Below are 52102 nucleotides of genomic sequence, written 5' to 3'. Positions count from 1 at the left end.
CTGCTGCCGCCCCCGCTGCGCGACCGCTTCGGCTTCACCGCACACATGGAGTTCTACGAGCCCGGAGAGCCGCCCAGCACCTCCGCGAGGCCGCCCGCGGCCATCGAGCAGGCCGAGCCGACCTCGCCCTGGCAGCCGACCTCGGCGCCGGAGATGGAGGCGTTCTCCTTGAAGAGCATGCCGATCGCGCCCGCGGCGAGGAGGAAGCGGACGATGCCGTCCTCGTCGGCGCCCGGCACGAAGTTGAGGTAGTAGTGCAGGACCGCCGGGATGATGCCGGCCGCGCCGTTGGTGGGGGCGGTGACCACCCGGCCGCCGGCCGCGTTCTCCTCGTTCACGGCCATCGCGTAGAGCGTGACCCACTCCATCGCACGGGCCAACGGGTCGCCCTCGCTGCGCAGTTGACGGGCCGCGGCCGCGGCCCGGCGCCGTACCTTCAGGCCGCCCGGGAGGATGCCCTCCAGGGCCAGGCCGCGCGACACACAGCCCTCCATGACCCGCCAGATCTCCAGCAGACCCGCCCGGATCTCCTCCTCCGTCCGCCAGGCCTTCTCGTTCTCCAGCATCAGCGCGGAGATCGACAGGCCGGTCTCCCGGGCCAGCCGCAGCAGCTCGTCGCCGGTGCTGAAGGGGTGGGCGAGGACCGTGTCGTCCAGCTTGATCCGGTCCGCCCCGACGGCGTCCTCGTCGACGACGAAGCCGCCGCCCACCGAGTAGTACGTCTTCTCCAGCAGCGGCACACCGTCGGCGTCGTACGCGAAGAGGATCATGCCGTTCGCGTGGTACGGCAGCGAGCGCCGGCGGTGCAGGACCAGCTGGGTCGAGACGTCGAAGCCGATCTCGTGGACCGGGCCGATCTGGGTGCCGAGGAGGCGGATGCGGCCGGTGGCGCGGATGCGCTCGACGTCCAGGTCGGCCTGGGCGACGTCGACCGTGTGCGGCTCGTTGCCCTCCAAGCCGAGCAGCACCGCCTTGGGGGTGCCGTGGCCGTGGCCGGTCGCGCCGAGGGAGCCGAAGAGCTCCGCCCGTACCGCGGCGGTCTGGGCGAGCAGGCCGTCCTGCTTCAGCCGGGCGGCGAACATCGCGGCGGCGCGCATCGGGCCGACGGTGTGCGAACTGGACGGTCCGACGCCGATGGAGAACAGGTCGAAGACGCTGATTGCCACGCCATACTCCGGGGGTTTGCGGGGCGTGCCGAGGGAGGTCACGGACACGCCCCTGCGGGCGGGATGTCGGTTACAGACCTGCGTAGAGGGGGTGCTTGTCGGCGAGCGCCTTGACCCGGGCCTCGAGCGCCTCGACGCGGCCACGACCACATTCGTGGTCCCAGGTGCAGCGCAGGTGCCGCGGGATGCTCGTGGCGGTCATCCGCACTTCCCGCAGGGGCAGTTGAGGAATGGCGCTCATGACACGGCGGCCGGGACAGCGGGGGCGAGGGTGCGGCGGAGCCGGTTGAACAGCTTCGGCTGGTTCAGGGAGAGCACGGCGACCGGGGTGCCCTCGCGCAGGTAGACCGAGACGAAGGAGCGGCTGTCGAGGCCGCCCTCGATGAGTTCGGGGCGGTCGCCGGGGGCGACGTGTCCGGCGAGCTGGATGCGCACCTGGTACTGGTCGGACCAGAAGTACGGCGCGGTGACCCGGGTGGGCGCGGCCGACTCGCCGGTGAGCAGCGTGCGGGCGGCGGTCTTCGCCTGCTCGGTGGCGTTGGTCCAGTGCTCGATGCGGGCGTGCCGTCCGGTGAACGGGTGGGGCCAGCGGGCGACGTCCCCGACGGCGACCACGCCCGGGACGCTGCTCGCGCCGCCTGCGTCGCACACCACGCCGTCGTCCACCTGCACACCGGACCCGGCGAGCCAGCCGGTGGCGGGCCGTACGCCCACCCCGACCACGACGATGTCGGCGGGCAGCAGGCGCCCGTCCGCCAGCCGTACGCCGGTGACCCGGTCCTCGCCGGTGAGTCCCGCCACGCCGGTCCCGCACAGCAACCGCACCCCGTGGTCGGTGTGCAGCGAGGAGACGACCAGGCCCATCTCGCGGCCCAGTTGGCGTTCCAGCGGGACGTCGACGGCCTCCACGACGGTGACGTGGAGGCCGAGTCGGTGGGCGGTGGAGGCCACCTCGGCCCCGATGAAGCCGGCGCCGATGACGACGACCCGGGGCAGTCCGTCGAGCAGTTCGGCGCGCAGGGCCTCGGCGTCGTCGAGGGTGCGCAGAGTGTGGACGCCGGCCAGTCCGTGCATGCCGGGCAGCAGGCGGGGACTGGCGCCGGTCGCCACCACGACCCCGTCGCTGCGCAGCCGCCGTCCTCCGGCGAGGGTGACGGACCGGTCCGCGGGGTCGAGCCGTACGGCGCGCTCGCCGAGCAGCCAGGTGACCTGGAGGGCCTCGTACTCGTCGGCGTCGCCGAGGGCGAGCGCCTCGGCGTCGATGTCCCCCTTGAGGAAGTCCTTGGACAGCGGCGGGCGGTCGTAGGGGGTGTGGCGCTCCTCCCCCACGACGACGACCTCGCCGTCGTACCCCTCTGCGCGCAGCGCGCGGACCGTGCTCAGGCCTGCCAGCGACGCGCCGACGACGGTGATGCTCATGGGGAACCTCCGGGTTGCGGGTGCCCGACCTGGCGTCTCGAATTACACAACATAGCTCGCTATACGCAACATGCTTGAGGCGAGGCAGGGGGCTTGTCAAGAGATGGGCGACATCAGTGCGCAATAGCGCAGAAGGTTGCGCGATGTGCAACCTTCACCCCGCGCACTACGTCACCTCCGACCTCGACGACGGCCCGACGCGAATGCGTATAGTTGCGTCATGAGCAACTACACGGCAGACGGCGAAACCGCGGCTCCCGCGGTGAGCGGGGTGCAGTCCGTCGACCGTGCCGTCAGCGTCCTGGAGATCCTCGCCCAGCGCGGCGAGGCGGGCGTCAGCGAGGTGGCCGGCGAGATCGACGTCCACAAGTCGACCGCGTTCCGCCTGCTCGGCGCGCTGGAGGCACGCGGTCTGGTGGAGCAGACGGCCGAGCGGGGCAAGTACCGGCTCGGTTTCGGGATCGTGCGGCTGGCCGGCGCGGTCACCGGCCGGCTCGACATCACCCAGCAGGGCCGGCCGGTGTGCGAGCGGCTCGCCGAGGAGATCGGCGAGACGGTCAACATCGCGGTGCTGCAGGAGCACTACGCCGTCAACCTCTACCAGGTACGCGGTCCGGGTGCCGTCGGCACGCACAACTGGGTCGGTCAGCTCACCCCGGTGCACGCCACGTCCAGCGGCAAGATCCTGCTGGCCCATCTGTCTCCTCAGGAGCGCGACGACGTCCTCGGGGCGTCCGGGCTGCGGAAACTCACCCCCCACACGCTGACGGTCAGGGCGAAACTGGAGAAGGACCTCACCGCGGCCCGGGAGCGCGGATACGCGGTGACGCGGGAGGAACTCGAGATCGGGCTGCACGCCATGGCGGCGCCGATCCGTTCCCGTGACGGCGAGGTCATCGCGGCGCTGAGTGCGTCCGGGCCCGCGTACCGGTTCACCGAGGAGCGGATGGACGAGGTGGCGCCGGTGCTGCTCAAGGGGGCCGAGGAGATCAGCCATCGGATGGGGTATCTGGGCTAGGCGCTGCGCTGCCTCCCGCGGGGGGGCCGTCTTCTGTCAGGCAGGCGTCTCGGCGCCCCAGCGGGCCGTCACCCGTACCGCGTCCAGTGTCGACGTCACGTCGTGTACCCGTAGACACCAGGCGCCCTGCGCGGCGGCGAGCACGGAGACGGCGGTGGTCGCGGCGTCGCGCTGCTGCGCCGGGCGGGACTGCCCGGTCGCCGGGTCGGCCAGCAGGCGGCCCAGGAAGGACTTGCGTGACGCACCCACCAGGACGGGGTGGCCGAGCGCCCGGATCTCCCCGAGGCGGCCCAGCAACTGCCAGTTGTGCTCCGCCTCCTTGGCGAAGCCCAGGCCGGGGTCGACGATCAGGCAGCCGGGGCGGATGCCCGCCTGCAGTGCGGCCTCGACCCGCAGGCGCAGTTCGCCGACCACGTCGGTGACGACGTCGCCGTAGACCGCGTTCGCCTGCATGGCGGTGGCGTGGCCGCGCCAGTGCATCAGCACGTACGGCGCGTCGGCGCGGGCCATGGTCGGCAGCATCGCGGGGTCGGCCAGGCCGCCCGAGACGTCGTTGATCAGGTGTGCGCCCGCGTCGAGCGCACGGGCGGCGACCTCGGCCCGCATGGTGTCGACGCTGACGACGGCTCCCGCCGCGGCGAGTTCCGCGACGACGGGCAGGACGCGCCGCAGCTCCTCCTCGCAGGTCGGCCGCTCCGCGCCGGGGCGGGTCGACTCCCCACCCACGTCGACGATGTCCGCCCCGTCCTCGAGCAGCGCGAGCCCGTGCGCGACGGCCGCCTCCGGGGCGAACGAGAGCCCGCCGTCGGAGAAGGAGTCCGGGGTGACGTTCACGACGCCCATGACCAGTGTCCGGCCGGGCCGCGGCAGTCCGTGCGGATGCAGTTCCGGCGCCCCCGGGCGCGGCGGGGCGCTCACCTGGACCATGGTGGTCACGAGGAGCCGCCCTTCCGCACCGGGTGAACACCAGCCGCGTCGAACTGGCCGCGCACGCGGTACCGGTCGGACCAGAGGTACGCCCCCGCCGCGGCCCGCGGGGCGGCGAAGACGGTCGAGGCGGCCCCGACGACCGGCCGCCCGTCGCCGGGCGGACACGGCTCGACGGCGGCCCCCACACTCCTCACGCGCCCCCTCCCGCGGGCGCGGCTCCCCGAAGGCGGGCGGCGACGCACGTCGGCGGAAGGTTCGGCGGGGCTTCGGACAGCTCGACGTAGATCGTGCCGTCCTCGACGAGGACCTGGTGGGTGCGGACGGGCAGCCGGGCCGGCGGGGCGTCGACGGCGCCGGTGCGCAGGTCGAACTTGGAAGCGTGCAGCGGGCATTCCACCTCGCAGCCCTCCAGCCAGCCGTCGGCGAGCGAGGCGTCCTGGTGGGTGCAGGTGTCGTCGATCGCGTAGAGCTCGCCGTCCTCGGTGTGGAACACGGCGACCGCCGGGTCGGATTCGAGCCGGAACGCCTCGCCTCGTGGCAGATCGGCGAGACGGCACGCGGGAATCTTCATGACCACCTCGCTGCGTATTACGAAACTGAATGCGCGACGCGCAACGTCAGTTTCGGGCTGCCCCCCACCCTTGTCAAGAAGCAGCCACGCGGCGGTTGTCAAGGAGTCGCCCGCGGCAGCGGTCAAGAAGTCGCCCAGCCGCGGCCACCACGGAGTCACCCGTACCGGCGGGCCCCGCCGCACCGGTCAGGGAATCTCCTGCTCCGCCCAGATGATCTTTCCGTCGGGCGTGTACCGGGCGCCCCATCGATCGGTCAGCTGGGCCACCAGGAAGAGGCCACGGCCGCCCTCGTCCGTGCTGCGGGCGTGCCGCAGCCGGGGGGCCGTGCTGCTGGCGTCGGCGACCTCACAGGTCAGGGTGGAGTCGCGGATGAGGCGCAGCCGGATGGGGGGTTCGGCGTAGCGGATCGCGTTGGTGACCAGTTCGCTCACCACGAGTTCCGTCGTCATGGCCAGTTCCTCCAGCCCCCAGGCTGCCACCTGGCGGGTGGCGCGGGCGCGGACGTCGGCGACGGCGGCCGGGTCCACCGGTACCTCCCACGAGACGACGTGGTCGGAGCCGAGCGCGTGGGTGCGCGCCAGGAGGAGGGCGATGTCGTCCGGCTGCGGCACGGGCACGAGTTGCCGTACCGCCGAGGTGCACAGGACGTCGAGGTCGGTGTCGGAGCGGGCCAGCAGCTCGCCGAGCCGGGACATGCCGAACTCCATGTCGCCGTCGGCGCCCTCGATGAGGCCGTCGGTGTAGAGGCCGATCAGGCTGTTCTCGGCGAGTTCGATCTCGGTGGCCTCGAAGGCCATCCCACCGAGCCCGAGCGGCGGCCCGGGCGGCGGTTCCGGGAAGGACACCTGTCCGTCGGGCGCCACGACGACCGGCGGCGGGTGCCCGGCCCGGGCCATCGTGCACCGCCGGGTGACCGGGTCGTAGACGGCGTACAGGCAGGTGGCGCCGAGGAAGGCGGTGGTGCTGCGGTGGGCCGCCTCGTCGTCGGTCCGCTCGGCGCTCAGCCGCAGCACGAGGTCGTCGAGGTGAGCGAGCAGTTCGTCGGGGGGCAGCTCCATGTCGGCCAGGGTCTGCACCGCCGTGCGCAGCCGGCCCATGGTCGCCGCGGCGGTGATGCCGTGCCCCACCACGTCGCCGACGACGAGCCCGACCCGCCCCCCGGACAGCTGGATGACGTCGAACCAGTCGCCGCCCACGCCGTCCGTGGGATCCGCCGGCAGATAGGCCGAGGCCACCTCCAGCGCGGTTCCGCCGGTCAGGGCCTGCGGCAGCAGACTGCGCTGCAGGGTGACCGCCGCGGTGTGCTCCCGGGTGTAGCGGCGGGCGTTGTCGACGCACAGCGCCGCCCGCGCCACCAGCTCCCGGGCCAGCAGCACGTCGTCGGGCTGGAACTGGACGGGATTGAGCGACCGCATGAACGTGGTCAGGCCCAGGATGGTGTTCCGTGCCCGCATCGGCACAGCGATGAAGGAGTGCAGCCCGAACTCCTTTATCTTTGCCGCTCGTTCGGGCTGTTCGGTGATCCATCGCTCGTCCGTCGGATCGAGGACGGGCAGCAGGATCGGCTCGCCGTCGACGAGCAGGTTCATGTCGTGCGCGGGAGGCAGGAAACCCGCCCGGTCCCCCACCCGCACCACGGCCTCCGGGCAGCCCTCACGCACCGAGCTCATTCCGGCCCGGCGCATCACCGGTCCGACGGAGGCCGGCCCGGCGTCCGTCAGCCACGCACCGTGCCCCTCCGTGCTGAGCACGGGCTCCAGCAGGTCCACGACGACGAAGTCGGCGAAGCGGGGTACGGCGAAGTCGGCGAGTTCCTGGGCCGTCCGCATCACGTCCAGGGTGGTGCCGACGCACGTTCCGGCCTCGTTGACCAGGGTCAGGAGCCGGCGGGCGGTCCAGCGCTCGGTGACGTCCTGGACCATGTAGCAGACTCCGGTGACGGAGTCGTCGGCGTCCACCAGCGGGAAGAAGGATGTCGAGTAGGCGTGCTGGCGGTGCGGGTCGGCCCAGCTCCAGCCCAGGTACTCGTAGTCGGTGACCGGGTCCCCGGTGTCCAGGACCTTGCGCATCAGTCCCTCGATGGCGGCCGCCTGCAGCCCGGGCAGCAGTTCGCCCAGCCGGCGTCCCAGCCGCTGCTCGCGGGGCACTCCGCCGAAGCGTTCCAGGGTGTCGTTGAGCCAGATGTAGCGCAGTTCCCGGTCCATCACGGCCATGCCGATCGGGGAACGGGTCAGGAACCCGTCGAGGACGGACTCGCCGACGGACCACTGCTGGCGCAGCTCCCGGGCCGACATCAGGAAGCACTCGTCCTCGCCGATGCGGAAGGACGCGGAGACCCGCAGGTCGACGTCGAGGCTCCGGCCGTCGCGGTGCCGCACGGAGATGAGACCGCTCCAGCCCATTCCGGCGCGGCACCGCTGCGCCACGGCGGCCACCCGGGCCGGGTCGGCGGGCATCGCCACCAGGCGCGCGGCGGAGCCGCCGACCACCTCGGACGCGGGGCGGCCGAGCAGCGCCTCGGCGCCCCGGGTCCAGCCGAGCACGACGCCCGCCGCGGACACGACCGCCGCCGCGTCGGTGGACGCGTCGAGGAGTTCACGCGGCCCTGAGGGCGTCGGCCCGTCGGATGTTTCTCGCGCAGGTTCCATGGGTGCCATCCGGGTGCCGTCCTCTACACGACCATGTTCCTGCTTGTCCGCCCGATCTGCACGGCCCTGGCGGACTCCCCCGCCCCGCCCGTAGCGCTTCCGCCCTTCCCGGTCCGGGGGGAGCATGGAAGTGCCGCTGGTCGGAACCCGGGTGGCGGATCCCGCCTACGGTGGAGGTGGTTGCGGGATGACAGCCGAATCCTTCCAGTCCGACAGGGACACGGACGACTTCGAGCCGCCCCCGCCGACCGGGCTGCTGGACGTCCTGAGCGTGGCCGCGATGGTCGTGGACGTCGACGGACGCGTCGTGTTCTGGACCCCGCAGGCCGAGGAGCTGTTCGGATACAGCGCGCAGGAGGCGCTCGGCAAGTACGCGGCCCGGCTGTTCATCCACCCCGAGCATCTGAAGTCGGTGGTCAAGCTGTTCACGGAGGTGCTGGAGACCGGCCGGAGCTGGGCGGGTGCCTTCCCCATCCGGCACAAGGACGGCAGCACCCGCGTGATGGAGTTCCGCAACATGCGGCTCCAGGACGATCTCGGGGACATGTACGCCCTCGGCATCGCCGCCGACCACAGTCTGCTGCAGCGCGTGGAGACCGACCTCGCCCTGTGCGAACGGCTGATCAACCAGTCCCCGATCGGCCTCGCCCTCCTCGACCCCGATCTGCGGTACCTCCTGGTCAACCCGGCGCTGGAGCGCATCGACGGCATCCCCGCCGAGGACCATGTGGGCCGGCGGCTGAGGGAGACGCTGCCGCTGCCTGACGTCGGCACCATCGAGAGTGCGCTGCTCCAGGTGCTCACCACTGGGACCCCGCTGCTCGACCAGTACCACGTGGGCCGCCCGCCGACCGACCCCGACCACGAACACGCCTGGTCGCTGTCCTTCTACCGCCTGGAGGACCCGGGCGGGCGGGTGCTGGGGGCGGCCGCCTCGGTCGTCGACGTCACCGAACGGCACCGGGCGGCCGCCGAGGCCGACCGCGCCCGGCGCCGCCTCGCCCTCATCGCGGATGCCTCGGTGCGGGTGGGCACCACGCTGGAGGTGGAGGAGACCGCCCGTGAGCTGGCCGAGATCGCCGTGCCGCAGCTGGCCGACGTGGTCGCCGTGGACGTCCTCGACTCCGCGCTGGCCTGCCGCCGCTCACGCAGACCGGACGACGGCCCGGAGCTCTTCCGCGCTCTCGCGCTCAAGGCGGCCCAGCCGACGGTGGCGCTGCGCGCGGCCGACCCGCCCGGCGGCCTCGCGGCCTACGAGGGGGACCGCCTGGTCACCCTGTGCGTGCACACCGGCCGGCCGGTCCTGGTACGGCACGTCAGCGACCACGATCTGCCGCGCATCGCCCGGGACGCCGAGGCCGGCTCGCTGCTGGCGCGCGCGGGCGTCCACTCCTACCTGGCCGTACCGCTGATCGCCCACGGCGAGATACTCGGCGCGCTGGACCTCAAGCGCACCACCAACCCGCTCCCCTTCGACGAGGACGACGTCGTCCTCGCGAGCGAGCTGGCCGGGCGCGCGGCCGTGGCCATCGACAACGCCCGCTGGTTCCAGAGCGTGCGCAACACCGCCCTCACCCTTCAGCGCAGCCTGCTGCCCGACCATCCGCCGCAGCACGCGGGGCTCGAACTCGCCTCCCGCTACCAGCCCGCCCAGGCCACCAGCGAGGTCGGCGGCGACTGGTACGACGTCATCCCCCTCAACGACGACCGGACCGCCCTGGTCGTCGGCGACGTCATGGGCAACGGCATCGACGCCGCCGCCACCATGGGCCGGCTGCGCACCGCCACCTGCGCCTACGCGGACCTCGACCTCGCCCCCGACGACGTGCTCCAGCACCTCGACAAGATCACCTGCGATCTGGAGCACTACATCGTCACCTGCCTCTACGCGGTGTACGACCCGCGCACACGGCTGTGCCAGTTCGCCAACGCGGGCCACATGCCGCCCGCCCTGGCCGGACCCGACCGCGCCCCCGAGCTGCTCGACCTGCCCTCCGGCGCCCCGCTCGGTGTCGGCGGCATCGCCTTCGAGACCACCACGGCCCGCCTCGACCCCGGCGACCTGCTGGTCCTCTACACCGACGGCCTCGTCGAGACCCGCCACCACCCCATCGACGACCGCCTCGGCGTGCTGCTCGGCTTCCTCGACGAACCCCACCGGCCCCTGGAGGAAACCTGCGACCTCCTGCTCTACGGCCTGCGCCACCCCGACGACCACGACGACGTCGCCCTGCTCGTCGCCCGGGCCCTCTAGCCGGGGCGCGGCGGGGAACGCGAGTGGCGGGAGAGGCGTCCTCCTTCATGAAAGGAAACGGGGGCGACAAGATGAGTGACAAGGCACGGAAGCTGTTCGAGGCGCTCGACCTCGACCACAGCGGAACACTGACCCGCGAAGAGGTAATCATCGCCCTGCGGACCAAGGGCCCGACCCTGGCCGCGTCGGGAGATCTGCCGTTCTGGGCCCTGGGGGACGCCGATGCCTCCTCCGCCCTCTTCGACGCCGCCGACCAGAACGGCGACGCCATGCTGACCCTGGAGGAGTTCGCGGCCCTGGTGGACCGCCGCTTCGGCTGGCACTGACTCGGGCCGGCGCAGCTTCGGCGGACGATCGGCCGAGGTCAGCTGCGCTGCCGTCGGGCCTGCTTCACCTCGCGGTCGACGGCCCAGGCGTCGCCGACCGGGCCGAGGTGAGCGAGCTTGTCGGGGTTGAGCACCGCCCGGACGGTCTGGATCCGGCCGTCGAGGACATCGAGGGCCATGGTCTGCAGGATCCTGCCGTCCCGGTCGCGGAAGATCGCGCCGGGCTGGCCGTTGACCTCGTGCAGCTCGAACGTCACGTCGATCCGGATCAGCCAGGGGAACACGGTGCCCAGCAGCCGGGCCACGTTCTCCGCGCCCGCGACCGCCCTGGCCAGCTGCGGAGCCTTGCCTCCGCCGTCCCCGACCAGCTGGACGTCGGCAGCCAGCAGGTTCTGCAGCCCGCCCACATCGCCGTTCTTCAGCGCGTCGAAGAACCGCGTCGCCAGCTCCTCGCGGTCCTCACGGTCCGCCGCGAACCGGGGCCGGCCGTCCTGCATGTGCCGCCGGGCCCGTACCAGCAGCTGCCGGCATGCCGCCTCCGAACGCCCCACCGCCGCCGCGATGTCGTCGAAACCGAAGGCGAACACCTCGCGCAGCACGAACACCGCCCGCTCCAGCGGGCTGAGCCGCTCCAGCAGCACCAGCGCCGCCATCGACACCGAGTCGGCCAGCTCCACCGACCGCTCCGGATCCTGGTACGGGTCGCTGAGCAGCGGCTCGGGAAACCACGGCCCGACATACTCCTCCCGCCGCACCCGCGCGGAACGCAGCACATCGATCGAGATCCGGGTCACCACGGCCGACAGATACGCCTTGGTCGACGTGGGCCGGGTCGCCGAGCCGTCGAAGCGCAACCACGCCTCCTGCACCGCGTCCTCGGCCTCACTCACGCTGCCCAGAATCCGGTAGGCGATCGAGAACAGCAGCGGCCGCAGCTCCTCGAACTCCTCGACCTTGCTCACACCGGTCCCCTTCCCCCGTGAGCTGCTCCCCCGTCGCGCGTCCATGGTGTGCTCCTCTGCCGTCGTCACTGACCACACCCTCTGAGACGGGGCGGCCCGACACCCTGTGACATGGCCGAATGTGACCTGCGTCTCCCAACCGCCAAAGCGCCTTCGGAGCGCCGATTCACACCCTGTCGGGGGTGGGCCGCACGTTGCTGCGCGTACTCGGCCGCCGGGCCGCCACCCACCCGAACACCACCACCGAGCACACCGCCGCGAACGCGCACCAGGTCGAGACGAACTCCAGCCGCCACAGCGCCCAGCACACCACCGCGCCCACCCCGGCGAGCACACCGAACGCCACCAGCCGGCGGTCACCGGACAGCAGCAGGGCGCCCACCGTGGCCAGCAGATACCCCGCGATCAGAACGCCCGCATGCGGCAGCCCGATGACATAGCCGACGGTGTGCCCACGGATCTCGGCCCGCACGGGACGGGTGGCGACGGCGTACGCCAGCACTCCCGCGGTCGCGACACCGGACGCCACGGGAATCGACAGCCGGGCCGCGGCATCCCGCGGGACGGCGCTCAGCACGGCCAGCGGCACCCACACCGCCAGCAGGGGAAGGGCGATCACGGCCCAGACGACGGTGGCCCATCCGGTGCCGCCCCCGACCTGCCACACCCGCGCCTCGACCAGCTGATGGACACCGAGCAGCACCGGCAGCGCGGCAAGGGGGAGATCGCCGATCCGGTGCACGCGCGCCACGCAGGCCACCCCCACGCAGGTGATCCCGGCGCCCGCCGCGAGATCGGCTGTCGCACTCCAGCACATGGCACCACCTTGGCGGCGACGGCTCGTCAATTCCAGCGGTGCCCCCGGCGACGCAGGAGTCTCAGCCACGTTTGCGGAGGTACGCGTCCAGCTCGGCGGCACCGGTCAGCATCGCCCGCCCGCGGGCGGACAGCCGGCTGCGCCAGTCCCGCGGTGCGGTCTCCAGGGGCTCCAGTCCTCCGGCCGCCCGCACCTTGCTCGACCAGCGGGGCGATCTGCTCCAGGAAATAGCCGCCCGGTCTGAACTGGTGGGCCAGCCGTGCGTCCCGCACATCGAACCCGTCGTAGACGCGGTACCCGGTCAGCGGGTCGCGGCGCGGGCGCGCCAGCCCGGCGTGCTCCCAGTTGCGCAGCCTCGCGGACCGGATCCCGAGCCTGCCCGCCAGCGGACCGATGAACGTGCCGCCGGGCCCGGCGCCGGCGTCCCGCGCGGAAGCCGTGGCGGGATCCAGGTCGCGCAGGGCGCTCTCCACAGCCTGGAAGGTACGGCGCTCCTGGAGGAGCCGGGCGCCCGTAGGGCTGCCGCGCGAAGGCCTGGTCGACGTCTCCGACTTCCTGCGGCTGGGCCCGCTGCTCGCCCTGGAGCGCCGCCCCACCGAGCCGCGTGGCCGCACGGTGTTCCTCCAGGTCCGCGCCATCGCCCGGCAGAGGACGGCCGATGTGGTCAGGCAACTGTTCCCGGACCTGGGGTATGCCCTCGCCGGCGCCGACGGCCCGTTCGTGCACCGCGAGATCAACGGTGCTGCCGTCGACCTGGTCGCGATGTTCGAGCTGCACGCGCGGCTGCTCTACGACGCCGCGACCCGCATGCGCGGCCGTGGAACGGCCGCCTGCCGCATTCGCTTCTATCGTGGGAGCACACTGACGGTTGGCGCCAAGGCAGGCAGCACATGAGGAAACCGCAACCGATCGACTACGCGGCGGTCTTCCAGGCCCTGCCCGGCATGGTGGCGCTGCTGACGCCCGAGCTGGTCTACGTCGACGTCAACGACGACTTCGCGCAGCTGGCGGGGCGCTCTCGTGAGCAGCTCCTCGGCCGCTACATCTTCGACGTCTTTCCGGAGAACCCGAACGATCCGGCCGCCGCCGGCATGCGGGAGACCCGGGAGTCGATGCTGCGCGTGGTGGCCACCGGCGAGCGGGACACCATGGCGGTGCTCCGCTACGACATCGAGGACGCCCAGCGGCCCGGCCACTGGCAGGAGCACTTCTGGAGCCCCGTCAACGCGCCCGTCCTCGGCCCGGACGGGAAGGTGGTGCTGGTCGTGCACCGGGTGGAGGAGGTCACCGAGCTCCTGCGCGCCCGCGGCAGCCTGACCGGCAGCGACCGGGCAAGCGTGCTGGAGGCCGAGCTCTACACCCGGGCCCGGGAACTGCAGGAGGTCAACGAGCGGCTGCGCCGGGCCCACGCCCACGAGCGTGAGGTCGCCCTGGCCCTGCAGACGGCGATGATGCCCACCCCGAGGCATCTCGGTCCTCATCAGGCGGCCGTGCGCTACCGGCCGGCCATCGGTGACCTGAACGTGTGCGGCGACTGGTACGACCTGGTGGACCTGCCGGGCAACCGGATGGCGGTCGCGGTCGGCGATGTCGTGGGCCACGGACTGGCGGCCGCCTGCGCGATGGGGCAGCTGCACAGCGCGCTGAGTGCGGCCACCCGGGTCGCCGACGGACCGGCGCAGGCCCTGGAGGCCCTCGACATGTACGCCTGCTCGGTCGACGGGGCCGAGTCCGCCACGGTGGCGACGACCATCATCGACTGGGGCGGGCACGGCATCACCTACAGCTGTGCCGGCCATCCGCCGCCCGCCGTGCTGCACCCCGACGGCACCGTGTCCTTCCTGGACCAGGCCACCGACCCGCCGATCGACGCGCGCCCCCGTCACGTCGCCCGCCCGCAGGCCCGTGTGTCCTTTGCCGAGGGCGACACCCTGGTGCTGTACACCGACGGGCTGATCGAGCGCCGCGGCGAGGACATCGACACCGGCCTGGGCCGCCTCGCCGACTGCCTGGCCCGCCACCGCCGGACCGCTCCCGAGGCGCTGGCCGACGCCCTGCTGGCCGACCTCCTCCCCGCCACGGGCAACACCGACGACACCGCGCTGGTCGTCGTCAGCCTGTAGCCGACGAGCCCGATTCCGACGCGTTCCTGCCGAGACGGCCGCTCACGCCGGCCGGCGCTCACCCATGCCCGTCGTACTGCACATGGCACCCCAGGCGTCCCCCAAAGCGCGAAAGACCTTCCCCTTTGACATCGTTCCGGGTCTTTGCGGCAAGGCCGCCTACGGATTCGCCTCAGTCTCCCCCGTACTCAGCAGGAGGTACACCGCATGGTCGGCAGACATGCAGCGCGCAGGCGCCGCGCCGCCCTGGCCACACTCGGCACCCTCGTCCTCACCGGGATCCCCGCGGCCGCGGCGGCCGCCCCGCCGCCCGCACCCGGGCCCCTGCCCGCCGGGGCCCGGTCGCTCGGCGCCGACAAGCCATCCGCTCAGATCCTCAGCGCGATGCAGCGCGACCTGCGTCTGACGCGGGCGCAGGCGGCCACCCGGCTGGTCAACGAGGAGGAGGCGGGCACCCGCGCGGGCCGGCTGCACAACGCCCTGGGCGGGCACTTCGCCGGAGCCTGGGTGAGCGGGAAGACCTCCGCCGATCTCACCGTCGCGACCACCCATGCGGAGGACGTGCCCGCCATCAAGGCGCAGGGCGCCAAGGCCGTGGTCGTCAAGGCGCCGCTCAGCGCCCTCGATGCCGTCAAGGCGAAGCTGGACGCGGCCGCCGTCCGCGTGAAGACGCACGACACCCCGGTCTGGTACGTGGACGTGCCGGCGAACCGGGTCGTCGTCGAGGCGACGAGGCAGTCGGCGGCCGCCGCCTTCCTCAAGGCCGCCGGGGTGGAGGACCGCGGTGTGGCGGTCCGGCTGACGACGGACCGGCCGCGGCTGATGGCCGACCTCGTCGGCGGTGAGGCCTACTACATCAACAACGCCGCCCGCTGCTCCATCGGCTTCTCCATCACCAAGAGCCAGCAGCAGGGCTTCGTCAGCGCGGGGCACTGCGGCAAGGCCGGCGACAAGACCACCGGCTACAACAAGGCCGACCAGGGCACCTTCCAGGCGTCCACGTTCCCCGGCAAGGACATGTCCTGGGTGGCCGTCAACAGCGACTGGACCGCCACGGCCGACGTCAAGGGGTCGGGCGGCAGGAACACGCAGGTCGCCGGCTCGGTGCAGGGGCTCGTCGGGGCGTCGGTCTGCCGCTCGGGCTCCACCAGCGGATGGCACTGCGGCACGATCCAGCAGCACGACGCGTCGGTCGACTACGCCCAGGGCACCGTCGACGGCCTGACCCGGACCTCGGTGTGCAGCGAACCCGGTGACTCCGGCGGCCCGTTCCTGTCCGGCGCCCAGGCGCAGGGCGTCACCTCCGGCGGCTCGGGCGACTGCACGGCCGGAGGGACCACCTTCTACCAGCCGGTCAACCCGATCCTCAGCACCTTCGGCCTCACCCTGAAGACCGCGTCCGTGCAGACCGGCCCGCCCGCGCCGCAGGGCGCCGGCACGGCGAACGCCTGGGCCGCCGGCCGGGTCTACGAGGTCGGCGCCACGGTGACCCTCGCGGGCGTGCGCTACCAGTGCCTGCAGACCCACCAGGCGCAGGGTGCCTGGTCGCCGGAGGGCACGCCGGCCCTGTGGCAGCGGATGTAGCGGCCGCGGAGGCTTGCGGTGCGGGGGCCCGGCCCCCGCACCGTCCGCTCTCACCGGACGAGTTCCGCGACCCTGGTCGCCCTGCCCAGCAGCCATTCCAGCGGCCCGCGCCGGAAGTACCGGGCCCACAGCGTCGCGAACACGGTCACGGCGGCGATGAAGCCGAGCAGTACGTGCAGCGGAGAGCCGGGCAGTTCCTCGATGCCGAGGAAGTGGATGCCGACGATGTGGAACACATAGGCCGTCAGGGACATCGATCCGACGGCGATGACCGGGCGGGCCAGCCGGTGGAAGCGCGGGAAGGCGTCGACCACGGCGAGGCAGACGGCCAGGACGGCGATGGCCACTCCGGTGTTGGCCACGATCGACAGGGTCGTCTCACTGTGCGGTGAGGCCACCAGCAGGCCGGCCGGGGTCTCCCCGCTCGGGTAACCCCAGGTGTCGGACCACCAGGCCGACCCGGCCGAGCCGCCCTCACCCCAGCCCTCGGAGCTCAGCTTCGACAGCGCGCCGGGGACCAGGTGCAGGGCCAGCCAGGAGCCGCCGTAGCCGAGGACGGCGAGGCCGAGGCCGGTCAGCGCCAGGCGTGTGCGTACGGCGGTGGCGGCGAGGTCGAGGCGGGCCACGGCCATGCCGGCGATGACGAACGGGACCCAGGTCAGGGCCGGGTAGCTGCCGGTGAACAGCAGCGAGACGATGCCGTCGCCGCCCTCGGGCCAGGCCCAGATGCCGCCCGGGCCGCCGTCGGCGGTGCTCAGGGCGCCCTGCACGACGTACAGGATCTGGGGCAGGACCAGGGCGCTCGCCGCCGCGATGACCGCGAGGGGTCCGGCGCCGAGGCGGTACAGCGGGAGCACGAGCAGGAAGTACAGGCCGTAGAAGGCGAGGATCACCTCGACCGGTGTGCCGCTCAAAGTGAGTGCGGTGCCCAGGGCCAGCAGGATCAGCGCCCGGATGACGACCTTGGCGACCGCCTGGCGGCCCGCCCGGCCGGTCCTGGGGGTGCGCCAGCCGGTCATCAGCATGATCGAGAAGCCGGCCAGGAAGGCGAACAGGGCGGAGGCCCGGCCGTGCGCCAGCTCCATGAGGTGACCGGTGATGCCGCCTTCGGAGGTCGGGGCCGACATGGGCGGCGTACATGCCGTAGACCGCGAGGCCGCGGGCCAGGTCCACGCCGATCAGGCGGCCGACCTGGGCGCGTTGAGCCGCCGAAGCTCCGGCCGGTTCGTTCGCCGGGCCCCCGGGCCGGGCGGAGTGGGGCGCGAGGAACACCGTGTCATCTGCGTTCTGGGTCATGTCTCCAGGCTGGAGAACCGTCCGGGCAGGGAGTATCCGGCGGGTGTCCGGTCCTCCCCCGCCACCTGGCGGGGGCGCCCCCCGGACGGCGGGACAGGGCCCCCCGAGTGGCGGGAGTGCGTAGCCGTGCAGACTCATGAGGAGTTTGGCGCCCTACGGTCGGGACTACGGTCGGAGCGACAGCGCCGATCAGCAGCAACCGAACGTGCGGCCGGGGACGTACGCACAACGACGACGAGGCGGACCGCACGTGATCCGGGTAGTGGTGGTGGACGACGAGGCCCTGGTGCGGTCCGGGTTCCGGCTCATCCTGAACGCGGCCGACGACATCGAGGTCGTCGCCACCGCGCAGGGCGCCGACGCGGTCGAGACGATCCAGCGGGAGCGCCCGGACGTCGTCCTGCTCGACATCCGGATGCCCGACGTCGACGGACTGACCGTACTGCGGCAGCTGCGGGCACTGCCCGACGCTCCCGTGGTCGCGATGCTGACCACGTTCGACGCCGACGAGTACATCGTCACCGCGCTGCGGACCGGCGCGGCCGGCTTCCTGCTCAAGGACACCGAACCCGATCAACTGGCCCAGCTGGTACGGACATTGGCCGCCGGCGGGGTGGTCATGTCGCCGAAGGCCTCCCGTGCCGTCTGGCAGAACCACCCCGGCACGACCGCGCTGGACGACGCCGAGGCCGACCGGGTGGGACGGCTGACCGAACGGGAGCGCGGGGTGCTCGTACTGATCGCGGAGGGGCTGTCCAACACCGATATCGGCGCCCGTATCCACCTCAGCGCGGGCACCGTGAAGGACCACGTCAGCGCGATCCTCACCAAGCTGCGGGTCGGCAGCCGGGTGCAGGCCGCGCTGCTCGCACAGCGGGCCGGACTGCTGGACGGGGCGACGGGCTCGGAGTCGGGTCGATGAGCGCGCTCCGGCCGTGGTGGGCGCGCATCCCCGATCCGGTCGTCGACCTCGCGGTGCCGGCCGTCGCGGCCGCCGACGTGTGGTTCAGCCTGGGGGACGAAGGTCCCCTCGCGCGGGCGATGGCCGCACTCGCCTGCGCCGTGCTCCTGGTCCGTCGGCGGTTTCCGCTCCCGGTGTTCCTGCTCACGCTCCCGGCCAGTCTGATGCTGGACATCGTGTTCGCCCCGTTCGCGGCGCTGTTCACACTCGCCGAGCGGTCCCGCAACCGGCGCCTCCTCGTTCTGTGCGCGGTGCTGTTCGGTCTCGCCTCCGCCGCCCCCTGGCCACTCGACGACGTCTCGGCGCACGACCGCACCGGGACGCTGATCTACTCCTTCTACACGCTGGCCACGGCCGCGGCCCCCGTGCTGCTGGGCCAGCTCCTGCAGGCGCGGCGGGATCTGGCGCAGCGGCTCGTCGAGATCGAGGAGGCCAGGGAGCACGAGCGGCTGCTGCACTCCCAGGCGGTGCTGGCCCGCGAACGTGCCCAGCTCGCCCGGGAGATGCACGACGTCGTCTCCCACCAGGTCAGTCTGATCGCCGTACAGGCGGGTGCGCTCCAGGTCGCCGTGCGGGACCCGGATGTAGCGGAGGGCGTGCGCACCATCCGCACACTCAGCGTCGACACGCTCGACGAGCTGCGGCACATGGTCACGCTGCTGCGTGCCTCCGGCGGCCGCGCCACCGAACTGACCCCGCAGCCCACGCTCGCCGACCTGCAGAAGCTGGTCGCGACCAGCGGCATCGACACGGAACTGACCGGCGGGCTCCCGCCGGACATCGGCACTCCCGCGCAGCGTGCGCTCTACCGCACCGTGCAGGAGGCTCTCACCAACGTGCGCAAACACGCGCCGGGCGCCACCGCCGTCGTGCACCTGTGGCACGAGTCCGGCGATTACGGCGTGACGGTCACGAACTCGCCGTCCACCCGCCCCTCGCTGCCCCTGCCCGGCTCGCAACAGGGTCTCATCGGCCTCAAGGAGCGGGTCGAACTCCTCGACGGCACCTTCGAGTCCGGCCCCACGGAGGAGGGCGGCTACCGGGTGTGGCTACGGCTGCCGGTCCACGGGGACTGAGGCGGCGGGTGCGGGCACTCGGACGTGGTCTCCGCCCCGGAGGGCGAAGACCACGTCGGTCCGGTATCCGCTCAGATGTACTCGGTCGCCGCGTCCAACAGCCAGTCCGTCAGGTAGCCGGCGAAGGACGAGCGGACCAGGACCCAGAAGCCGGCCCCGGGTTCGTCCCGGGCGACCAGGACGACCTGGGTGCGGCCCAGCGTCGTCTGGGCGCAGCGGCCCGCGCCGAAGGCGCGCGGGTGCAGGTCCAGTGCGCAGCCGTGGGCCAGCAGGTCGCGGGCCCTGGAGCCGGAGACGAGGAGGGTGGTGCGCTGGGCGGAGACGTCGGTGACGGAGACGGGCTCCTCTCCGACGGCCTCCCGGATCCGGGTCTCCAGATCCCGCTCGCTGCCCGGCGGGCGCACCACCAGCCATTCGTCCGGGCCGAGCCACAGCGCGGTCGACTCCCCCGCGCGAATGGCCGTGTCGGGTTCGAGCGGCAGCTGCAGGCCCAGCGCGAGCCCGACCGCGTCGGCCGCTCCCCCCTTGGCGTCCAGGCGGACGTTCACCTGGGCCAGGAAGGGGAGTTCGGCCAGCCGGACGGCACCCTGGGAGGTGCGGGTCGCGGCGGCCAGGCGGTCGGCGTAGGGCGACAGGGGGCTGCGGGGCGGGGCGGTGAGTGCGGTGTCAGCCATCGCGGCGGGCTCCCTCGGGGTCGTAGAGGACGGGGCCGGCGACGGTCACCGGCACCAGACGGTCGCGCGCGACGGCGTACAGCCGCTCACCGATCCGTTCCCGGCCGCCCTTGATCAGGGCCAGCGCGAAGGTCCGGCCGAGGGCGGCGCTGCGGTAGCTGGAGGTGACGTGGCCGAGCATCGGGACGGGCGGCGCGGGCAGTTCGCTGTCGGCGACCACCTGGGTGCCCTCGGGGAGGAAGGTGCCGGGGTCCTCCGGGAGCAGGCCTACCAGGTGCTTGCGGTCCGGGCGGACGGCGTCGGCGCGGGCGAAGGAACGCTTGCCGATGAAGTCCCGCTTCTTCTTCGACACCGCCCAGCCCATGCCGAGGTCGTGCGGGGTGATCGTGCCGTCGGTGTCCTGCCCGATGATCGGGTAGCCCTTCTCGGCGCGCAGCACGTGCATGGTCTCGGTGCCGTACGGAGTGATGTCGTACGGGGCACCGGCCTCGTCCAGCGCCTCCCACAGGGCGAGGGCCTGCCACGGCGACACGTTGATCTCGTAGGCGAGTTCACCGGAGAAGCTGATCCGGCACACGCGCGCCTCGATGCCCGCGACGGTCGTCTCCCGCCAGGCCATGAACGGGAAGTCGTCGTTGGAGACGGCCAGTTGGGGAGCGAGGGAGCCGAGAACCTCGCGGGACTTCGGGCCGACCAGGGCGACCGTGGCCCACTGCTCGGTGACCGAGGTGCAGTGCACCTTCAGCTCGGGCCACTCGGTCTGCAGCCACTCCTCCATCCAGTCCAGTACGGTCGCCGCGTTGCCGGTGGTCGTGGTGACCAGGAAGCGGTCGGGGGCGAGGCGGATGACCGTGCCGTCGTCGAAGACCATGCCGTCCGGCTTGCACATCACGCCGTAGCGGATCATGCCGACCTTCAGGGTGCTCATCATGTTGGTGTAGAGCAGGTCGAGGAAGACGCCGGCGTCCGGGCCCTGTACGTCGATCTTGCCGAGGGTGGAGGCGTCCATGAACCCCACGCTGTCGCGGGCGGCGGCGCACTCGCGCAGCACGGCCGCTTCCATGTCCTCGCCGTCCTGGGGGTAGTACCAGGGGCGCTTCCACTGGCCGACGTTCTCGAACAGGGCGCCGTGTTCGACGTGCCACCCGTGCAGGGCGGTGGTGCGGACCGGGTCGCTCAGCACACCCCGGTCCCGGCCGGCCAGGGCCGCGAAGGAGACGGGCGTGTAGGGCGGCCGGAAGGTGGTCGTGCCGAGCGCGGAGATGTCCACGCCGAGCAGGTCGGCGACCACGCCGCTCGCCAGGACGCCGGAGGTCTTGCCCTGGTCGTTGGCGGTGCCTGCCGTGGTGTAGCGCTTGGTGTGCTCCACCGAGCGCATGCCGGCGCCGGTCGAGCGGGCCAGGTCGTCGACGGTGACGTCGCGCTGGAGGTCGACGAAGCGGGGGGCGCCCTCGCGGCCGGGGACGGTGAAGACCTGCATGGGCGGCGTGGCCTGCGGCTGGACGGGCACGGCCGGGAGCGCCGGGGCGTCCGGGGTGTAGCCCTCGGCCTCGATCGCGCGGGCACCGGCGGCGGCTCCCTGGGCGAGCACGGCGGCCAGGCCGAAGGTGCCGTTCGCGCTGCCCGCGACCTCGACGGCCTGCCGGACGACGTCGGGCACGAAGGTGCCGAGCGTCTCGTCGTGGCGGAGCTTGCCGCCCGCCTGGCTGAACAGGTGCGCCACCGGGTTCCAGCCGCCGGAGACCAGCAGCAGGTCCGCGGCGAACTCCCGCTGCGCGACGGTCTGTCCGAACGGCGCCACGCTCACGGCGGTCAGCCGCGCCTCGCCCTCCGTGCCGGTCACCGCGTATCCGGCGAGCACCTCGATGCCCGCGGCGCGGGCGCGGTCCGCCCACTCGCCGGGTGCGGGGCGGGTGTCGACGATCGCCGCGATCCCGACGCCCGCCGCGGCGAGGTCCAGTGCGGCGGCGTAGGCGCTGTCGTTGGTGGTGAACACGACCGCGTGACGGCCGGGCAGGACGCCGTGCCGGTGCAGGTGGGTGCGGGCCGAGGCGGCCAGCATGATGCCGGGGCGGTCGTTGTCCGCGAAGGCCAGCGAGCGCTCGTGGGCGCCGGTGGCGAGGACGACGCGGCGGGCGCGGATGCGGTGGACGCGCTCGCGGGACACGTTCTCCGGGGCCGCGGCGCCGAGGTGGTTGGTGCGGCGCTCCACGGCGAGGAGGTGGTTGTCGTCGTAGTACCCGAAGACGGTGGTACGGCGCAGCACGCGCACCTCGGGGGCGGCCTCCAGCCGGGCGCCCAACTCTTCCGCCCAGTCGAGGAGTTCGCCGGTGCCGAGGAGGCTGCCGCCGAGTTCGGGGCGGTCGTCGGCGAGGATGACGCGGGCGCCGCTGCTCGCCGCGGCCGCTGCCGCCGCGAGACCGGCCGGGCCGGCGCCGACGATCAGCAGGTCGCAGTGGGCGTGTACGGCGTCGTAGCGGGCGGGGTCCGGTCGGGTGGCCAGACGGCCCTGGCCCGGGAGGCTGGTGGCGACCAGGCCGTCGTAGAGCTCGACGGTGGTGGCCGGGAGCATGGGCTCGGGGAAGGGTTCCTCGATCTGGATGACGGCGTTGGGTTCTTCCACGCCGGCGGAGAAGATGCCCCGGGGGCGGCCGAGTCTGATGCTGGTCGCTGCGGTGATCACTCCGTTGGCCAGGAGGGCCGAGGCCAGGGTGTCGCCTCGGTAGCCCTGGTATTCGGTGCCGTCGAAAGTGAACGTGAGGGGTTCGGCGCGGTTGATGCGGCCGCCGGTCGCGAGGCGGAAGCCCGTTGCCGTGGACGTCACGGGGGGCTCCGCCCCCAGACCCCCGATCGGCCCTGAAGGGGCCTCGTCCTCAGACGCCGGACGGGCTGGTTGCGCCGGCCGCGGCTCGACAGTGGCCGCGGGCGAGGCTGGAGTGACCGGCCGGGGTTCGACAGTGGCCGGACGCTCCTCCCCCGCCCGGTACACCGCCAGGATCTCGTTCGTCGACGTGTCCCGTACCGCGTTGAACCAGCGGCGGCAGCCCGCCGAGTGGCTCCAGCGTTCGGCGAAGGGGCCCTTCGGGTTGTCGCGGAAGAACAGGTACCTGGCCCACTCCTCGTCGGTCAGCGCCGACGGGTCCTGCGGGTACGCCACATGCGCCTGGCCGCCGTAGTGGAACTCGGCTTCGTCGCGGGGCCCGCACCACGGGCATGAGATCAACAGCATGGTTCGGGCTCCCTAGTGGGCCACCGCGGCAGCGCCGTGCTCGTCGACGAGCGCGCCGGTGGTGAAACGGTCGAGCGAGAAGGGGGCGTTGAGCGGGTGGGGCGTGTCGTGGGCGATGGTGTGGGCGTAGACCCAGCCGACGCCGGGGGTGGCCTTGAAACCGCCCGTGCCCCAGCCGCAGTTGAGGTAGAGGTTGTCGACGGGGCTGAGGCCGACGATCGGCGAGGCGTCGGGGCTGACGTCGACGATGCCTCCCCAGGTGCGCAGGACGTGGGCGCGGGCGAAGACCGGGAAGAGCTCCAGGGCCGCGGCCATCTGCTCCTCGATGATGTGGAAGGCGCCGCGCTGGGTGTAGGAGTTGTAGGCGTCGATGCCCGCGCCCATCACCAGCTCGCCCTTGTGCGCCTGGCTGACGTACACATGGACGGCGTTGGACATGACCACGGTGGGGTGGACCGGTTCCAGGAGCTCCGAGACCAGGGCCTGAAGCGGGTGGCTCTGGACCGGGAGGTCGATGCCGGCCATGGCGGCGAGGACCGAGGTGTGGCCCGCGGAGCACAGGGCCACCTTGCCGGCCGCGATGGGGCCCAGGTTGGTCTGGACTCCGACCACTCGGCCGCCGACCACGTCCAGGCCGGTGACCTCGCAGTTCTGGATGATGTCGATGCCTGCCGCGTCCGCGGAGCGGGCGAAGCCCCAGGCCACGTAGTCGTGCTTGGCGATGCCTGCACGGGGCTGGTAGGTGCCGCCGAGGACCGGGTAACGCACGTCGGGTGAGATGTTGACGATCGGGCAGACCTCTTTGACCTGCTCGGCGTCGAGCCACTCGGCGTCGACGCCGTTGAGGCGGTTGGCCTCGACACGGCGGACGCTGTCGCGGACGTCCTGGAGGCTGTGGGCGAGGTTGAGGACGCCTCGCTGGGAGAAGAGAATCGGGTAGTCCAGCTCCTCGTCCAGGCCCTCCCACAGTTTGAGGGCGTGCTCGTAGATGCCGGCGCTCTCGTCCCACAGGTAGTTGGAGCGGATGATCGTGGTGTTGCGGGCCATGTTGCCGCCCGCGAGCCAGCCCTTCTCCAGTACGGCGACGTTGGTGATGCCGTGGTTCTTGGCCAGGTAGTGGGCGGTGGCCAGGCCGTGGCCGCCGCCGCCCACGATCACGACGTCGTACGACCGCTTCGGCTCGGGGTTGCGCCAGAGGAAGTCCGGGTGGTCGGGGAGGTCGGCGCCGGGGGTGGTGGGGCTCATCGGGCGTCTCCTGAGGTACCGGAAAGGTGCGGGTAGAGCGGGTGCCTGGCGGCCAGGGCCTCGGTACGGGCGCGCAGGGCGGCGATGTCGGGCTCCGGCTGGAGGGCCAGCGCGATCACGTCGGCGACCTCCGTGAAGTCCTCCTCCGTGAAGCCGCGGGTGGCCAGCGCCGGGGTGCCGATGCGCAGGCCGGACGTCACCATCGGCGGGCGCGGGTCGAAAGGAACGGCGTTGCGGTTGACCGTGATGCCGATCTCGTGGAGGAGGTCCTCCGCCTGGCGGCCGTCCAGCGGCGATTCGCGCAGGTCCACCAGGACCAGGTGGACGTCCGTGCCTCCGGTGAGGACCTTCACGCCGGCTGCCGCCGCGTCGGACTGCGTCAGCCGCTCGGCCAGGATGCGGGAGCCGGCCAGGGTGCGGGCCTGGCGTTCGGCGAACTCCGGGGACGCGGCGACCTTGAAGGACACCGCCTTCGCGGCGATGACGTGTTCGAGAGGGCCGCCCTGCATGCCGGGGAACACCGCCGAGTTGATCTTCTTGGCGAGGTCGGCCTCGTTGGTGAGGATGACTCCGCCGCGCGGGCCGCCGAGCGTCTTGTGGGTGGTCGTGGTGGTGACATGGGCGTGCGGGACCGGGTTCGGGTGGAGTCCCGCCGCGACGAGGCCCGCGAAGTGCGCCATGTCGACCATCAGCAGCGCGCCGACCTCGTCGGCGATCCGGCGGAAGGCCGCGAAGTCCAGCTGCCTGGGGTAGGCCGACCAGCCCGCGATGATCATCTTGGGGCGCTGTTCCTTGGCGAGCTGCTCGACCTCGTCCATGTCGACCAGGTTGTCGGCCTCGGACACGTGGTAGGGCACCACGTTCAGCATCTTGCCGCTGTAGTTGATGCGCATGCCGTGCGTGAGGTGGCCGCCGTGCGCGAGGTCCAGGCCGAGGATGGTGTCGCCGGGCTGGAGCAGCGCGAAGAAGACCGCTGTGTTGGCCTGGGCTCCCGAGTGCGGCTGGACGTTGGCGTAGCCGGCGCCGAAGAGGGACTTGACGCGCTCGATCGCGAGCCGCTCGGTGACGTCGACGTGTTCGCAGCCGCCGTAGTAGCGGCGGCCGGGGTAGCCCTCGGCGTACTTGTTGGTCGCGACCGAGCCCTGGGCCTCCATCACGGCGGTGGGGGCGAAGTTCTCGGAGGCGATCATCTCCAGGGTGGACTGCTGGCGGTGCAGTTCGGCGGCGAGCGCGGCGTGGACCTCGGGGTCCAGCTCGGCCAGGGGGGTGTTCAGCGCGTTCATACGGCGTTCGCGTTCCTCTCGGCGGCCTCGACGACGTTGGCGAGCAACATCGCGCGGGTCATGGGGCCCACGCCCCCGGGCATCGGCGCGAGCCAGCCGGCGACCTCGGCGGCCGCCGGGTGGACGTCGCCGACCAGCCCGTTCTCGGTGCGGGTGATGCCGACGTCCAGGACGGCCGCGCCGGGGCGCAGCATGTCCCTGGTGATCAGTCCGGGCGATCCCGCCGCCGCGATGACGATGTCCGCCTCGCGTACGTGCCAGGACAGGCCCTTGGTGCCGGTGTGGCAGAGGGTGACGGTGGCGTTCTCGGAGCGACGGGTCAGGAGGAGGCCGATGGGCCGTCCGACGGTGATCCCGCGTCCGATCACGCACACCCGGGCGCCCGCGAGGGGCACCTGGTAGCGGCGGAGCAGTTCGACGATGCCGCGCGGGGTGCAGGGCAGCGGCGCCTCGGTGCCCAGGACGAGCCGGCCGAGGTTGACGGGGTGCAGTCCGTCGGCGTCCTTGGCCGGGTCCATGCGGGCCAGTACGGCGCCCGCGTCCAGGTGCCCCGGAAGCGGGAGCTGGACGATGTAGCCGGTGCAGGCCGGGTCGGCGTTGAGTTCGTCGATGACGTCCTCGACCTGCTGCTGGGTCGCGTCCGCGGGCAGATCGCGGCGGATGGAGGCGATGCCCACCTGCGCGCAGTCCCGGTGCTTGCCGCCGACGTATGCGTGACTGCCGGGGTCGTCGCCGACGAGGACGGTACCGAGGCCCGGCGGCCGTCCGCCGTCGGCGGTCAACTTGGCGACGCGCTCGGCGAGTTCGCGTCGGATCTTGGCGGCGGTGGCCTTGCCGTCAAGCACCTGTGCGGTCACGGACGGCACTCCTTCCCATAGGGCAACTGCAGCTTCTCAAGGGGCGCGAGGAACGGCGCGACCCGCCACGACTCACCTGCACACGATCGACAACCCATCGAGGCAACGCCTACGAACCACTCACCCACGAAGACGGGACATAGTCGGGTCGAACAGAGGCTCCTCGGCCACGACCGCCTCGATGCGCTGATCGAAGTACCCGATCTGCAACGCGGTCCCAGGAGTGGCCAGCTCACTCGGCAGCCACGCATACGCGATGCCCTTGCCGATCGTGTAGCCGTACGCGGCACTCGTGACATACCCGACTGCGCTCTCACCGTCGTACACCGGCTCCTTGCCCATGACGACCGACCGCGGGTCGTCGATGGTGAGGCAGGTCAGCCTGCGCCCCACGTTCTCCTTGCGGAGCAACAGTGCCGCCTTGCCGATGAAGTCACCCTTGTCCAGCTTCACGGCGAACCCGACCCCGGCCTCGTACGGGTCGTGCTCGTAGGTCATGTCGGTGCCGAAGGACCGGTACCCCTTCTCCAGGCGGAGGCTGTTGAAGGCGCCGCGGCCGGCGATGATGCCGCCGAGCGGCTTCGCCGCCTGCCACAGGGTGTCCCAGAGCTTCTGGCCCTGGTCGGCGGTGGTGTACAGCTCCCAGCCGAGTTCACCGACGTACGACAGGCGCATCGCGGTCACCGGCACCGAGCCGATGTAGGCGTGCTTGGCGCGGAAGTACTTGAGGCCGTCATTGGAGAAGTCCTCGTCCGTCAGCGGCTGCAGGACCTTGCGGGCCAGCGGTCCCCACAGTCCGATGCAGCAGGTGCCGGGGGTGATGTCGCGGACCTGGACGGTCCCGTCGGCGGGCAGGTGGCGGGTGAACCAGTCGAGGTCCAGGTTGCCGTTGGCGCCGACTTGGAAGAGGTCGCGGGCCAGGCGGGCGACGGTGACGTCGCTGCGGATGCCGCCGTCGTGGTCGAGCAGCAGGGTGTACGTCACCGAGCCGACGGACTTGGCGACCTTGCCGGTGACCAGCTTCTCCAGGAAGTCGGCGGAGCCGGGGCCGCTGACTTCCAGGCGCTTGAGGGCTGTCATGTCGTACAGGGCGACGGTCTCGCGGGTGGCCTGCGCCTCCGCGCCGACGATGGGCGACCAGTACTGCGCCGCCCAGTCGCCCGGGGTCGGGATGTTGCGGCCTTCGACGAGGGAGGCGTTGGCCTCGTACCACTGCGGGCGCTCCCAGCCGTTGGCCTCCAGGAAGAAGGCGCCGTGCTCCTGCTGGCGGGCGTGGAAGGGGCTGGTGCGGATCGGGCGCGGCTTCCCGGACGGCTGGAGGGGGTGGAGGATGTCGTAGACCTCCACGAAGTTCTGGCAGTCGCGGGCCAGGACGTACTCCGGGGAGAGCTGGTGCGGCTCGAAGCGGTTGACGTCGCACTCGTGCAGGTCGAAGGAGGAGCAGTAGCCGTCGACCAGCCACTCGGCCATGGCCCGGCCGACGCCCGCGGAGTGCGTGACCCAGACGGCCTCGGCGACCCAGAAGCCCTTGACGTCGCTCGACTCGCCGAGCAGCGGGAAGTTGTCGGTGGTGAAGGAGAACAGGCCGTTGATGCCCTCCTCGACCTTGGCCTCCTGCGTCGCGGGGAGCAGGGACTGGGTCTCGGCCCAGGCCGGCTCGAAGTCCTCCTCGGTGAACTTCAGGACCGACGGCATGGGCGCGGTCTCGTCGAAGGCGAGGATCTCGTCGGCGGTGATCGGCATCGGGCGGTGGCCGTAGTAGCCGATGCCGATACCGTCGAAGCGGTCGCGGTAGTAGAGGTCGGCGTCCTGGTGCCGCAGGATCGGGCGGACCGCCTCCTCGGTCTGGCCGGCGAGCGCGGGCACGGGCCCGGTCCAGGCGAGCTGGTGGGCGAGCGGGGTCAGCGGGAGGTTCATGCCCACCATGCGGGCGATCTTCGGGCCCCAGATGCCGGCGCAGCACACCACGATGTCGGCCGCGATCTCGCCCTGGTCGGTGAGGACGCCGGTGACGCGGCCGTCGGCCTGCTGGACGTCCAGGACCTCGTGGCGGGCCAGGAAGGTCACGCCGCGCTCGGTGGCGCGGCGGATCTGTGCCTCTACCGCGAGGACCGCCTTGGCCAGGCCGTCCGTGGGGACGAGGAGGCCGCCGAGGACCTTGTCCCGGTTGACCAGGGGGTGCCGCTCGACGCACTCGTCGGCGCTCAGCAGCCGGGCCTCGATGCCCCAGGCGGTGATCCAGCCGTGGCGGCGGTGCAGTTCCGCGAGGCGCTCGGGGGTGGTCGCCACTTCGAGGCCGCCGACCTGGAGGAAGCAGGGCTTGCCGTCGACGTCGAGGGAGCAGAACTTCTCGACGGTGTAGCGGGCCAGTTCGGTCATGGTCTTGGAGGAGTTGGTCTGGAAGACCAGGCCCGGCGCGTGCGAGGTGGAGCCTCCCGTGGCGGGCAGCGGGCCCTGGTCGACCACGGTCACTTCGGTCCAGCCTCGCGCGGAGATCTCGTCAGCGAGGGCCGCTCCCACGACGCCTGCTCCGATGATCACCACTCGGGGTCCCGCCATCGCCGCACCTCCGAAATTCAAACCGTCGAGTTGCCTTCTGCGCAACGTGATTCAGGTTGCGCAACTCAGCGTGCCTGTCGCGGGAGGGGGTGTCAAGAGGGCTGTGACGTCGGAAAACGGGCCGAAACACGCACCCGGACACGGCGATGCCCGGCGGGCGGTACGCGCAGATGCGCGCACCGCCCGCCGGGCATGTCCGACCGGCCTCGGGACTCGGCTACTTGATCCAGGCGTCGACCTTGTCCTTGTTGGCCTCGACCCACTTCTTGGCCGCCGCGTCGTCCGTCATCTTGTCCTGGGCGATGTACTTGGCGACCTCGTTCTGGTCGTCGTTCGTCCAGTTGAAGTTCTTGACCAGCTTGTAGGCGGGGCTGCCGGCCTTGGCGAACTTCGCGCTGACGATCTTGTTGAGGTTGTAGACGGGGTAGTCGCAGGCGACCTTCGCCGCGTCGGTGTCGCAGCCCGTCTTGTAGGCGGGCAGGCTGACCTTCTTCAGCGGCACCTCGGACAGGAACCACTGCGGCTCGTAGAAGTAGCCGATCACCCACTGCTTGTTCTTCTCGGCGGTGCGGAAGGCCTGGATGAGCGCCGTCTCGCTGCCCGCGTACACCACCTTGAAGTTCAGCTTCAGGTTCTTGACCAGCGCCTCGTCGTTGGTGACGTACGACGGGTCGCCGTCCAGGAGCTGGCCCTTGCCGCCCGACTCGGACGTCTTGAACTTCGACGCGTACTTGTTGAGGTTCTTCCAGTCGAGGATGTCGGGGTGCGCCTTGGCCAGCCACGGCGGCACGTACCAGCCGATGATGCCTTTGTTGCCGGTCGGGCCGGCGTCCACGGCGGTCTTCTGCTGGTCGATGTACTTCTTCACCAGGTCGGGGTGGCCCCAGTTCTCCAGGACCGCGTCGACCTCGCCGGTGCCGAAGCCCTGCCAGGCGATCTCTTCCTTGAGGTTCTTCTTGGTGACCGTACAGCCGAGGTTGTGCTGGGCGACGTACGCGACGACCGCTGCGTCCGCCTCGTAACCCACCCACGGGTTGACGGCCAGGTTGAACGTGCCGCACTTGCCCGAGCTGCCCGAGCCCGCGGAGGAGCTGTCGCCGACCTTCGCCCCGCCGCACGCGGTGAGGGTGAGGCCGAGGACGGCCAGGCCGGCCGCGCCGGCTCGCCAGTGTCTTGCCATGGTGTCGTGCTCCTTAAGCGCTGGCGCGGCGCGCCGCGGCCTGAGTGATCCGGTCGAACATGACTCCGAGAAGGACGATGGCCACACCCGCGGCAAGCCCCTTCCCGTACAGCTGCCCCTGGGAGAAACCGGCCACGACGTCGTAGCCGAGAGCGCCTGCACCTACCAGGCCGCCCACAACAACCATCGACAGCACGTAGATCAGGCCCTGGTTGGTCGCGAGCGTCAGGGCACTGCGTGACATCGGCAGTTGAACCTTGGTGATGATCTGCCAGGTGTTGCACCCGGCGGAGGTGGCCGCCTCCACGGTGGTCTCGGGCACGGCCCGGATCCCGTCGGCGATGATCTTCATGGCGACGGGGGCCCCGTAGACGATCGCGGCGACGATGGCCGTGAAGCGGGTGGGGCCGAACAGCGCGAGGAACGGCACGAGGTAGACGAAGGGCGGCATGACCTGGGCGGCGTCCAGGGTGGGCCGGATCAGCCGGTCCACCATCATGCTGCGCCCCATCCACACCCCGAAGACGATGCCGAGCACCATCACCAGCACGGTCGCGACGAGCGTCGAGGCCAGGGTGGTCATGGCGTCCGACCACAGACCGGTGCCGACCAGCAGGCCCACGCACACGGCCGTGGTGAGCCCGGACTTCCAGCCGCCGAGCACCACGCCCAGCGCCACCAGCACCGCGCCGACGAGCCACCACGGGGAGTCGGTGACCAGCGTCTGGAACGGGTTGAGCAGACCGTTGGTGATGACGTCACGGATGGCGTTGGTGACGCCCGAGAGGCTGTCCTGCGCCCAGTTGGTCGCACTGTCCGCCGCGCTCGCGATGTGGCTGCCGACCGTGCCGTCACCGGGGAAGTCGGCCGCCCACAGGTAGGTGTGCGACAGGTAGATCAGGACCGCCGTGACCGCGGCACCGGCGGCCAGCAGGGGGCGCCGCCACTTCGCGAAGTCGTGCTTGGCGTTCCGCGCGTTCTCCTCGCGTGCGGCGGCCGCGGTGGTCACCCGGTCCAGCACGATCGCCATGACGACGATGGCGAGACCCGCGTTGAAGGCGGTGCCGACGTCGAGCGACTGCAGCGCCTGGAGGACGACCGGGCCGAGCCCTGGAGCGTTGATCAGGGCCGCGATGGTCACCATGGCCAGGGCGGCCATGATGGTCTGGTTGACGCCCATCACCACGGTCCGCTTGGACATCGGCAGCAGCACCTTCAGCAGCGACTGACGGCGGGTGGCACCGAGGGAGTCGGCCGCCTCGACGGTCGTCTTCGAGACGTTGCGGATGGCGTGCGCGGTGATGCGGATCGTCGGCGGGGCCGCGTAGACCACGGTGGCGATGGTGGCGGAGGCGCCGCCGATGAGGAAGAACAGGGTCAGCGGTGCCAGGTAGACGAAGGTCGGCATCGTCTGCATGAAGTCCAGGAAGGGTGTGACGATCCGGTTGAACCGGTCCGACAGCCCGGCCCACACCCCGAGCGGGATCGCGAACAGCAGCGCCACGAACACCGCGGAGAGCGTGAGGGAGAGGGTGTCCATGCTCTGCTGCCACAGCCCCTGCAGCCCGAAGAAGGTGAACCCGGCCACGGCCAGCAGCGCGACCCGCCAGTTGCCCAGGGCCCAGGAGACGTAGCCGACGATGCCGACGACGCCGAGCCAGCCGATCTCCGGGACCGGGCGGGCCCCGGACGGCTGGGAGATCAGGTGCTGGATGAAGGTCGCCAGGTTGTCGACGACCAGCCGGATCTCGTTGAAGAAGTACAGGAAGAGCGGGTTGGAGTTGCGGTTGGCGCCGATGGAGTCGTTGAGGTCGTTGATCCAGCGGTGCAGATCGGTCAGGTCGGCGGCCGCCAGCGTCAGCGTCTGCTTGCCGCGCAGTACGGCGAAGAGCACCAGCCAGACGACGAGGATCGCGCCGAGCACCATGGGCCGGCTGATCCTTCGGGCCGTCTTGACGGGCGCAACCGGTTCCGCAGCCTCCGTCGTCTCGGGTTTCTCCACGGCGACGGTCATCACGCGCCGCCTTCCTGCCCGGCGACCACCGCGAGGATCTCCTCGTCGCCGACGATGCCGAGCAGCTTGCCGTCCTCGACGACCTTGACGGGCTTGTCGGCCGCGAGCACCGCCCGGGTGGCCTCCTTCACCACGACGTCCGGGCCCAGCTCGGGGCCGTCCAGCTCGTCGCCGTCCTCCGGCGCCCGCATGATCCAGCGCAGGGTGAGGACGTCGCCGCGCGGCACGTCCTTCACGAACTCGCGGACGTAGTCGTCGGCCGGGGCGCCGACCAGTTCGTCGCCGGTGCCGCACTGGACCATCTTGCCGTCGCGCATGATCAGGATGCGGTCGCCCAGCTTCAGCGCCTCGGAAAGGTCGTGGGTGATGAACACCATGGTCTTGCCGACCTCGTGGTGCAGACGGATGACCTCGTTCTGCATGTCACGGCGGATCAGCGGGTCGAGCGCGGAGAACGGCTCGTCGAAGAAGAGCACGTCCGGGTCTCCGGCGAGCGCCCGGGCCAGGCCCACGCGCTGCTGCATACCGCCGGAGAGCTGGTCGGGGTAGGACTTCTCGTAGCCGGACAGGCCGACCAGCTCGACGACCTCCAGGGCCCGCTTGGTGCGCTCGGCCTTGCTCATGCCGCGGATCTCCAGGCCGAAGGCCACGTTGTCCACGACCCGGCGGTGCGGCAGCAGCCCGAAGTGCTGGAAGACCATGGAGAACTTGCGGCGGCGCAGGTCGCGCAGCCGGGCCGCGTCCGCCTCGCGGATGTCCTGGCCCTCGAAGACGACCTCGCCCGAGGTGGGTTCGATCAGCCGGGTCAGACATCGCACCAGGGTGGACTTGCCGGAGCCGGACAGACCCATGACGACGAAGACCTCGCCGGGCGCAACCTCGAAGTTGACATCACGTACGGCGGCGGTGCATCCGGTGCGGTCCATGAGCTCGCGGCGGCTGAGGCCGCACAGCTCCTCCGATTCCGGTACCCGGTCGGCCTTCGGCCCGAACACCTTCCACAGATTGCGCACGGATATGACGGGCGTGCCGTCCGAGTCCTGGGGGGTGCCACGCCGCTGCGGCACCTCTGTCTGTGTGGGGGTCACGATCGACCTCATTTCGGCGTTCAGCCGCGGAACCAGCGCTGCGGCCGGGGTTGGATGTTCTGCCAGATGTGCTTGGGCTCTCGGTACTCGTCCAGACCGGTCGGTCCCAGCTCCCGGCCCGTGCCCGAGTGCCCGAAGCCACCCCATTCCGCTTGCGGCACATAGGGGTGGTAGTCGTTGATCCACACCGTGCCGTGGCGCAGCCGCCGGGCGACCCGCTGGGCCTTACCGGCGTCCTCGGTCCAGACGGCGCCGGCGAGGCCGTACTCGGTGTCGTTGGCGATGCGTACGGCATCGTCCTCGTCGGTGAAGCGTTCGATGGTCAGCACGGGTCCGAAGGACTCCTCGTGCACCACCCGCATGTCCTGTGTGCACGCGTCGAGCACGGTCGGCGGGTAGTAATGGCCGTTCGCGAGCTCGGGGTCGGTGGGCCGCTCCCCGCCGCAGCGCAGTACGGCGCCCTCTTCCAGACCTGCCGCGACATACGCCTCGACCTTCGCCAGGTGCTGCGGGGAGATCAGCGCCCCGGTCTCGGCGTCGGGGTCGAAGGGCCCGCCCAGGCGGATCAGCCGGGCGCGGCGGACCACCTCGTCGACGAAGCGGTCGTGCAGCGAGTCCTCGACGATCAGCCGGGCGCCGGCCGAGCAGACCTGCCCGGAGTGCAGGAAGACGGCCGTGAGAGCCATGTCCACGGCCGTCTCGAAGTCGGCGTCCGCGAAGACGACATTGGGGTTCTTGCCGCCGAGTTCCAGCGCCACCTTCTTCACGGTGGCGGCCGCGGTGGCCATGATCCGCTTGCCCGTCTCCAGACCTCCGGTGAAGGAGACCATGTCGACGCGCGGGTCCTCGGAGAGCGGGGCGCCCACCTCGGGGCCGGTGCCCAGGACGAGGTTGGCGGCGCCGGCCGGCAGCCCGGCCTCCTGAAGTGCCTTCATCAGCAGGATGGAGGTGGAGGGGGTGAGCTCGCTGGGCTTCAGGACGATCGTGTTGCCGGCGAGCAGCGCCGGGGCGACCTTCCAACTGGCCTGCAGCAGCGGGTAGTTCCAGGGGGTGATCAGTCCGCACACGCCGACCGGCTCGTACACGACGCGGCTGATGGCGTCGTCGCGGCCGGTGTCGATCACCCGTCCGGCGTCGGTGCCGCCGATCCCGCCGTAGAAGCGGAAGCAGGAGACGACATCGGCGATGTCGTACTCGCTCTCCACCAGCCGCTTGCCGGTGTCCAGCGACTCGGCGCGGGCGAACTCCTTGGCGTCGCGCTCGAGGATGTCGGCGGTGCGCAGCAGCAGGGCGCCGCGCTCGCGCTCGGGGGTGCGGGGCCAGGGGCCCTCGTCGAAGGCCCGGCGGGCGGCGGCGATCGCGGCCAGGGTGTCGGCACGCGTCCCTTCCGCTACGGTCGCCGAGAGGGTGCCGTCGGCGGGGCAGCGGATTTCGCGGCGCCCGCCGGCCACCGGCTCGCGCCACTCTCCGTCCACATACAGATCTGCCACGCGCCAAGCCTTTCAACCGAAATTCGTTGCGCATCGTGCATTCAATTGCTTGTGGTGGAACACCCTGACGAATGTCCAGACAGACGTCAAGAGGTTGGCGGATGACGATTTCGCACGGGGGCCAATGCCCCTTCCTCTCTTGACCGAGGGGCCCACCGGCCCGACCATGTTGCGTATCGCTCACCTTGTTGTGCAATACGCACCGACGGAGGCCGCACATGTCCCCTCGCCCGCAACCTGGCCGTGAGTTCGTCCTCACTCTCTCGTGTCCCGACAGCGCGGGACTGGTCCATGCCGTGAGCGGCTTCCTCGTCAGGAACTCCGGCAACATCCTGGAAAGCCAGCAGTTCGATGATCGACTCCAGGGCCGCTTCTTCATGAGGGTGCACTTCGACGTTTCCGATCCAAACGCAGATCTGGAAACTCTGCGTTACCGGTTCGGTCCCGTCGCCGAGGCCTACCGCATCTCCTGGAAGCTGTGGGACGCCTCGACCCCGACCCGGACACTGATCATGGTGTCCAAGTTCGGCCACTGCCTCAACGACCTGCTCTTCCGCCGCCGCACCGGCGCCCTCAACATCGAGATCCCCGCGATCGTCTCCAACCACCGGGACTTCGAGGGCCTGGCTCAGACCTACGGCATCCCCTTCCACCACATCCCGGTGACCAAGGAGACCAAGCCGGAGGCGGAGGCGCGGCTGCTGGAGCTGGTGCGCGAGCTGGACGTCGACCTCGTGGTGCTCGCCCGCTACATGCAGGTCCTCTCCGACGACCTGTGCAAGCAGCTGGAGGGCCGCGCGATCAACATCCACCACTCCTTCCTGCCCAGCTTCAAGGGCGCACGCCCGTACGTCCAGGCCTACGACCGCGGAGTGAAGCTGGTCGGCGCGACGGCGCACTACGTGACCTCGGACCTGGACGAGGGCCAGATCATCGAGCAGGACGTGGTCCGCGTGGACCACTCCCTCGACCCCGGCGAGCTGGTCACGGTCGGCCGGGACGTGGAGGCCCAGGTGCTCGCACACGCCGTGAAGTGGCACAGCGAGAGCCGCGTGATGGTGGACGGCAACCGCACGGTGGTCTTCCGCTGAGCAGCACCACGACAGTGGGCGGGCTGGAGATCTCCAGCCCGCCCACTGTCGTATACGGCGATCGTGCACGGCTCAGCCGCACCCGCTTCCGGAACGCCGGACCCAGCGCCGCAGCCGCGCCAGCCACTTTGCCTTCGCCTCCCGCAGCGACGCCGGCTCGCCCGCACTGCCCATGAACGCCGTGACCGGCGTCCACCGGCTGCGGCCCGTGGCCGTCTGCCGGCGGACCGCCGGAAAGTCCGTGACCGCCCGAATCCGCTGCCGCGGTATCACCCGGGTCCACAGCAGGCCCCGCACGAGCAGCCGGTCGGCCTCACAGCGCACGCCGATCCGATAGCCGCGGACGGTGAGCATCACGCTGAGCGCGAGAACCGCCCCGGCGGCGCTCCACGACGACGCATGCGCGCTCCCGGCACCGAAGACGACGGCGCCCGCCGCGGGCACGGCCCACGGCGCCGCGCAGGCCACCCGGGCCAGTCTCGGCGGCAGTATCCCCACGGCGCCTCAGCCTACGAGTCGGTCCAGCAGCGCGCGGCGCCACACTTCGGTCTCGGCGATCTGGTTGAAAGTGAACACGTGCAACCCCGCCACCCCCGCCGAAGGCGCCGTCAGGGCAGCCTCACCGCGCTCCAGCAGCCGGTCCGGCGAATAGCCCCCGGGTGCCGCGAACCGCAGGAACCACGACGCGTGCTTGGTCAGGAACCGCGTCGACTCCCCCACCCCGATCTTCGTCGCCATCGCCAGCAGCTTGGTCCGCTGCACGGGCCCGGCGACGCCCACGTACACGGGCAGGGTGACGTCCCGCCGCCGTATCCGCGCCACCCACTCCGCCAGTACCCGCGGGTCGAAGCACAGGTTGCTCACGATGTACGTGGCGTGCGCGCGCTTGTCCCACATCGCCTGGATGGTGAGGTCGTCGTGGATGAGGGGGTGGCTCTCGGGATAGCCGGTGATGCCGACGTCGGCAAACGGCCCGCCCAGCTCGCTCAGGCGGCGCAGCACCGGCAGGGCCCCGTCGTAGGACCCGGCCGGCGGGTCCGCGTCGCCCGCCGGCACGAAGACGTCGTCCACGCCCGCCTCGCGGAGGCGGTCGACGACCTCCTTCAGATGGGCGTCGTCCCGCAGCAGCCGCGCGGGCACGTGCGGCACGACGCGGTAGCCGTGCGCCGCGAGCCGGTCGGTCAGATCGAGGGTCGGCTCCAGGCCCTTGACCGGCGACGCCGTGACCGTGACCACGACGTCGCGCGGGACATGGGCGAGGACCTTGTCCTCGGTGGCCTTCGCGGGCAGCACCTCGTAGCGGACGCCGGCCAGCAGCGCCCTCAGCCCGGTGGCGTCCAAGGCCTACCCGGCCTGCTTCTGGGCGTCGCGGTGCCGGTAGTACGCGGCCTTCGACGGCGCCAGGGGTTCCTTGCCGAGGATCAGGTCGGCGGCCTTCTCTGCGACCATCATCACCGGGGCGTAGATGTTGCCGTTGGTGACGTACGGCATCACCGACGCGTCGACGACCCGCAGGCCCTCCACGCCGTGCACCCGCATGCTGGTGGGGTCGACGACGGACATCTCGTCGGTGCCCATCTTGCAGGTGCAGGACGGGTGCAGGGCGGTCTCGCCGTCCTTGGCGACCCAGTCGAGGATCTCCTGGTCCGTCTCCACGGACGGGCCGGGCGAGATCTCACCGTCGTTGAAGGGCGCGAGCGCGGGCTGGTTGAGGAGCTTGCGGGCGACGCGGATCGCCTCGACCCACTCGCGGCGGTCCTGCTCGGTGGAGAGGTAGTTGAACCGCAGCGCCGGGTGTTCGCGTGGGTCCTTGCTCTTGATCTTCACCGAGCCGATGGCGTCGGAGTACATGGGCCCGACATGGACCTGGTAGCCGTGGCCGCCCGCAGGCACGGAGCCGTCATAGCGGACCGCGATGGGCAGGAAGTGGAACATCAGGTTGGGGTAGTCCACGTCCTCGTTGCTGCGGGCGAAGCCGCCGGCCTCGAAGTGGTTCGTGGCCGCGGGGCCCTTGCGGAACAGCCACTGCAGGCCGATGAAGGGGGCCCGCCATTTGGCCAGATACGGCTGCATGGACACGGGCTGCTTGCAGGCGTACTGGATGTACACCTCGAGGTGGTCCTGCATGTTCTCGCCGACGCCCGGCAGGTGGTGCACGACGTCGATGCCGAGGGCGCGCAGCTCCTCCGCGTTGCCGACGCCGGACAGCTGGAGCAGCTGCGGGGAGTTGATCGCGCCGCCGCACAGGATGACTTCCTTGGCGCGGACCTGCTTCAGGGCGCCCTTGCCGCGCCGGTACTCGACACCGACGGCCTTCTTGCCCTCGAAGAGGACACGGGTGACCAGGGCGCGGGTCGTGACGGTGAGGTTGGGCCGCTTCCTGGCGGGCTTGAGGTACGCCTTCGAGGCCGAAAGGCGGCGTCCGCGGTGGACGTTGCGGTCGAACTTGGCGAAGCCCTCCTGCCGGTAGCCGTTGACGTCGTCGGTGGGGGCGTAGCCCGCCTCCTGGGTGGCCTTGAGGAAGGCGCCGAAGAGGGGGTTGTCGGCGGGGCCGCGCTCCAGGACGAGGGGGCCGTCGTGGCCGCGGAACTCGTCGTCCGGGTCGGCGGCCAGGCAGTTCTCCATTCGCCGGAAGTAGGGCAGGCAGTGCGCGTAGTCCCAGGTCTCCATGCCGGGGTCGGCCGCCCAGCGCTCGTAGTCCATGGGGTTGCCGCGCTGGAAGATCATGCCGTTGATGCTGCTGGAGCCGCCGAGCACCTTGCCGCGCGCGTGGTAGATGCGCCGGCCGCCCATGTGGGGCTCGGGCTCGGACTCGTACTTCCAGTCGTAGAAGCGGCTGCCGATCGGGTACGTCAGTGCCGCGGGCATGTGGATGAAGACGTCCCAGGGGTAGTCGGAGCGGCCTGCCTCCAGGACCAGCACCTTGTTCGCCGGATCAGCTGAGAGTCTGTTCGCCAGTGCACTGCCGGCCGAACCGCCGCCGACGATGACGAAGTCGTATTGGGGAGCCATGGTGCCTCGTCTCGCTCGCGCCGTAGATACGCGAGGCATGCTAGTACCAGTAGCGCTATACGCACTAGGTTGCGAGCCACGCAACTTACGGGTTGTTGATTTCGCCACGGTTACTTGCAGTGGTGTTGTTTACTGCGCGTATAGTTTCGGAGTGAGCAACCACAGCCAAGACACCGAAACGACAAATTCGCAGGCCGGCGGAGTGCAGTCGGTCGACCGGGCCATCAGCGTCCTGGAGATCCTCGCGCAGCGCGGCGAGGCAGGGGTCAGCGAGGTGGCCGCCGAGATCGATGTTCACAAGTCCACCGCCTTCCGCCTTCTCGGCGCCCTGGAGGCACGCGGTCTGGTGGAGCAGGCGGGCGAGCGCGGCAAGTACCGGCTCGGCTTCGGCATCGTACGCCTGGCCGGCGCGGTGACCGGACGCATCGACATCACCCAGCAGGGCCGCCCGGTCTGCGAGCGGCTCGCCGAGGAGATCGGTGAGACGGTGAACATCGCCGTGCTGCAGGAGCACTACGCGATCAACCTGTACCAGGTGCGCGGCCCCGGAGCGGTCACCGCGCACAACTGGGTAGGCCAGCTGACCCCGCTGCACGCGACGTCGAGCGGCAAGGTCCTGCTGGCGTACCTGCCCGCCAAGGAGCGCGCCGCGCTGCTGACCGAGGCGGGCCTGAAGAAGGTGACTCCGCACACCATCACCTCGAAGGCCAAGCTGGAGAAGCATCTCGCGGAGGCGCGGGAGGCGGGCTACGCCTGGACCATGGAGGAGCTGGAGATCGGTCTGCACGCCATGGCCGCCCCGGTTCTGGACCGGGACGGCGAGGTCATCGCGGCGGTCACCGCCTCCGGACCCTCGTACCGCTTCACGGAGGAGCGGATGCGCGAGCTCGCGCCCGTGCTGATCAAGGGTGCGGAGGAGATCAGTCACCGCATGGGCTACCTGGGCTGAGTCACCCCTGGGAGAGGCCCAGGCGCTCGTTGACCCAGTCGTGGAAGGCGCCGATGTGGTGCTCGCTGGGCACCAGCACGCCGCCCTTGGCGTACATCCGGGAGCTCATGCCGGGCTGCGTGCGCTCGCAGGCGTCGAAGTCCTGGCGGTTGACGCGGTCGAAGAGCTCCACGGACCGGCTGACGTCCTTGCCGCTCTCGACGACGTGCGGGAGGTAGAGCCAGTCGCACTCGACGATGGTGCGGTCCACGGCCACCGGGTACATCCGGTGGAAGATCACGTGATCGGGGACGAGGTTGATGAAGACCTGCGGCTTGACCGTGATCGCGTAGTAGCGGCGGTCCTGGTCCTCGGCGACCCCCGGGATGCGGTCCAGGCCCTCGGAGCCGTCGACGGTGAAGCCTTGCACCTCCTCACCGAACTCGGCGCCGTGCCCGACGTAGTACTGGGCGGCGTAGCCGTCCGCGAACTCGGGGAGCACCTCGGTGAGCTCGGGGTGGATCGTGGCGCAGTGGTAGCACTCCATGAAGTTCTCGATGATGAGCTTCCAGTTGGCCTTCACGTCGTAGACGATCCGCCTGCCGACGGAGAGGTTGTCGATGTCGTAGTGCTCGATCGACTCCACGTCGCCGAGGCGGGCGACGACCTCGCCGACGACGTCCTCCTCGAAGGAGGGCGGGTTCTCCGCCAGGCACACCCAGACGTAGCCGAGCCATTCGCGGACGGCCACGCTGACCAGGCCGTACTCGGTGCGGCCGACGTCGGGCATCTTGGTGAGGTTGGGCGCCGCGACCAGCTTGCCGTTCAGGTCGTAGGTCCAGGCGTGGTACGGGCACTGGAAGGCCCGCTTGACCTCGCCGGTCTCCTCGGTGCAGAGCTTGGCGCCGCGGTGCCGGCACACGTTGAAGTACGCGCGGATCGAGTTGTCCCGGGCGCGGGTGACGAGGATGCTCTCGCGGCCCACGTCGACGGTGCGGAAGGCGCCGGGCTTGGCCAGCTCGGAGGAGCGTGCGACGCAGAACCACATGGTCTCGAATATGCGCTCCTGCTCCTGGGCGAAGATCGCCGGATCCGTGTAGGAGGAGCCGGGAAGGGTGGCGATCAGGCTGTCCGGCAGGCTGGTCGAGGTCACGGTGCACTCCTCGGAGGACGTCGGGGAGCGCCCCGAAGGGGCGCGGGGCAGTATCGATGTGCGGCTCCGCCGCGGGGCGCGACAAGCCACAACGGTGCCGCGGACGAACAACAACCCATCTCGGTGCTCACAGCGGAGCGCCAAGCTGCTTGCGCCAGCGGGTGAACAGCCGCGGCTGGTTCATCCCGAGCACGGCGACCGGGTGCCCGGCACGCCGGTAGACGGCCAGGACGTTGCGGTCGTCCGCGGTGCCCTCCTCGACCGTCACACTGTCGGCGCCGGCCGCATGACCGGCGAACTGGATCTTCACTCCGTACTGGTCGGACCAGAAGTACGGCGGCCGGGGCACACCCGGCTCCACCGCGCCGCCCGCCAGCAGCGTGGCGACGGCGGCGCCCGGGCGCTCGCGCGCACCGGTCCAGTGCTCCACGCGGCGATGGGCGCCCGCGCGGGGGTCGTACCAGTTGGCGCAGTCGCCGACCGCGACCACACCGGCGAGGCTGGTGCGGCCGTCCGCGCCGCACTTCACGCCGTTGTCGAGCGTGACGCCGGAGCCTTCCAGCCACTCGACGCACGGGCGGGCACCCACGCCGACGACGACGATGTCGGCGGGGACGCTGCGGCCGTCCTCCAGCAGGACGGCGTCGACCTTCCCCCAGACTCCGTCCGGGGGGACCCCCATCTCGCTTCGCTCGTCACCGCTGAGCCCCTTCACGCCCACGCCGCACAACAGCCGTACGCCGTGATCGGTGTGGAGCGCGGAGACGATGGCGCCCATGGTCTCGCCGAGCGGGCCCGCGAGCGGCGTCGGGGCCGCCTCGATCACCGTCACGTCGAGCCCGAGGGCGTGCGCCGTGGAGGCGACCTCGGCGCCGATGAAGCCGCCGCCGATCACCACCAGCCGGCCACCGCGGGCCAGTTCGTCCCGCAGGGCACGGGCGTCGTCCAGGGTGCGCAGGGTGTGCACTCCGGCAAGGCCTTCGGCGCCGGGCAGATTGCGCGCCGCGGCACCGGTCGCGATGACGATGCCGTCGGCGCGCAGTTCCCTGCCGTCGGCGAGCCGCACGGCACGGCGGTCGCGGTCGAGGCCGCTCGCACGGGCGCCGAGCAGCCACTCGGCCTGCAGGTCCTCGTCGTCCGTCTCCAGCACCAGGTCGGCTTCGCCGATCGTGCCGGCCAGGAACTCCTTGGACAGCGGGGGCCTGTCGTACGGGCGGTGGGTCTCGTCGCCGATGACGACGAGCCGCCCGTCGTAGCCCTGCCCCCGCAGTGAGCGCGCCGCCGACAGGCCGGCCAGTGAGGCGCCGACCACGGCGACCGTCCTCACGCGGGACCTCCGGCGAGGCGGGAGGCGATGCAGGGCGGCAGGTTGGGGGCGTCGGTCGACACCTGGACGTAGATCATGCCGTCCTCGACGACCACCTCGTGCGTCCGCACCGGCAGCTTGGCCGGCGGGGCGTCGACGGCGCCGGTGCGCAGGTCGAACTTGGAAGCGTGCAGCGGGCATTCCACCTCGCAGCCCTCCAGCCAGCCGTCGGCGAGCGAGGCGTCCTGGTGGGTGCAGGTGTCGTCGATGGCGAAGACCTCGCCGTCGTCGGTATGGAACACCGAGACCGGCGGATCGATGTCGAGCCGGAAGGCCTCACCTCGCGGGAGGTCCGCGAGACGGCACACGGGAATCATCATGACACCTCGGTGCGTATAACGAAACGGATTGCGGTAAGCGCAACATCAGTCTGAGGTCGCCCTGAACCCTTGTCAAGGAGTTCAGGGGCCCCGATGACCCCTGCCTGGTGTTGCATTTGATGCAACAAAGAGCACATTAAGCAACTGATCACAGGCAGGGGTCGGCACAGGAATCAGTGCCTTCGAGCAGGTCAGCGGGTCAGTGACCGCGCGCGATCCAGTCCTGTAGGTGCGGGGCCTCCGCACCGATGGTCGTCGTGTCCCCGTGACCGGTGTGCACGACGGTGTCGCCGGGCAGCGACAGCAGCCGTTCCCGGATGGACTCGATGATGGTCGGGAAGTGGCTGTACGACCTTCCCGTGGCGCCCGGTCCGCCCGCGAAGAGCGTGTCGCCGCTGAAGAGTGCGCCGAGCGCCGGCACATACAGACAGACGGCTCCGGGGGCGTGGCCGGGCGTGTGCAGCACGGTCAGGTCGACGCCCGCCACCGTCAGGACCTGGCCGCCGGCCAGTTCCGCGTCGGGCGCCCGCTCCGGATGGGTCTGCTTCCACAGCGGCAGGTCGTCGGGATGGAGCAGGACCGGGCCGCCGGTGCGCGCCGCGAGGTCGGGCGCGGCGTCGATGTGGTCGTTGTGGGCGTGGGTGCACACGATCGCCCGCAGGGTCCGGCCGCCGACGGCCTCGGCGATGGCCTCGGCGTCATGGGCCGCGTCGATCACGATCACCTCGTGGTCGTCGCCGATGATCCACACGTTGTTGTCGACGTCCCAGGTGCCGCCGTCCAGCGAGAACGTGCCCGAGGTGACCAGGTGTTCGATACGGGCGGCCATCAGAGCACCACCACCGAGCGCAGGACGTCGCCGCCGTGCATCCGCTCGAAGGCCTTCTCGACCTCGTCCAGGGCGATGGTCTCGGTGACGAAGGCGTCCAGGTTCAGCCGGCCCTGCAGATAGAGGTCGATGAGCATCGGGAAGTCGCGGGAGGGCAGGCAGTCGCCGTACCAGGAGGACTTGAGTGCGCCGCCCCGGCCGAAGACGTCCAGCAGCGGCAGCTCCAGCTTCATCTCCGGGGTCGGCACCCCGACCAGGACGACCGTGCCGGCGAGGTCGCGGGCGTAGAAGGCCTGCTTGTACGTCTCCGGACGGCCGACCGCCTCGATGACGACGTCGGCGCCGTGGCCGCCGGTCAGTTCGCGGATCGCCTCGACGGGGTCGGTCTCCTTGGAGTTGACGGTGTGGGTCGCGCCCAGCTTGCGGGCGGTCTCCAGCTTCCGGTCGTCCAGGTCCACCGCGATGATCTTCGCGGCGCCGGCCAGGTTCGACCCGACGATCGCGGCGTCGCCGACGCCACCGCAGCCGATGACCGCCACACTGTCACCGCGGCCGACGTTGCCGGTGTTGATCGCGGCGCCGATGCCCGCCATCACGCCACAGCCGAGCAGACCGGCGGCGGCCGCCGAGGCGGACCGGTCGACCTTGGTGCACTGCCCCGCCGCGACCAGCGTCTTCTCCGCGAACGCGCCGATGCCCAGCGCCGGGGAGAGCTCGGTGCCGTCCTCCAGGGTCATCTTCTGCCTGGCGTTGTGGGTGTTGAAGCAGTACCAGGGCCGCCCGCGCAGACAGGCCCGGCACTGCCCGCACACGGCACGCCAGTTGAGGATCACGAAGTCACCGGGGGCGACATCGGTGACGCCCTCCCCCACGGCCTCCACCACACCCGCGGCCTCGTGGCCCAGCAGGAAGGGGAAGTCGTCGTTGATGCCGCCCTCGCGGTAGTGCAGATCGGTGTGGCAGACCCCGCAGGCCTCGACCTTCACCAGCGCCTCGCCCGGTCCCGGGTCGGGCACGATGATCGTCTCCAGGCTGACGGGGGCGCCCTTGCCCCGCGCGACGACTCCACGGACCTGGTGCGTCATGGCCACTCCTCGGCTGGTACGAGACTGAGTCAGATGTTGCTCAATACGGCACGCATCTCATGTGCCGCAACACAGCATCGTGGAGCGCAGACCCCGGGTCAAGGCTCTCGAAGAGGCGCGGCGAGATCGCCGATCCCGAGGACTGACGGGCGTTCTCGCCGCTCTTGCCGGAGCGATCATTACGGCAACGGGTGCAGTGATCGCTACGGCGGCGCGACATCCTCAAGGCGGCGGTGCCGTTGGGCGCCGCGGCGGCGACCACCCCTGGGTGACGACGGGGTCACCCTGCTCGCCGACAACCAGGGCACGTACCTCGGCGCGGGCAGCCGGGACCAGCTGCGGCAGGTCCTCGACGACCGCAGCGCCGTCGCACCGATCCACCCGGCGGACCTGCCGGCGCCCGCCGTCGAGAACGTCCTGGTCCCGGGCGGCATCGTCCGGCGCCACCCGAACATCCGGTTCATCCTCGGCCAGGCGGGCGGCTTCGTGCCGTATGCCTCGCACCGGATGGCCGTCGCCATCGCGAGCGACACGGACGCAGCCCGCTGGACGTCCTGCGCAGCTTCCACTTCGCCACCGCGCCGTCCTCCGGCCCGGCCGCCCTGCCCACCCTGCTCGCCATCACCCGCCCCGGCCACGTCTTCTTCGGCAGCGACTGGTCCCTCGCCCCCACTCCCGCCGGGCAGTACTTCGCGAACGGCACCGGAGTCGAGCCCGGCTCCGGCCGGGTCCCCGCCGTCCGCCCGCGCCGGTCCGCCCGACGGGGCGCGGCACGGCTCGTGTTCAGGCTCGTCCGACCGGGCACCCGGTGAAGGCGGAGCACTCAGCGGCGCAACCGCCGCCGCAGGCGCCGTACTTGGCCGTGGTCCGCGACCGAGTCGAGGAGTCGGCGTCCGCTGCCGGGCTCGTACGCCGGGCCCTCCAGGCGGAGCAGGGCACCACCGCGGACGACGGCGTGAGCGAGCGGGGTGTCCGTCTTCGGGAGGGTGACCGGGTGGCGGCCGGCCGGGAGGTCGAGACGGGCGGGCAGACGCAGTTCCGCCGTCGTGCCGTCGGGAGCGGGGACCAGCTCGGCGTCCAGCGTCAGGGCGGAGACCGTGACCTTGGTACGAGCCGGGGCTCCGCCCGCACCCGCCGCCACATACGGCAGCGGGAGCGAACGCCTGCCGCGCCCGGTGTTCGCCGGGGCGGCACCGGCCGTGTCGGGGCCGAGTCCGCGCTGACGCTGGTCCACGTCGAGGGCGAGCTGGCCGCCTGCCGTCCAGTACGGGAGCGCGAGGCGGCCGCCGGTCACCGCCGGGTTCGCGGCCGGGGCACCCGGGGTGCCGTCACCGGTGACGCGGACCATCCGGTCGACGCCGAGGAGTTGGACGTACGCCCACACGTCGTGCACCCCGCGCTCCAGCGGACGGCCCCCGGCCAGGCGCTCGGGATCGAGGAGCAGCCGTCCGGAGGCGACCAGCCGCGAGCGGCCCTCGCCGAGCGGCTCCAGGCGCACCTCCAGGTCGCCGTCGGGGTACCACCAGTCCTCGCGGTCCCGGTCCTTGACCACCAGTTCCGCGTACGCCAGCCGGAACGGGTCGCGGACCTCCCAGCCGTCTTCTACGCCGGTCACGCCGGCCGGCAGCCCGGGGTCCAGCCATCGCCTGCCGTCCCGTTCGACGAGGGCCAGGGGTTCGCCGTCACCGCGCAGCAGGTCGAGGGTGACGTCGGCAACCAGCCGGCCGTCCTCCCAGCGCAGGTCGCCGACCTCACTGCGGGCCTTCACCTCGCGGACGCGCTCGGCGAGAGCGAACGCGCCGTCGAAGTCGCCGCGTTCGAGGAGTTCGGCGCGTAGCCGGGACACGGCGGGCAGCCCCTCGCGTACGGCCGCCGGGAACTCCGTCAGCGCCAGTTCGCGGGCCGCCTCGAAGCGCTGCCTCTGCTCGGCCGGGTCCTCGCGCAGGATCTCGGGCTCGCGGGTGCGGGAGAGGATCTCGACGTGGTAGAGGCGGTGCAGGAGGCGGTTCTGCAGAGCGTCGATGTCGTCGGAGGCCTCGGTGCCGTCCTTGATCTGGCGGACGACGGCGCGGCAATGGGGCCAGAAGCCGTGCCGGGAGCTGAACCGGTGCTGGGTGTTGTTGCCGCCGTCGTCCCGCTTCATCCAGTAGTAGCAGGGGTAGTCGGCGAGGATCGAGATCCGCTCCGCCTTGAGGTAGGCGGCACTGACGAAGAGCAGGTCCTCCAGGATCCAGGGGCCCTCGGGGAAGCGCAGTCCGTGCTTCTCGACGAAGGCGCGCCGGAACATCTTGTGCGGCGACATGCTCTGCATCAGCTCGTCGTTCTCGATGGTGCAGGCGTCCACCGTGTGCCGGAACAACCGGCGGGGCCGGACCATGGTGGTGGACATCTTGCCGAGCACCACGTCGGCCTCGTTGCGTCTGGCGAACTCGTAGAGCCGCTCCAGCGCCTCGGGGCCGAGGGTGTCGTCGTGGTCGACGAACTGGATGTACTCGCCCCGGGCGTGGCTCATGCCGAGGTTGCGCGGTGCGCCCGGCCAGCCCGAGTTGGGGCGGGTGTGCACCTGCACGTTCGGGTGCTCCGCCGCGATCTTCTCCAGGCGGCCCAGGGTGTCGTCCGTCGAACCGTCGTCGACGTAGATCACCTCGTACTCGTCGGCGGGCAGGGACTGCCCCAGCAGCGACGGCGCACACTCGTCGACGTACTTCCCGGTGTTGTACACGGGCACGACGACGCTGACCTTGACTCTCGGCATCCGCGAGACGCTACCGGGCAGCCGGAAGGACGAACGGGTCGAAAAGGACCGCCCGGATTCGTCCCAGTTATCCTCTTACGTCATTCATGGGACGGCCTTACCTGGAGGGGAGCCGTCCGCCGGGGGTGCCGGGCGGCAGCAGTCCAGCCGAACTGACGAGCCGCCACAGGCCCGGTCCCCCCGACGGGCAGGTGGGACCGGGCCTGTGACACATGCGCGGGTGCTCTCCTCGTCAGCCGATCTCGACGAGCAGGTCGCCCCCCTCCACCTGCTGGATCTTGTTGATCGCCAGCCGGCCGACGGTGCCCGCCTTGGGTGCGGTGATCGCGGCCTCCATCTTCATCGCCTCGATGGTGGCCACCGTCGCACCGGCGTCCACCTCGTCGCCCTCGGCGACCGCGAGGGTGACCACGCCGGCGAACGGGGCGGCGACATGGCCCGGGTTGGTGCGGTCGGCCTTCTCCGTCACCGGGACGTCGGAGGCGGCCGCCTTGTCGCGCACCTGGATCGGGCGGAGCTGGCCGTTCAGCGTGGACATCACGGTGCGCATGCCGCGCTCGTCGGCCTCGCCGACCGCCTCCAGCTCGATCAGCAGCCGGACGCCGGGTTCGAGGTCGACGGCGTACTCCTTGCCCGGGCGCAGCCCGTAGAAGAAGTCCTTGCTGTCCAGCACGCTGGTGTCGCCGTAGGCCTGGCGGTGGGTCTCGTAGTCACGCGTCGGGCCGGGGAACAGCAGCCGGTTGAGGGTGGCGCGGGGCTCCTTAGCCAGGCCCTCGCGGTCCTCCGCGCTCAGCTCCTGCACGGGCCTGGGCTCGGCGCGGCCTTCGAGTGCCTTGGTGCGGAACGGCTCCGGCCAGCCGCCGGGCGGGGTGCCCAGTTCGCCGCGGAGGAAGCCGATGACGGAGTCGGGGATGTCGTAGCGGTTCGGGGTCGCCTCGAACTCGGCCGGGTCCACCCCGGCGCCCACCAGGTGCAGGGCGAGGTCGCCGACCACCTTCGAGGACGGGGTGACCTTCACCAGACGGCCGAGCATCCGGTCGGCGGCCGCGTACAGGTCCTCGATCTCCTCGAAGCGGTCGCCGAGGCCGAGCGCGACGGCCTGGGTGCGCAGGTTGGAGAGCTGGCCGCCGGGGATCTCGTGGTGGTAGACGCGCCCCGTCGGGGAGGCGAGGCCCGCCTCGAAGGGGGCGTAGACCCTGCGGACGCTCTCCCAGTACGGCTCCAGGTCGCCGACCGCCTGGAGGTCGAGGCCGGTGGGCCGGTCGGAGTGGTCGGTGGCGGCGACGATCGCCGACAGGGACGGCTGGGACGTCGTGCCCGCCATCGAGGCCACCGCGCCGTCCACCGCGTCCGCGCCCGCCTGGATCGCGGCCAGGTAGGTGCCCAGCTGGCCGCCCGCCGTGTCGTGGGTGTGCAGGTGGACGGGGAGGTCGAACTCCCGGCGCAGCGCGGATACCAGCTTGGCGGCGGCCGGGGCGCGCAGCAGGCCCGCCATGTCCTTGACCGCCAGGACGTGGGCGCCCGCCTCGACGATCTGCTCCGCGAGGCGAAGGTAGTAATCCAGCGTGTACAGGCGCTCGTTCGGGTCCGACAGGTCCGAGGTGTAGCAGAGGGCCACCTCGGCGATCGCCGTGCCCGTCTCGCGTACGGCGTCGATGGCGGGGCGCATCTGGCCGACGTCGTTGAGGGCGTCGAAGATGCGGAAGATGTCGATGCCGGTGGCGGCGGCCTCCTGCACGAAGGCGTCGGTCACCTCGGTCGGGTACGGGGTGTAGCCGACGGTGTTGCGGCCGCGCAGCAGCATCTGCAGACAGATGTTGGGCACGGCCTCCCGGAGAGCGGCCAGGCGCTCCCAGGGGTCCTCGGCGAGGAAGCGCAGCGCGACGTCGTACGTCGCTCCGCCCCAGCACTCCAGGGACAGCAGCTCGGGCAGGGTCCGCGCGACCACGGGGGCGACCGCCAGGAGGTCCTTGGTGCGGACGCGGGTGGCGAGCAGGGACTGGTGGGCGTCGCGGAAGGTGGTGTCGGTGACGCCGATGGTGGGCGACTCGCGCAGCGCGCGGGCGAACCCCTCCGGGCCGAGCTCGACCAGCCGCTGACGCGAGCCGGCGGCCGGCTCCCCGGCAGGCAGCACCGGCAGCTTGCTCACGGGCTCGACCAGCTCGGGACGTTCGCCGTTCGGCTTGTTCACCGTCACATCGGCCAGGTAGGTGAGCAGCTTGGTGCCGCGGTCGGCGGAGGAGCGGGAGGTCAGCAGGTGCGGGCGCTGCTCGATGAACGAGGTCGTCACCCGCCCGGACTGGAAGTCCGGGTCGTCGAGGACCGCCTGCAGGAACGGGATGTTGGTGGCGACACCGCGGATGCGGAACTCGGCGACGGCGCGCCGGGCCCGGCCGATCGCCGCCTTGAAGTCCCGGCCCCGGCAGGTCAGCTTGACCAGCATCGAGTCGAAGTGGGCGCTGATCTCCGTACCGGCGTGGGTGGTTCCGCCGTCCAGGCGGATGCCCGAGCCGCCGGGCGAGCGGTAGGCACTGATGCGGCCGGTGTCCGGGCGGAAACCGTTGGCCGGGTCCTCGGTGGTGATACGGCACTGGAGGGCCGCACCGTGCAGCTTCACCGTCTCCTGGGACAGGCCGAGGTCGGCGAGGGACTCGCCGGAGGCGATGCGCAGTTGGGACTGGACGAGGTCGACGTCGGTGACCTCCTCGGTGACCGTGTGCTCGACCTGGATGCGCGGGTTCATCTCGATGAAGACGTGGTTGCCGTCGCGGTCCAGGAGGAACTCGACGGTGCCCGCGTTGCGGTAGCCGATCTCGCGGGCGAAGCGGACCGCGTCGGCGCAGATGCGGTCGCGCAGCTCCGGGTCGAGGTTGGGCGCCGGGGCCAGCTCGATGACCTTCTGGTGGCGGCGCTGCACCGAGCAGTCGCGCTCATAGAGGTGGATGACGTTGCCCTGGCCGTCGGCGAGGATCTGCACCTCGATGTGCCGGGGGTCGACGACGGCCTTCTCCAGGAAGACGGTGGAGTCGCCGAACGCGGAGGCCGCCTCGCGGGACGCCGCCTCGATGGACTCGCGCAGCTGGGCCGGGTCCTCCACGCGGCGCATTCCGCGCCCGCCGCCGCCCGCGACGGCCTTCACGAACACCGGGAAGCCGATCTCGTCGGCCGCGCGGACGAGTTCGTCGATGTCGGTGGAGGGCTGGGAGGAGCCGAGCACCGGGACGCCGGCCGCGCGGGCGGCGGCCACGGCGCGGGCCTTGTTGCCGGTCAGCTCCAGGGTCTGCGCGCTCGGCCCGACGAAGGTGATGCCCGCTTCCTCGCAGGCCTTGGCCAGCTCGGGGTTCTCGGACAGGAAGCCGTAGCCGGGGTAGACGGCGTCGGCGCCCGCCTGACGCGCCGCGCGGACGATCTCCTCGACGGAGAGATACGCGCGGACCGGGTGGCCCGGCTGGCCGATCTCGTACGCTTCGTCGGCCTTGAGCCGGTGCAGCGAATTTCGGTCCTCGTGCGGAAAGACGGCGACGGTCCTTGCGCCCAGCTCGTAGCCCGCCCGGAACGCCCTGATCGCGATCTCACCACGGTTGGCTACCAGCACCTTGCGGAACATCGCCGCTCCCTTCAGCCTGCGGATGACGTCCCCCATGGTGTCGGTGACATGCCCTCCTGGCCATGTGAGCCGGGCCACTCGCACCGCGTGTCGTCGCGCGGACGCGGGAATCGGTCAGGAACGGAGGTCGGTTGCCGCCTTCTTGATGGCCTCGCGGATGCGGGCGTAGGTGCCGCAGCGGCAGACGTTCTCGATGCCGTCGATATCGGCGTCGGTGGGTTCGGGCGTCTTCTTCAGCAGGGCCGCGGCAGCCATGATCTGGCCGGGTTGGCAGAAGCCGCACTGCGAGACGTCGCAGTCGATCCACGCCTGCTGCACGGGGTGCAGGGTGTCGCCGTCGGCCAGGCCTTCGATGGTGGTGACCTTGCGGTCCGCGCAGTCCTTGACCTCGACGACGCAGGGCTGGAATTCCTCCCCGTCGAGATGGCTGGTGCAGGCGCGGCAGACACCGACCCCGCAACCGTACTTGGGACCGGTGACGTGCAGCAGATCGCGCAGCACCCACAGCAGCGGCATGTCGGCGGGGGCCTCGACGGTCACCTTCTCGCCGTTGAGGGTGAAGGAATAGGAGGGCATCGATACCTTCTCGAAGGCTGGTACGGCGGCGGTCAGAAGTTGAGCGGGAAACGGCGGGGCTTGGTGCCGGTGGCCCGGGCGTAGGCGTTGGCGACGGCTCCGGAGGCGGCGGGGACGCCGAGTTCGCCCGCGCCGCCGGGCTCCCTCTTCGACGGCATGATGTGCGCCTCGAAGTGCAGCGGGGCATGGCGCTGGCGGGCCCACTGGAAGTCGGCGAAGCTGCCCTCGCGCACCGCGCCGCGGTCGATGTGCAGGCCGGCCTGCAGCACGGTGGAGATCCCGTCGACGGCGGTGCCCATGAGCTGGGCCTCCAGGCCACGCGGATTGACGGCCGTGCCGACGTCGGCCGCCATCACCACCTTGGTCACCCGGGGGTGCTTCGGATCGGTGGCGTCGATCTCGGCGAGACAGGCCACGCAGGAGCCGTACTCCTCGTGGACCGCCACGCCCTGCGCGTGCCCGTCCGGCATGGCCCGCCCCCAGCTCCCGGCGGCGGCCACCTTGTCGAGGACCGCCTTGACGGCCTTGCCGCGCAGTGTCGTACGGCGGAAGGCGAGGGGATCCTTGCCGAGGCTGCTGGCGATCTCGTCGACGACGATCTCCTCGGCG

The 52102-nt window shown here is 71.3% G+C and carries 41 protein-coding genes and 3 pseudogenes (1 of these 44 cut by a window edge); 10 read left to right on the top strand and 34 right to left on the bottom strand.

The window, feature by feature from the left end:
- Positions 1-62: 62 nt before the first annotated feature.
- The 3 genes and pseudogenes from ACWC1K_RS27210 to ACWC1K_RS27200 form a co-directional block, all read right to left on the bottom strand.
- Positions 63-1166, bottom strand: a pseudogene (locus ACWC1K_RS27210) (L-serine ammonia-lyase); the annotation flags it as partial.
- 70 nt (positions 1167-1236) lie between these two features.
- Entirely contained in the window at positions 1237-1368 is a 132-nt protein-coding gene (locus ACWC1K_RS27205; protein ID WP_450835026.1) for a hypothetical protein, read from the bottom strand.
- A 35-nt stretch (positions 1369-1403) separates the two neighbouring features.
- Positions 1404-2585, bottom strand: a complete 1182-nt coding sequence (locus ACWC1K_RS27200; RefSeq protein WP_450835024.1) for an NAD(P)/FAD-dependent oxidoreductase — start codon at positions 2583-2585, stop codon at positions 1404-1406.
- A 220-nt stretch (positions 2586-2805) separates the two neighbouring features.
- Between ACWC1K_RS27200 and ACWC1K_RS27195 the strand changes: the two genes are divergently transcribed.
- On the top strand, positions 2806-3603 hold the full coding sequence (locus ACWC1K_RS27195) for an IclR family transcriptional regulator (RefSeq protein WP_450835023.1): 798 nt from the start codon (positions 2806-2808) through the stop codon (positions 3601-3603).
- Between the two features lie 36 nt (positions 3604-3639).
- On the opposite strand, the gene folP is transcribed toward ACWC1K_RS27195, so the two are convergent.
- The 4 genes from folP to ACWC1K_RS27175 form a co-directional block, all read right to left on the bottom strand.
- Positions 3640-4530, bottom strand: coding sequence for a dihydropteroate synthase (folP, locus tag ACWC1K_RS27190; RefSeq protein WP_450835038.1), 891 nt, complete (start codon positions 4528-4530; stop codon positions 3640-3642).
- A gap of 5 nt (positions 4531-4535) precedes the next feature.
- The gene (locus ACWC1K_RS27185; protein WP_450835022.1) at positions 4536-4727 is read right to left on the bottom strand and encodes a hypothetical protein; all 192 of its coding nucleotides are present in this window, start codon (positions 4725-4727) and stop codon (positions 4536-4538) included.
- The gene (locus tag ACWC1K_RS27180; RefSeq protein ID WP_450835020.1) at positions 4724-5104 is read right to left on the bottom strand and encodes a bifunctional 3-phenylpropionate/cinnamic acid dioxygenase ferredoxin subunit; all 381 of its coding nucleotides are present in this window, start codon (positions 5102-5104) and stop codon (positions 4724-4726) included. Before ACWC1K_RS27180 ends, ACWC1K_RS27185 begins: the two co-directional genes overlap by 4 nt.
- 186 nt (positions 5105-5290) lie before the next feature.
- On the bottom strand, positions 5291-7762 hold the full coding sequence (locus ACWC1K_RS27175) for a SpoIIE family protein phosphatase (protein WP_450835018.1): 2472 nt from the start codon (positions 7760-7762) through the stop codon (positions 5291-5293).
- A gap of 178 nt (positions 7763-7940) precedes the next feature.
- On the opposite strand from ACWC1K_RS27175, the gene ACWC1K_RS27170 reads away from it, so the two are divergent.
- On the top strand, positions 7941-10007 hold the full coding sequence (locus tag ACWC1K_RS27170) for a SpoIIE family protein phosphatase (RefSeq protein WP_450835017.1): 2067 nt from the start codon (positions 7941-7943) through the stop codon (positions 10005-10007).
- Positions 10008-10078: 71 nt separating this feature from the next.
- Positions 10079-10333, top strand: a complete 255-nt coding sequence (locus tag ACWC1K_RS27165) for an EF-hand domain-containing protein (RefSeq protein ID WP_450835016.1) — start codon at positions 10079-10081, stop codon at positions 10331-10333.
- Positions 10334-10371: 38 nt separating this feature from the next.
- On the opposite strand, the gene ACWC1K_RS27160 is transcribed toward ACWC1K_RS27165, so the two are convergent.
- From ACWC1K_RS27160 to ACWC1K_RS27150, 3 genes and pseudogenes are all read right to left on the bottom strand, one after another.
- Positions 10372-11295 carry an RNA polymerase sigma-70 factor gene (locus ACWC1K_RS27160; protein ID WP_450835014.1) on the bottom strand — a complete coding sequence of 308 codons (924 nt, stop codon included), beginning with the start codon at positions 11293-11295 and terminating at the stop codon, positions 10372-10374.
- A 166-nt stretch (positions 11296-11461) separates the two neighbouring features.
- A complete protein-coding gene (locus ACWC1K_RS27155; protein ID WP_450835013.1) occupies positions 11462-12112 on the bottom strand; it encodes a DUF6629 family protein in 651 nt (216 codons plus the stop codon).
- A gap of 61 nt (positions 12113-12173) precedes the next feature.
- A pseudogene (locus ACWC1K_RS27150) lies at positions 12174-12621 on the bottom strand (MerR family transcriptional regulator); the annotation flags it as partial.
- Between ACWC1K_RS27150 and ACWC1K_RS27145 the strand changes: the two are divergent.
- The 3 genes from ACWC1K_RS27145 (at position 12506) to ACWC1K_RS27135 (ending at position 15819) form a co-directional block, all read left to right on the top strand.
- Positions 12506-13006, top strand: coding sequence for a hypothetical protein (locus ACWC1K_RS27145; RefSeq protein WP_450835011.1), 501 nt, complete (start codon positions 12506-12508; stop codon positions 13004-13006). The pseudogene ACWC1K_RS27150 and the gene ACWC1K_RS27145 overlap by 116 nt on opposite strands.
- Complete coding sequence (locus ACWC1K_RS27140) at positions 13003-14235, top strand: PP2C family protein-serine/threonine phosphatase (RefSeq protein WP_450835010.1); 1233 nt, start codon at positions 13003-13005, stop codon at positions 14233-14235. Before ACWC1K_RS27145 ends, ACWC1K_RS27140 begins: the two co-directional genes overlap by 4 nt.
- A 207-nt stretch (positions 14236-14442) precedes the next feature.
- On the top strand, positions 14443-15819 hold the full coding sequence (locus ACWC1K_RS27135) for an alpha-lytic protease prodomain-containing protein (RefSeq protein ID WP_450835008.1): 1377 nt from the start codon (positions 14443-14445) through the stop codon (positions 15817-15819).
- Positions 15820-15869: 50 nt separating this feature from the next.
- On the opposite strand, the pseudogene ACWC1K_RS27130 reads toward ACWC1K_RS27135, so the two are convergent.
- Positions 15870-17115 (bottom strand): annotated as a pseudogene (locus tag ACWC1K_RS27130) (DUF418 domain-containing protein).
- 250 nt (positions 17116-17365) lie between these two features.
- Between ACWC1K_RS27130 and ACWC1K_RS27125 the strand changes: the two are divergent.
- The gene (locus ACWC1K_RS27125; RefSeq protein WP_450835006.1) at positions 17366-18037 is read left to right on the top strand and encodes a response regulator; all 672 of its coding nucleotides are present in this window, start codon (positions 17366-17368) and stop codon (positions 18035-18037) included.
- Complete coding sequence (locus tag ACWC1K_RS27120) at positions 18034-19152, top strand: sensor histidine kinase (protein WP_450835004.1); 1119 nt, start codon at positions 18034-18036, stop codon at positions 19150-19152. The genes ACWC1K_RS27125 and ACWC1K_RS27120 overlap by 4 nt, the downstream gene beginning before the upstream one ends.
- A gap of 71 nt (positions 19153-19223) precedes the next feature.
- Here ACWC1K_RS27120 and ACWC1K_RS27115 read toward each other — a convergent pair whose 3' ends face one another.
- From ACWC1K_RS27115 to ACWC1K_RS27070, 10 genes are all read right to left on the bottom strand, one after another.
- Complete coding sequence (locus ACWC1K_RS27115; protein WP_450835002.1) at positions 19224-19826, bottom strand: sarcosine oxidase subunit gamma; 603 nt, start codon at positions 19824-19826, stop codon at positions 19224-19226.
- A complete protein-coding gene (locus tag ACWC1K_RS27110) occupies positions 19819-23055 on the bottom strand; it encodes a sarcosine oxidase subunit delta family protein (protein ID WP_450835000.1) in 3237 nt (1078 codons plus the stop codon). Before ACWC1K_RS27110 ends, ACWC1K_RS27115 begins: the two co-directional genes overlap by 8 nt.
- Before the next feature lie 12 nt (positions 23056-23067).
- A complete protein-coding gene (locus ACWC1K_RS27105) occupies positions 23068-24300 on the bottom strand; it encodes a sarcosine oxidase subunit beta family protein (protein ID WP_450752352.1) in 1233 nt (410 codons plus the stop codon).
- Positions 24297-25583, bottom strand: coding sequence for a serine hydroxymethyltransferase (gene glyA, locus ACWC1K_RS27100; RefSeq protein WP_450834998.1), 1287 nt, complete (start codon positions 25581-25583; stop codon positions 24297-24299). The genes ACWC1K_RS27105 and glyA overlap by 4 nt, the downstream gene beginning before the upstream one ends.
- Positions 25580-26440, bottom strand: coding sequence for a bifunctional methylenetetrahydrofolate dehydrogenase/methenyltetrahydrofolate cyclohydrolase (locus tag ACWC1K_RS27095; RefSeq protein WP_450834996.1), 861 nt, complete (start codon positions 26438-26440; stop codon positions 25580-25582). Before ACWC1K_RS27095 ends, glyA begins: the two co-directional genes overlap by 4 nt.
- 120 nt (positions 26441-26560) lie before the next feature.
- Positions 26561-28999, bottom strand: a complete 2439-nt coding sequence (locus ACWC1K_RS27090; RefSeq protein ID WP_450834995.1) for a GcvT family protein — start codon at positions 28997-28999, stop codon at positions 26561-26563.
- Positions 29000-29216: 217 nt separating this feature from the next.
- Entirely contained in the window at positions 29217-30179 is a 963-nt protein-coding gene (locus ACWC1K_RS27085) for an ABC transporter substrate-binding protein (protein WP_450834993.1), read from the bottom strand.
- A gap of 13 nt (positions 30180-30192) precedes the next feature.
- A complete protein-coding gene (locus tag ACWC1K_RS27080) occupies positions 30193-32193 on the bottom strand; it encodes an ABC transporter permease (RefSeq protein ID WP_450834992.1) in 2001 nt (666 codons plus the stop codon).
- Positions 32193-33281, bottom strand: a complete 1089-nt coding sequence (locus tag ACWC1K_RS27075; RefSeq protein WP_450834990.1) for a quaternary amine ABC transporter ATP-binding protein — start codon at positions 33279-33281, stop codon at positions 32193-32195. Before ACWC1K_RS27075 ends, ACWC1K_RS27080 begins: the two co-directional genes overlap by 1 nt.
- Positions 33282-33301: 20 nt before the next feature.
- The gene (locus ACWC1K_RS27070; protein ID WP_450834989.1) at positions 33302-34771 is read right to left on the bottom strand and encodes an aldehyde dehydrogenase family protein; all 1470 of its coding nucleotides are present in this window, start codon (positions 34769-34771) and stop codon (positions 33302-33304) included.
- A 218-nt stretch (positions 34772-34989) separates the two neighbouring features.
- Between ACWC1K_RS27070 and purU the strand changes: the two genes are divergently transcribed.
- Positions 34990-35862 carry a formyltetrahydrofolate deformylase gene (purU, locus tag ACWC1K_RS27065; RefSeq protein ID WP_450834988.1) on the top strand — a complete coding sequence of 291 codons (873 nt, stop codon included), beginning with the start codon at positions 34990-34992 and terminating at the stop codon, positions 35860-35862.
- 72 nt (positions 35863-35934) lie between these two features.
- Here the strand turns inward: purU and ACWC1K_RS27060 are convergent, their stop codons facing one another.
- Genes ACWC1K_RS27060 through betA form a run of 3 tightly spaced genes read right to left on the bottom strand, consistent with a single transcriptional unit; the run spans position 35935 to position 38874 of the window.
- Entirely contained in the window at positions 35935-36360 is a 426-nt protein-coding gene (locus ACWC1K_RS27060; RefSeq protein ID WP_450834986.1) for a hypothetical protein, read from the bottom strand.
- A 6-nt stretch (positions 36361-36366) separates the two neighbouring features.
- A complete protein-coding gene (locus ACWC1K_RS27055; RefSeq protein WP_450834984.1) occupies positions 36367-37203 on the bottom strand; it encodes a methylenetetrahydrofolate reductase in 837 nt (278 codons plus the stop codon).
- 3 nt (positions 37204-37206) lie between these two features.
- Positions 37207-38874 (bottom strand): choline dehydrogenase, encoded by a 1668-nt coding sequence (gene betA, locus ACWC1K_RS27050; RefSeq protein ID WP_450834983.1) that lies wholly within the window; start codon positions 38872-38874, stop codon positions 37207-37209.
- A gap of 202 nt (positions 38875-39076) precedes the next feature.
- Between betA and ACWC1K_RS27045 the strand changes: the two genes are divergently transcribed.
- Entirely contained in the window at positions 39077-39823 is a 747-nt protein-coding gene (locus ACWC1K_RS27045) for an IclR family transcriptional regulator (RefSeq protein ID WP_450835037.1), read from the top strand.
- Position 39824: 1 nt separating this feature from the next.
- Here the strand turns inward: ACWC1K_RS27045 and ACWC1K_RS27040 are convergent, their stop codons facing one another.
- From ACWC1K_RS27040 to ACWC1K_RS26995, 10 genes are all read right to left on the bottom strand, one after another.
- Positions 39825-40955, bottom strand: coding sequence for an aromatic ring-hydroxylating oxygenase subunit alpha (locus tag ACWC1K_RS27040; RefSeq protein ID WP_450834981.1), 1131 nt, complete (start codon positions 40953-40955; stop codon positions 39825-39827).
- Between the two features lie 127 nt (positions 40956-41082).
- On the bottom strand, positions 41083-42282 hold the full coding sequence (locus ACWC1K_RS27035; protein ID WP_450834979.1) for an NAD(P)/FAD-dependent oxidoreductase: 1200 nt from the start codon (positions 42280-42282) through the stop codon (positions 41083-41085).
- Entirely contained in the window at positions 42279-42641 is a 363-nt protein-coding gene (locus ACWC1K_RS27030) for a bifunctional 3-phenylpropionate/cinnamic acid dioxygenase ferredoxin subunit (RefSeq protein ID WP_030928447.1), read from the bottom strand. Before ACWC1K_RS27030 ends, ACWC1K_RS27035 begins: the two co-directional genes overlap by 4 nt.
- A gap of 199 nt (positions 42642-42840) precedes the next feature.
- The gene (locus tag ACWC1K_RS27025) at positions 42841-43470 is read right to left on the bottom strand and encodes an MBL fold metallo-hydrolase (RefSeq protein ID WP_450834977.1); all 630 of its coding nucleotides are present in this window, start codon (positions 43468-43470) and stop codon (positions 42841-42843) included.
- A complete protein-coding gene (locus ACWC1K_RS27020) occupies positions 43470-44555 on the bottom strand; it encodes an S-(hydroxymethyl)mycothiol dehydrogenase (protein ID WP_450834975.1) in 1086 nt (361 codons plus the stop codon). The genes ACWC1K_RS27025 and ACWC1K_RS27020 overlap by 1 nt, the downstream gene beginning before the upstream one ends.
- Positions 44556-44777: 222 nt before the next feature.
- Positions 44778-45002 carry a hypothetical protein gene (locus ACWC1K_RS27015; RefSeq protein WP_450834974.1) on the bottom strand — a complete coding sequence of 75 codons (225 nt, stop codon included), beginning with the start codon at positions 45000-45002 and terminating at the stop codon, positions 44778-44780.
- A 376-nt stretch (positions 45003-45378) separates the two neighbouring features.
- Positions 45379-47310, bottom strand: a complete 1932-nt coding sequence (locus ACWC1K_RS27010; protein WP_450834972.1) for a glycosyltransferase family 2 protein — start codon at positions 47308-47310, stop codon at positions 45379-45381.
- A 232-nt stretch (positions 47311-47542) separates the two neighbouring features.
- Positions 47543-50917: a pyruvate carboxylase gene (locus ACWC1K_RS27005; RefSeq protein ID WP_450835035.1), complete on the bottom strand. Its 3375-nt coding sequence runs from the start codon at positions 50915-50917 to the stop codon at positions 47543-47545.
- 114 nt (positions 50918-51031) lie between these two features.
- Positions 51032-51493 carry a (2Fe-2S)-binding protein gene (locus ACWC1K_RS27000; RefSeq protein WP_450834971.1) on the bottom strand — a complete coding sequence of 154 codons (462 nt, stop codon included), beginning with the start codon at positions 51491-51493 and terminating at the stop codon, positions 51032-51034.
- Positions 51494-51525: 32 nt separating this feature from the next.
- Positions 51526-52102 carry the 3' portion of a molybdopterin cofactor-binding domain-containing protein gene (locus ACWC1K_RS26995; RefSeq protein ID WP_450835033.1) on the bottom strand. The gene runs 1511 nt beyond the window's last position, so only the last 577 of its 2088 coding nucleotides appear in the window; its start codon lies off the right edge, out of view; its stop codon occupies positions 51526-51528.

It is taken from the genome of Streptomyces sp. NPDC001492, assembly GCF_053597275.1.
The sequence above is the reverse complement of the archived record's forward strand: the minus strand, read 5'-3'. Positions and strand labels throughout refer to the sequence as shown.

Bases quoted from the DNA above. Each gene is read 5' to 3' on its own strand.
- ACWC1K_RS27205 (WP_450835026.1), bottom strand. From the start codon at position 1,368: ATGACCGCCACGAGCATCCCGCGGCACCTGCGCTGCACCTGGGACCAC.
- ACWC1K_RS27200 (WP_450835024.1), bottom strand. From the start codon at position 2,585: ATGAGCATCACCGTCGTCGGCGCGTCGCTGGCAGGCCTGAGCACGGTC.
- ACWC1K_RS27195 (WP_450835023.1), top strand. From the start codon at position 2,806: ATGAGCAACTACACGGCAGACGGCGAAACCGCGGCTCCCGCGGTGAGC.
- folP (WP_450835038.1), bottom strand. From the start codon at position 4,530: ATGGTCCAGGTGAGCGCCCCGCCGCGCCCGGGGGCGCCGGAACTGCAT.
- ACWC1K_RS27180 (WP_450835020.1), bottom strand. From the start codon at position 5,104: ATGAAGATTCCCGCGTGCCGTCTCGCCGATCTGCCACGAGGCGAGGCG.
- ACWC1K_RS27175 (WP_450835018.1), bottom strand. From the start codon at position 7,762: ATGGCACCCATGGAACCTGCGCGAGAAACATCCGACGGGCCGACGCCC.
- ACWC1K_RS27170 (WP_450835017.1), top strand. From the start codon at position 7,941: ATGACAGCCGAATCCTTCCAGTCCGACAGGGACACGGACGACTTCGAG.
- ACWC1K_RS27165 (WP_450835016.1), top strand. From the start codon at position 10,079: ATGAGTGACAAGGCACGGAAGCTGTTCGAGGCGCTCGACCTCGACCAC.
- ACWC1K_RS27155 (WP_450835013.1), bottom strand. From the start codon at position 12,112: ATGTGCTGGAGTGCGACAGCCGATCTCGCGGCGGGCGCCGGGATCACC.
- ACWC1K_RS27145 (WP_450835011.1), top strand. From the start codon at position 12,506: ATGAACGTGCCGCCGGGCCCGGCGCCGGCGTCCCGCGCGGAAGCCGTG.
- ACWC1K_RS27140 (WP_450835010.1), top strand. From the start codon at position 13,003: ATGAGGAAACCGCAACCGATCGACTACGCGGCGGTCTTCCAGGCCCTG.
- ACWC1K_RS27135 (WP_450835008.1), top strand. From the start codon at position 14,443: ATGGTCGGCAGACATGCAGCGCGCAGGCGCCGCGCCGCCCTGGCCACA.
- ACWC1K_RS27120 (WP_450835004.1), top strand. From the start codon at position 18,034: ATGAGCGCGCTCCGGCCGTGGTGGGCGCGCATCCCCGATCCGGTCGTC.
- ACWC1K_RS27115 (WP_450835002.1), bottom strand. From the start codon at position 19,826: ATGGCTGACACCGCACTCACCGCCCCGCCCCGCAGCCCCCTGTCGCCC.
- ACWC1K_RS27110 (WP_450835000.1), bottom strand. From the start codon at position 23,055: ATGCTGTTGATCTCATGCCCGTGGTGCGGGCCCCGCGACGAAGCCGAG.
- ACWC1K_RS27105 (WP_450752352.1), bottom strand. From the start codon at position 24,300: ATGAGCCCCACCACCCCCGGCGCCGACCTCCCCGACCACCCGGACTTC.
- glyA (WP_450834998.1), bottom strand. From the start codon at position 25,583: ATGAACGCGCTGAACACCCCCCTGGCCGAGCTGGACCCCGAGGTCCAC.
- ACWC1K_RS27090 (WP_450834995.1), bottom strand. From the start codon at position 28,999: ATGGCGGGACCCCGAGTGGTGATCATCGGAGCAGGCGTCGTGGGAGCG.
- ACWC1K_RS27085 (WP_450834993.1), bottom strand. From the start codon at position 30,179: ATGGCAAGACACTGGCGAGCCGGCGCGGCCGGCCTGGCCGTCCTCGGC.
- ACWC1K_RS27080 (WP_450834992.1), bottom strand. From the start codon at position 32,193: ATGACCGTCGCCGTGGAGAAACCCGAGACGACGGAGGCTGCGGAACCG.
- purU (WP_450834988.1), top strand. From the start codon at position 34,990: ATGTCCCCTCGCCCGCAACCTGGCCGTGAGTTCGTCCTCACTCTCTCG.
- betA (WP_450834983.1), bottom strand. From the start codon at position 38,874: ATGGCTCCCCAATACGACTTCGTCATCGTCGGCGGCGGTTCGGCCGGC.
- ACWC1K_RS27030 (WP_030928447.1), bottom strand. From the start codon at position 42,641: ATGATGATTCCCGTGTGCCGTCTCGCGGACCTCCCGCGAGGTGAGGCC.
- ACWC1K_RS27025 (WP_450834977.1), bottom strand. From the start codon at position 43,470: ATGGCCGCCCGTATCGAACACCTGGTCACCTCGGGCACGTTCTCGCTG.
- ACWC1K_RS27020 (WP_450834975.1), bottom strand. From the start codon at position 44,555: ATGACGCACCAGGTCCGTGGAGTCGTCGCGCGGGGCAAGGGCGCCCCC.
- ACWC1K_RS27010 (WP_450834972.1), bottom strand. From the start codon at position 47,310: ATGCCGAGAGTCAAGGTCAGCGTCGTCGTGCCCGTGTACAACACCGGG.
- ACWC1K_RS27005 (WP_450835035.1), bottom strand. From the start codon at position 50,917: ATGTTCCGCAAGGTGCTGGTAGCCAACCGTGGTGAGATCGCGATCAGG.
- ACWC1K_RS27000 (WP_450834971.1), bottom strand. From the start codon at position 51,493: ATGCCCTCCTATTCCTTCACCCTCAACGGCGAGAAGGTGACCGTCGAG.